This window comes from Bacillus sp. N12A5 (genome assembly GCF_026790125.1).
In the GTDB taxonomy this organism is placed as follows: Bacteria; Bacillota; Bacilli; order Bacillales; family Bacillaceae; genus Bacillus.
Genome location: NZ_JALAMR010000003.1, coordinates 346,029 through 403,699, shown reverse-complemented (window position 1 = coordinate 403,699; position 57,671 = coordinate 346,029). Strand labels below are relative to the sequence as shown.

51 protein-coding genes, 2 riboswitches and 1 other annotated feature (1 of these 54 only partly in view) are annotated in these 57,671 nt (G+C 44.8%); of the genes, 50 read left to right on the top strand and 1 reads right to left on the bottom strand.

The window, feature by feature from the left end:
* The first annotated feature begins 2 nt into the window (after positions 1–2).
* The 47 genes from MOC09_RS05230 to sirC all read left to right on the top strand — a co-directional run bounded on the left by MOC09_RS05230 (position 3) and on the right by sirC (position 51,863).
* Complete coding sequence (locus MOC09_RS05230) at positions 3–1,943, top strand: stage V sporulation protein D (RefSeq protein ID WP_268360078.1); 1,941 nt, start codon at positions 3–5, stop codon at positions 1,941–1,943.
* Between the two features lie 175 nt (positions 1,944–2,118).
* Positions 2,119–3,603 (top strand): UDP-N-acetylmuramoyl-L-alanyl-D-glutamate--2,6-diaminopimelate ligase, encoded by a 1,485-nt coding sequence (locus tag MOC09_RS05225; RefSeq protein WP_268369777.1) that lies wholly within the window; start codon positions 2,119–2,121, stop codon positions 3,601–3,603.
* Between the two features lie 111 nt (positions 3,604–3,714).
* Positions 3,715–4,689 (top strand): phospho-N-acetylmuramoyl-pentapeptide-transferase, encoded by a 975-nt coding sequence (mraY, locus tag MOC09_RS05220; protein WP_075745984.1) that lies wholly within the window; start codon positions 3,715–3,717, stop codon positions 4,687–4,689.
* Positions 4,690–6,045, top strand: coding sequence for a UDP-N-acetylmuramoyl-L-alanine--D-glutamate ligase (gene murD, locus MOC09_RS05215; RefSeq protein WP_268360076.1), 1,356 nt, complete (start codon positions 4,690–4,692; stop codon positions 6,043–6,045).
* Between the two features lie 60 nt (positions 6,046–6,105).
* Positions 6,106–7,206, top strand: a complete 1,101-nt coding sequence (gene spoVE / locus MOC09_RS05210; RefSeq protein ID WP_014663887.1) for a stage V sporulation protein E — start codon at positions 6,106–6,108, stop codon at positions 7,204–7,206.
* Between the two features lie 119 nt (positions 7,207–7,325).
* Entirely contained in the window at positions 7,326–8,417 is a 1,092-nt protein-coding gene (murG, locus tag MOC09_RS05205; protein ID WP_268369775.1) for an undecaprenyldiphospho-muramoylpentapeptide beta-N-acetylglucosaminyltransferase, read from the top strand.
* Between the two features lie 31 nt (positions 8,418–8,448).
* Positions 8,449–9,360 carry a UDP-N-acetylmuramate dehydrogenase gene (gene murB / locus MOC09_RS05200; RefSeq protein ID WP_268369773.1) on the top strand — a complete coding sequence of 304 codons (912 nt, stop codon included), beginning with the start codon at positions 8,449–8,451 and terminating at the stop codon, positions 9,358–9,360.
* A 128-nt stretch (positions 9,361–9,488) separates the two neighbouring features.
* A complete protein-coding gene (gene divIB / locus MOC09_RS05195) occupies positions 9,489–10,280 on the top strand; it encodes a cell division protein DivIB (protein WP_268360073.1) in 792 nt (263 codons plus the stop codon).
* Positions 10,277–10,972 carry a DUF881 domain-containing protein gene (locus MOC09_RS05190; RefSeq protein ID WP_268360072.1) on the top strand — a complete coding sequence of 232 codons (696 nt, stop codon included), beginning with the start codon at positions 10,277–10,279 and terminating at the stop codon, positions 10,970–10,972. Before divIB ends, MOC09_RS05190 begins: the two co-directional genes overlap by 4 nt.
* Positions 10,973–10,994: 22 nt before the next feature.
* A complete protein-coding gene (locus MOC09_RS05185) occupies positions 10,995–11,702 on the top strand; it encodes a DUF881 domain-containing protein (protein WP_268360071.1) in 708 nt (235 codons plus the stop codon).
* A gap of 17 nt (positions 11,703–11,719) precedes the next feature.
* The gene (locus MOC09_RS05180; RefSeq protein ID WP_003238683.1) at positions 11,720–12,085 is read left to right on the top strand and encodes a small basic family protein; all 366 of its coding nucleotides are present in this window, start codon (positions 11,720–11,722) and stop codon (positions 12,083–12,085) included.
* Between the two features lie 174 nt (positions 12,086–12,259).
* Positions 12,260–13,582 carry a cell division protein FtsA gene (gene ftsA / locus MOC09_RS05175; RefSeq protein WP_268360070.1) on the top strand — a complete coding sequence of 441 codons (1,323 nt, stop codon included), beginning with the start codon at positions 12,260–12,262 and terminating at the stop codon, positions 13,580–13,582.
* Between the two features lie 35 nt (positions 13,583–13,617).
* Positions 13,618–14,766, top strand: coding sequence for a cell division protein FtsZ (ftsZ, locus tag MOC09_RS05170; RefSeq protein WP_268360069.1), 1,149 nt, complete (start codon positions 13,618–13,620; stop codon positions 14,764–14,766).
* Positions 14,767–15,063: 297 nt separating this feature from the next.
* Complete coding sequence (locus MOC09_RS05165; RefSeq protein WP_268369772.1) at positions 15,064–19,365, top strand: S8 family peptidase; 4,302 nt, start codon at positions 15,064–15,066, stop codon at positions 19,363–19,365.
* Positions 19,366–19,556: 191 nt separating this feature from the next.
* On the top strand, positions 19,557–20,486 hold the full coding sequence (gene spoIIGA / locus MOC09_RS05160) for a sigma-E processing peptidase SpoIIGA (protein ID WP_268360079.1): 930 nt from the start codon (positions 19,557–19,559) through the stop codon (positions 20,484–20,486).
* A gap of 62 nt (positions 20,487–20,548) precedes the next feature.
* A complete protein-coding gene (gene sigE, locus MOC09_RS05155; protein WP_003221446.1) occupies positions 20,549–21,268 on the top strand; it encodes an RNA polymerase sporulation sigma factor SigE in 720 nt (239 codons plus the stop codon).
* Between the two features lie 139 nt (positions 21,269–21,407).
* Positions 21,408–22,190, top strand: a complete 783-nt coding sequence (gene sigG, locus MOC09_RS05150) for an RNA polymerase sporulation sigma factor SigG (RefSeq protein WP_009967190.1) — start codon at positions 21,408–21,410, stop codon at positions 22,188–22,190.
* Positions 22,191–22,339: 149 nt separating this feature from the next.
* On the top strand, positions 22,340–23,134 hold the full coding sequence (locus tag MOC09_RS05145; RefSeq protein WP_268369770.1) for an ABC transporter ATP-binding protein: 795 nt from the start codon (positions 22,340–22,342) through the stop codon (positions 23,132–23,134).
* A 12-nt stretch (positions 23,135–23,146) separates the two neighbouring features.
* Positions 23,147–23,248: riboswitch (TPP riboswitch) on the top strand.
* 86 nt (positions 23,249–23,334) lie between these two features.
* Positions 23,335–24,615: an acetylornithine deacetylase gene (locus MOC09_RS05140; protein WP_268369769.1), complete on the top strand. Its 1,281-nt coding sequence runs from the start codon at positions 23,335–23,337 to the stop codon at positions 24,613–24,615.
* Between the two features lie 81 nt (positions 24,616–24,696).
* Positions 24,697–24,942: a YlmC/YmxH family sporulation protein gene (locus MOC09_RS05135; RefSeq protein ID WP_003221455.1), complete on the top strand. Its 246-nt coding sequence runs from the start codon at positions 24,697–24,699 to the stop codon at positions 24,940–24,942.
* Positions 24,943–25,103: 161 nt separating this feature from the next.
* The gene (gene pgeF, locus MOC09_RS05130) at positions 25,104–25,940 is read left to right on the top strand and encodes a peptidoglycan editing factor PgeF (protein WP_268360065.1); all 837 of its coding nucleotides are present in this window, start codon (positions 25,104–25,106) and stop codon (positions 25,938–25,940) included.
* 6 nt (positions 25,941–25,946) lie between these two features.
* Positions 25,947–26,639: a YggS family pyridoxal phosphate-dependent enzyme gene (locus MOC09_RS05125; protein ID WP_268369766.1), complete on the top strand. Its 693-nt coding sequence runs from the start codon at positions 25,947–25,949 to the stop codon at positions 26,637–26,639.
* Positions 26,636–27,091, top strand: coding sequence for a cell division protein SepF (sepF, locus tag MOC09_RS05120; protein ID WP_268360063.1), 456 nt, complete (start codon positions 26,636–26,638; stop codon positions 27,089–27,091). Before MOC09_RS05125 ends, sepF begins: the two co-directional genes overlap by 4 nt.
* A 6-nt stretch (positions 27,092–27,097) precedes the next feature.
* Entirely contained in the window at positions 27,098–27,370 is a 273-nt protein-coding gene (locus MOC09_RS05115; RefSeq protein WP_003221463.1) for a YggT family protein, read from the top strand.
* Positions 27,371–27,429: 59 nt separating this feature from the next.
* Complete coding sequence (locus MOC09_RS05110; RefSeq protein ID WP_268369764.1) at positions 27,430–28,203, top strand: RNA-binding protein; 774 nt, start codon at positions 27,430–27,432, stop codon at positions 28,201–28,203.
* 93 nt (positions 28,204–28,296) lie between these two features.
* Positions 28,297–28,791, top strand: a complete 495-nt coding sequence (divIVA, locus tag MOC09_RS05105; RefSeq protein ID WP_003221468.1) for a septum site-determining protein DivIVA — start codon at positions 28,297–28,299, stop codon at positions 28,789–28,791.
* Positions 28,792–28,853: 62 nt separating this feature from the next.
* Positions 28,854–29,079: a binding site (T-box leader), on the top strand.
* A gap of 52 nt (positions 29,080–29,131) precedes the next feature.
* Positions 29,132–31,897, top strand: a complete 2,766-nt coding sequence (gene ileS / locus MOC09_RS05100; protein ID WP_268363035.1) for an isoleucine--tRNA ligase — start codon at positions 29,132–29,134, stop codon at positions 31,895–31,897.
* A 144-nt stretch (positions 31,898–32,041) separates the two neighbouring features.
* Positions 32,042–32,416 (top strand): sporulation-related RNA polymerase-binding protein YlyA, encoded by a 375-nt coding sequence (ylyA, locus tag MOC09_RS05095; protein WP_268362003.1) that lies wholly within the window; start codon positions 32,042–32,044, stop codon positions 32,414–32,416.
* A 102-nt stretch (positions 32,417–32,518) separates the two neighbouring features.
* Positions 32,519–32,983: a signal peptidase II gene (gene lspA / locus MOC09_RS05090; protein WP_268362000.1), complete on the top strand. Its 465-nt coding sequence runs from the start codon at positions 32,519–32,521 to the stop codon at positions 32,981–32,983.
* A 1-nt stretch (position 32,984) separates the two neighbouring features.
* Positions 32,985–33,896, top strand: a complete 912-nt coding sequence (locus MOC09_RS05085; protein WP_268361998.1) for an RluA family pseudouridine synthase — start codon at positions 32,985–32,987, stop codon at positions 33,894–33,896.
* A 181-nt stretch (positions 33,897–34,077) separates the two neighbouring features.
* Positions 34,078–34,623: a bifunctional pyrimidine operon transcriptional regulator/uracil phosphoribosyltransferase gene (gene pyrR, locus MOC09_RS05080; protein WP_268361996.1), complete on the top strand. Its 546-nt coding sequence runs from the start codon at positions 34,078–34,080 to the stop codon at positions 34,621–34,623.
* A gap of 173 nt (positions 34,624–34,796) precedes the next feature.
* On the top strand, positions 34,797–36,104 hold the full coding sequence (gene pyrP / locus MOC09_RS05075) for a uracil permease PyrP (protein WP_268367109.1): 1,308 nt from the start codon (positions 34,797–34,799) through the stop codon (positions 36,102–36,104).
* Between the two features lie 144 nt (positions 36,105–36,248).
* Positions 36,249–37,163 carry an aspartate carbamoyltransferase catalytic subunit gene (locus MOC09_RS05070; protein ID WP_268369762.1) on the top strand — a complete coding sequence of 305 codons (915 nt, stop codon included), beginning with the start codon at positions 36,249–36,251 and terminating at the stop codon, positions 37,161–37,163.
* Entirely contained in the window at positions 37,147–38,433 is a 1,287-nt protein-coding gene (locus MOC09_RS05065) for a dihydroorotase (protein ID WP_268369760.1), read from the top strand. The genes MOC09_RS05070 and MOC09_RS05065 overlap by 17 nt, the downstream gene beginning before the upstream one ends.
* Positions 38,430–39,524: a carbamoyl phosphate synthase small subunit gene (locus MOC09_RS05060; RefSeq protein ID WP_268369758.1), complete on the top strand. Its 1,095-nt coding sequence runs from the start codon at positions 38,430–38,432 to the stop codon at positions 39,522–39,524. The genes MOC09_RS05065 and MOC09_RS05060 overlap by 4 nt, the downstream gene beginning before the upstream one ends.
* Positions 39,509–42,724, top strand: a complete 3,216-nt coding sequence (gene carB / locus MOC09_RS05055; protein WP_268369756.1) for a carbamoyl-phosphate synthase (glutamine-hydrolyzing) large subunit — start codon at positions 39,509–39,511, stop codon at positions 42,722–42,724. The genes MOC09_RS05060 and carB overlap by 16 nt, the downstream gene beginning before the upstream one ends.
* Positions 42,721–43,491 (top strand): dihydroorotate oxidase B electron transfer subunit, encoded by a 771-nt coding sequence (gene pyrK / locus MOC09_RS05050; RefSeq protein WP_268361983.1) that lies wholly within the window; start codon positions 42,721–42,723, stop codon positions 43,489–43,491. Before carB ends, pyrK begins: the two co-directional genes overlap by 4 nt.
* Positions 43,491–44,426 carry a dihydroorotate dehydrogenase gene (locus tag MOC09_RS05045; protein ID WP_268369754.1) on the top strand — a complete coding sequence of 312 codons (936 nt, stop codon included), beginning with the start codon at positions 43,491–43,493 and terminating at the stop codon, positions 44,424–44,426. Before pyrK ends, MOC09_RS05045 begins: the two co-directional genes overlap by 1 nt.
* Entirely contained in the window at positions 44,395–45,114 is a 720-nt protein-coding gene (pyrF, locus tag MOC09_RS05040; protein WP_268361977.1) for an orotidine-5'-phosphate decarboxylase, read from the top strand. The genes MOC09_RS05045 and pyrF overlap by 32 nt, the downstream gene beginning before the upstream one ends.
* On the top strand, positions 45,111–45,743 hold the full coding sequence (gene pyrE / locus MOC09_RS05035) for an orotate phosphoribosyltransferase (RefSeq protein WP_284439348.1): 633 nt from the start codon (positions 45,111–45,113) through the stop codon (positions 45,741–45,743). The genes pyrF and pyrE overlap by 4 nt, the downstream gene beginning before the upstream one ends.
* Before the next feature lie 144 nt (positions 45,744–45,887).
* Positions 45,888–45,993, top strand: a riboswitch (SAM riboswitch).
* Positions 45,994–46,154: 161 nt separating this feature from the next.
* Complete coding sequence (locus MOC09_RS05030) at positions 46,155–46,856, top strand: phosphoadenylyl-sulfate reductase (RefSeq protein ID WP_003238646.1); 702 nt, start codon at positions 46,155–46,157, stop codon at positions 46,854–46,856.
* 11 nt (positions 46,857–46,867) lie between these two features.
* On the top strand, positions 46,868–47,932 hold the full coding sequence (gene cysP / locus MOC09_RS05025) for a sulfate permease (protein ID WP_268369750.1): 1,065 nt from the start codon (positions 46,868–46,870) through the stop codon (positions 47,930–47,932).
* A 48-nt stretch (positions 47,933–47,980) separates the two neighbouring features.
* Positions 47,981–49,129, top strand: coding sequence for a sulfate adenylyltransferase (gene sat / locus MOC09_RS05020; protein WP_268369748.1), 1,149 nt, complete (start codon positions 47,981–47,983; stop codon positions 49,127–49,129).
* A gap of 12 nt (positions 49,130–49,141) precedes the next feature.
* Positions 49,142–49,735 (top strand): adenylyl-sulfate kinase, encoded by a 594-nt coding sequence (gene cysC, locus MOC09_RS05015; protein ID WP_268361969.1) that lies wholly within the window; start codon positions 49,142–49,144, stop codon positions 49,733–49,735.
* A 98-nt stretch (positions 49,736–49,833) separates the two neighbouring features.
* The gene (gene cobA / locus MOC09_RS05010) at positions 49,834–50,607 is read left to right on the top strand and encodes a uroporphyrinogen-III C-methyltransferase (RefSeq protein WP_268361967.1); all 774 of its coding nucleotides are present in this window, start codon (positions 49,834–49,836) and stop codon (positions 50,605–50,607) included.
* A 1-nt stretch (position 50,608) separates the two neighbouring features.
* Positions 50,609–51,394, top strand: coding sequence for a sirohydrochlorin chelatase (gene sirB, locus MOC09_RS05005; protein ID WP_268369746.1), 786 nt, complete (start codon positions 50,609–50,611; stop codon positions 51,392–51,394).
* Complete coding sequence (sirC, locus tag MOC09_RS05000) at positions 51,375–51,863, top strand: precorrin-2 dehydrogenase/sirohydrochlorin ferrochelatase family protein (protein WP_268362005.1); 489 nt, start codon at positions 51,375–51,377, stop codon at positions 51,861–51,863. Before sirB ends, sirC begins: the two co-directional genes overlap by 20 nt.
* Positions 51,864–51,900: 37 nt before the next feature.
* Here the strand turns inward: sirC and rqcH are convergent, their stop codons facing one another.
* Positions 51,901–53,613, bottom strand: a complete 1,713-nt coding sequence (gene rqcH, locus MOC09_RS04995) for a tRNA modification protein RqcH (RefSeq protein ID WP_268358667.1) — start codon at positions 53,611–53,613, stop codon at positions 51,901–51,903.
* A gap of 120 nt (positions 53,614–53,733) precedes the next feature.
* Between rqcH and MOC09_RS04990 the strand changes: the two genes are divergently transcribed.
* The 3 genes from MOC09_RS04990 to remA form a co-directional block, all read left to right on the top strand.
* Positions 53,734–56,406 carry a calcium-translocating P-type ATPase, SERCA-type gene (locus MOC09_RS04990; protein ID WP_268358668.1) on the top strand — a complete coding sequence of 891 codons (2,673 nt, stop codon included), beginning with the start codon at positions 53,734–53,736 and terminating at the stop codon, positions 56,404–56,406.
* An 82-nt stretch (positions 56,407–56,488) separates the two neighbouring features.
* Positions 56,489–57,364, top strand: a complete 876-nt coding sequence (locus MOC09_RS04985; RefSeq protein ID WP_268358669.1) for a YicC/YloC family endoribonuclease — start codon at positions 56,489–56,491, stop codon at positions 57,362–57,364.
* A gap of 76 nt (positions 57,365–57,440) precedes the next feature.
* A protein-coding gene (gene remA, locus MOC09_RS04980; RefSeq protein WP_003154355.1) for an extracellular matrix/biofilm regulator RemA crosses the window boundary here: on the top strand, positions 57,441–57,671 show its 5' portion. The gene runs 39 nt beyond the window's last position; the window shows 231 of its 270 coding nt (coding positions 1–231); the start codon lies at positions 57,441–57,443; its stop codon lies off the right edge, out of view.

The following is a 57,671-nucleotide window of genomic DNA, read 5'->3' as shown; positions in this document are numbered from 1 at the left end:
TCTTGCGCGTCTCGAATGTAACGGTTAGAAAACGTTTATTATTTGTTTTGCTTTTTGGCGTGATCGTGTTTCTGATCATTGATACTAGGCTGGGGTATGTTCAGTTTGTGATGGGCGAAAAACTGACTTCGCTGGCGAAAGATTCCTGGAGCCGAAACTTGCCGTTTGAGCCGGAGAGAGGCGAGATTCTGGATCGGAATGGTGTGAAGCTCGCAACAAACAAAAGTGCGCCGACCGTATTCGTCGTGCCGCGCCAAGTTCAGAATCCGATGAAAACGAGCAAGCAGCTTGCGGCGGTTTTAAACATGTCAGAAGAAAAAGTATATAAGCATGTGACAAAAAAAGCGTCAATTGAAAAGATTACTCCTGAAGGGAGAAAGATTTCAAATGAAAAGGCCAAAGAAATCAAAGCGCTCGATTTAAAAGGTGTGTATGTTGCGGAGGACAGCATACGCCATTACCCGTTTGGCAGCTTTTTATCTCATGTGCTTGGATTTGCAGGAATTGACAACCAAGGGCTTCTTGGACTTGAAGCCTATTACGACGAGGATCTCAAAGGAGAAAAGGGCTCTGTTAAGTTTTATACAGATGCCAAGGGGAAAAAAATGCCGGATGAAGCGGACGACTATACGCCGCCTAAGGACGGGCTTGATATGAAACTGACAGTTGATTCAAAGGTTCAGACGATAATGGAAAGGGAGCTTGATAACGCTGAGGCCAAGTACCATCCGGATGGTATGATTGCCGTGGCCATGAATCCGAAAAACGGAGAAATATTGGGAATGGCTAGCAGGCCTGACTTTGACCCTGCTGATTATCAATCAGTCGATCCGTCCGTCTACAATCGGAATCTGCCGGTATGGAGCACGTATGAGCCAGGGTCTACCTTTAAAATTATTACACTTGCAGCAGCTCTTGAAGAGCAAAAAGTAAATTTGAAACGTGATCAATTTTTTGATAAAGGGCATGCGGAAGTGGATGGTGCGAGACTGCGGTGCTGGAAAAGAGGCGGGCACGGGCTGCAGACGTATTTAGAAGTTGTACAAAACTCCTGCAACCCTGGGTTTGTTGAATTAGGCGAGCGCTTAGGCAAAGAGAAGCTTTTTAAATATATCAAAGACTTTGGTTTCGGCCAAAAAACCGGAATTGATCTGCAAGGAGAGGGAACAGGAATCCTATTCCCGCTTGATAGGGTAGGGCCGGTAGAGCAAGCGACGACTGCTTTCGGACAGGGGGTATCTGTTACGCCGATTCAGCAGGTTGCAGCCGTATCTGCAGCTGTAAACGGAGGAACACTCTACACACCTTATATTGCTAAGGAATGGATTGATCCTGTAACGAAAAAAACAGTCAAAAAACAATCACCTATCGCAAAGAAACAAGTCATTTCTGAAGAAACATCCAAACAAATCCGCTACGCTTTAGAAAGCGTCGTCGCAGAAGGAACCGGGCGCAACGCATTTGTAGAGGGATATCGTGTCGGCGGAAAAACGGGAACTGCACAAAAGGTTAAAAACGGAAAATACCTTGAAAACAACCATATTGTATCCTTTATCGGTTTTGCGCCGGCAGACGATCCGAGTCTTGTCGTCTATGTCGCGGTGGATAACCCGAAAGGCACGATTCAGTTTGGCGGAACCGTTGCAGCACCTATTGTCGGGAGTATTATGAGAGACAGTCTGCCGGAACTTGGTGTGAAGCCTCGGAAAAATCAAATCGAGAAAAAATACCAATGGAACGACACAAAAACAATAGAAGTTCCGAATGTTGTAGGGATGTCTGTCTCAGATCTTGAGTCACTATTGGTGAATCTCAATGTGGATGCTTCCGGGAAAGGGAGCAAAATCGTTAAACAATCACCAGCTGCCGGAACAAAAGTAAAAGAGGGCTCAAAGATACGTGTTTATTTGACTGAAGAAGATGAAAAGGAGGCAGCCGATTGATTCGGGCTGCCTATTCTTTTATTGGAGAAAAAATGCTGATATCTTTCAAGATTAGCTGGATGTATCCTTTTATTTACGCTAAAATATGAACTGTATGCTTAAAATCATTATCACATCAATAGATGTGACTTTAATGATAAAAAGAACGAATTAGAATGTTGAGAGGTTTGATACGATGAAACTGACAAAGCTGCTTACATACTTAACAACCGAACCTTCTGTAAATGACTCACAAGACCCTGACATAACTTCAATTGAGATGGACTCCAGGGAAGTAAAGAAAGGGAGTCTTTTTGTATGTGTAAAAGGGTACACGGTGGATGGCCATGATTTTGCGCAAAAAGCAGTAGAGAACGGTGCAGCGGCTATTGTGGCTGAAAGAGAGCTTGATGTAGATGTGCCCGTCATTCTTGTCCGGCAGTCACTGCGTGCGCTCAGCGTGCTGTCTGATGCGTTTTACGGACAGCCGACAAAGAAGCTTAAACTGATTGGTATTACAGGCACAAATGGCAAAACATCAACGACCCACATGGTTGATGAGATCTTGAAAAAAGCGGGAAAACGCACAGGCTTAATCGGGACCATGTACATGAAAATCGGCGACGAAACACTGCCTGTTAAAAACACGACACCGGAAAGCGTTACGCTGCAGAAAACGTTTAAGAAAATGAATGACAAGCAAGTAGACACTGCTATCATGGAGGTTTCTTCACACGCCTTGTCCTTAGGACGTGTTCATGGCTGTGACTATGATATTGCTGTGTTTACGAATTTAACGCAGGACCATCTGGACTATCATAAAACGATGGATGAGTACCGACACGCAAAAAGCCTGCTCTTTTCTCAGCTTGGCGGGGCTTTCAACCATGAACATCCAAAGCGTGCCGTGCTGAACGCTGACGACGAGGCGAGCGCTTATTTTGAAAAGGTGACCGCAGCGCATATTTCTACATACGGAATTAAAAACAACGCTGATGTGATGGCGAAAAACATCAAGATTACTGCACAGGGCACTAGCTTTGATCTTGTCACAAACAAGGGCACTAAACATATCACGATGTCGCTTGTCGGACAGTTTAATGTGTATAACGTTCTGGCAGCTGTTGCAACATGTATTGCAGCAGGCATTCCGTTTGAAACGATTACGGAAGCTGTTGAGGAATTGCATGGCGTAAGAGGCCGTTTTGAATTGGTCAATCAGCAGCAGGAGTTTCCAGTCATTGTAGATTACGCGCACACACCGGACAGCCTTGAAAATGTACTGAAGACATGCAGAGACATGACGGAAGGAAAGCTTTTTGTCGTTGTCGGCTGCGGCGGAGACAGAGATAAGACGAAACGCCCAAAAATGGCTAGAATCGCTGTGGAGCTGGCTGATGAACCGATTTTCACTTCAGATAACCCAAGAAGCGAAGATCCTCGCGCGATTTTAAGAGATATGGAAGCTGGAGTAGAGAACGAATACTACCACAGCATTGCAAACCGTGAGCAGGCAATCTTTTTCGCGATTGCGAATGCCAAAAAAGGTGACGTTGTCCTCATTGCCGGAAAAGGGCATGAAACCTATCAGCAGATCGGGAATGAAACCTTCGATTTTGATGATGCTGAAGTGGCGGCAAGAGCCATTGTCGAACTCAATAAAAATAAGACGAATTCATAGGAAAGAGATGTTATTGAATAATGGAGCTTGAAAAGATGTTTCATATGGAAAAAAATCATGAATATGATAACTACGTATGTCGTTTGAAAGAAACAGGAGGAGAAAAGGACAATGCTTGAGCAAGTCATTCTGTTTACAATTTTAATGGGGTTTTTAATTAGTGTTCTGCTCTCTCCGATTCTAATTCCGTTTTTAAGAAGATTAAAATTCGGCCAGAGTATTAGAGAAGAAGGACCGAAATCACATCAGAAAAAATCAGGGACGCCGACAATGGGCGGGGTCATGATCATACTTTCTATCATTGTGACAACAATTGTGATGACACAGAAATTTTCAGAAATAAGTCCTGAAATGGTGCTGCTGCTGTTTGTTACGATCGGTTACGGTTTGCTTGGTTTTCTAGATGATTACATCAAGGTCGTCATGAAGCGCAACCTCGGATTGACGTCAAAGCAGAAGCTGATCGGACAGATTATCATTGCGGTTGTATTTTATGCCGTGTACCATTACTACAATTTTGCGACGGATATTCGCGTTCCTGGAACTGACTTGTCATTTGATCTTGGCTGGGCTTACTTTATCCTTGTGCTCTTTATGCTTGTCGGCGGATCAAATGCGGTTAACCTGACTGACGGTCTTGACGGATTATTATCCGGCACGGCTGCAATTGCTTTTGGCGCCTTTGCCATCCTGGCATGGAATCAGTCTCAATATGACGTAGCGATTTTCTCAGTTGCTGTTGTCGGTGCGGTACTGGGCTTCCTCGTATTTAATGCCCATCCGGCCAAAGTCTTTATGGGAGATACGGGATCGCTTGCATTGGGAGGAGCCATCGTTACCATTGCTATTTTAACGAAATTAGAGATCCTGCTGGTCATCATCGGCGGTGTCTTCGTTATCGAAACATTATCCGTCATACTGCAGGTCATCAGCTTTAAAACGACAGGTAAACGAATCTTTAAAATGAGCCCGCTTCATCACCATTATGAGCTTGTCGGATGGTCTGAATGGAGAGTGGTCGTGACATTTTGGGCTGCGGGACTTTTGCTTGCCGTTTTAGGAATTTACATCGAGGTGTGGTTATAAGTGGAAAACGATCAATTTTTACAGAATCAGCATTTTTTAATCCTGGGGCTCGCGAAAAGCGGGTATGCTGCGGCATCCATTCTTCATAAAAAAGGCATTTATGTTGCGGTCAATGACCAAAAGCCTTTTGAAGAAAACGAACCAGCGCAAAAGCTTTCTGAAAAAGGTATCGAGGTTGTTTGCGGAGAGCATCCGGTTTCTCTGTTTGATCAGCATGAAATTACGGTTCTGATCAAAAATCCAGGAATTCCTTACGAAAATATTATGGTTCAGGAAGCGGAAAAAAGAGGGATACCGGTTTGGACGGAAATTGAGCTTGCTTACTACCTGACAAATGCCAAGTTTATCGGGATTACCGGGTCGAACGGAAAAACGACCACGACAACGCTGATTTATGAAATGCTTAAAGCAGACTCACAAAAAGCACTGATTGCCGGAAACATCGGCACAGTCGCAAGCGAGGTTGCCTATCATGCTGATGGCGATGAATGGATCGTTACTGAACTGTCTTCATTTCAGCTGATGGGGACACACGCTTTCAGACCGGAAATTAGCCTGATTTTAAACGTGTTTGACGCCCATTTGGATTATCACCATACGCGTGAAAATTATGAAAAAGCGAAACAGAAAGTGTATCTTCATCAGACTGCTACAGATAAAGCCATTGTCAACCAGGATGATGAAACTGTCGTGCGTCTTGCTGAAGCCGGAAAAGCCGAAGCCGTCCCATTTTCAGTCAGCAAAACGCTTGAACAGGGCGCTTATGTAAAAGACGGCATGATTATGTTTAACGGCGAAGCCATTCTTCCCCTGGAAGAGGTTGTGCTGCCCGGCGCTCATAATCTAGAGAACATTTTAGCAGCTATTGCAGTTGTGAAAACGGCAGGAGCGTCTAACGAAGCAGTCAAAAAGGTGCTGACAAGCTTTACTGGCGTGAAACATCGGCTGCAATATGTTACAGCAGTGAAAGGCCGTAAGTTTTATAATGACAGTAAAGCAACAAACATTTTGGCGACAAGCAAGGCGCTTTCAGCTTTTGACAAACCGGTCATTCTGCTTGCGGGCGGACTAGATCGCGGAAATGGTTTTGATGACTTAAAACCGTATATGAAGCATGTCAAAGCAGTCCTTACCTTTGGCCAGACTGCTCCGAAACTTGAAAAGCTCGGCAATGAACTGGGAATACAACATGTCAAACGTGTCGATAATGTTGAACAAGCAGTATCTGCGGCGTTTGCGCTCTCAAATGAAGGGGATGTCATCCTGCTTTCACCTGCGTGTGCGAGCTGGGATCAATTCAAAACATTTGAAGAACGCGGTGACATGTTTATAGATGCCGTGCATATGCTTAAGTAAGGGCTTGTCTTGAAGTAAATCGGCAGCCCTAATGACTTTAAGCTTGGGGTGTCGATTGCTTTGACTACTAAAAAAACATCGCCTGATTTGTTATTGGTCATCATTACGTTATTATTATTAACAATCGGATTAATTATGGTGTACAGTGCGAGTGCGGTATGGGCGGATTATAAATTTGACGACTCATTCTTTTTCGCGAAACGGCAGCTGCTGTTTGCGGGAATCGGCGTCATTGCCATGTTTTTTATTATGAATGTTGATTATTGGACTTGGCGGACATGGTCCAAATTGCTGATGGTTATCTGCTTTTTTCTTCTTGTTCTCGTTTTGATACCGGGCGTCGGCATGGTGCGGAACGGCTCAAGAAGCTGGATCGGGGTCGGAGCATTCAGCATACAGCCTTCAGAGTTTATGAAGCTTGCGATGATTGCATTCCTTGCTAAATTTCTCTCTGAAAAACAAAAAAACATAACATCGTTCAGGCGGGGATTTATCCCGGCACTTGGCATCGTGTTTTCAGCGTTTTTGATTATCATGTGCCAGCCTGACCTCGGTACGGGGACGGTAATGGTCGGAACTTGTATTGTCATGATTTTTGTAGCCGGCGCGCGAATTGCCCATTTCGTCTTTCTCGGGCTGATCGGCCTCAGCGGATTTGTTGGGCTGGTACTATCGGCTCCATATCGGATTAAGCGGATTACTTCATACTTAAATCCTTGGGAGGATCCGCTCGGCAGCGGTTTTCAAATCATTCAATCGCTTTATGCAGTGGGGCCCGGCGGATTGTTTGGGATGGGACTTGGACAAAGCAGACAGAAGTTCTTTTATCTGCCTGAGCCGCAAACAGATTTTATTTTCGCCATATTGTCAGAAGAACTTGGTTTTATTGGGGGAACACTTATTTTGCTCCTCTTCAGCGTCCTGCTGTGGAGAGGGATCAGAATTGCGCTCGGTGCGCCTGATTTGTACGGAAGCTTTGTCGCAGTCGGCATTATTTCAATGATTGCCATTCAAGTTATGATTAATATCGGTGTAGTAACGGGCCTTATTCCGGTAACAGGGATCACGCTGCCGTTTCTGAGCTACGGAGGCTCCTCATTGACTCTGATGCTGATGGCTGTCGGCGTGCTGCTGAACGTGAGCCGATACTCGAGATATTAATGAATGTATGTCATGCGTCCTATGAAACAGGAAGCTTGGAAACAATTGATGCGATAACCCTGTCCAACAAAACAGGGTTATCGCTATGTTATAGAGAAAATTAGACTGGGGGAAGAGATATGCGAATTGCAATAAGCGGAGGCGGTACAGGGGGACACATTTATCCTGCTCTTGCCTTTATTAAAGAAGTCCACCGCCGTCATCCTAATGTGGAATTTTTATATATCGGTACAGAAAACGGCCTTGAGAAAAAAATTGTTGAGCGGGAGAATATACCATTTCGTTCAATTGAGATTACAGGATTTAAAAGAAAGCTGTCATTTGAAAACGTCAAAACTGTGATGCGTTTTCTGAAGGGCGTCAAAAAGAGCAAATCGTATTTAGCGGAATTTAAGCCTGATGCCGTGATTGGAACGGGCGGCTACGTATGCGGGCCGGTTGTCTATGCCGCTGCAAAGATGGGAATTCCGACTATCGTGCATGAACAAAACAGCCTTCCTGGCATCACGAATAAGTTTCTTTCAAAATATGTTAATAAAGTAGCGATCTGTTTTGAAGAAGCAAAATCACATTTTCCTAGCGAGAAAGTTGTATTTACGGGAAACCCGAGAGCCTCTGAAGTCGTCTCAATAAAGACGGGCCGATCAATGGCGGAATTTGGGCTTTCTGAAGAGAAAAAAACGGTCTTAATCTTCGGCGGAAGCCGAGGCGCTGCACCGATAAACCGTGCTGTCATTGATATGCAGGAAGCGCTGAAATCAAGAGACTACCAAGTGCTGTATATCACCGGTGAAGTTCACTATGAAAAAGTGATGAATGAGCTGAAAAGCAAGGGTGCCGCTGAGAATATGGTCACAAAGCCGTTTCTTCATCAAATGCCAGAGTATTTAAAGGCTATTGATGTCATTGTGGCCAGAGCTGGTGCAACGACGATTGCCGAAATTACTGCTCTCGGAATCCCAAGTGTGCTGATTCCAAGCCCATATGTAACAGCGAATCACCAGGAGGTCAATGCGAGATCTCTCGGCCAGCATGATGCAGCCATTGTTCTGAAAGAAACAGAGCTCAGCGGAGAAAAGCTGATTGAAGCGCTTGACCGGATTGTACTGAATGAGCAAACGTTAAAGGAAATGAGCGAACGGACAAAGTCACTCGGTGTTCCTGACGCGGCTGCCCGTTTATACAGCGTACTCGAAGAATTGAAAAAATAATAGAAAAGCAAATGGAATGCGGAGGTTTACGATGGAGAAAGTGATACAGGAATTAAAAGAACGCGAAGTCGGCAAGGTTCTTGCAAATGAACCGCTCGCGAATCATACAACGATGAAAATCGGCGGGCCTGCGGATGTATTGGTCATTCCAAGCAGTGTAGATGCTGTCAAAGATATTATGGACATAATTAAAAAGTATGATGTAAAGTGGACAGTCATTGGCCGCGGATCAAACCTTCTTGTTTTAGATGAGGGAATCAGAGGCGTTGTGATTAAGCTGGGCGCGGGCCTTGACCATTTGGAGCTTGACGGGGAACAAGTGACGGTCGGAGGCGGCTATTCAGTTGTCCGTCTTGCTACATCATTGAGCAAAAAAGGCCTGTCCGGGCTGGAATTTGCTGCAGGCATTCCGGGATCGGTCGGCGGAGCGGTTTATATGAATGCTGGCGCTCATGGTTCTGACATGAGCGAGGTCCTTGTCAAAGCACATATTTTATTTGAAGATGGCACGATTGAGTGGCTGACAAATGAGCAGATGGATTTCAGCTACAGAACATCTATATTGCAAAACAAACGACCGGGCGTTTGCCTTGAAGCTGTTCTGCAGCTGGAGCAAAAGGATAAGGAATCAATTGTTCAGCAAATGCAAAGCAATAAAGACTACAGAAAAAATACACAGCCGTATTCAAGCCCTTGTGCGGGAAGCATTTTCAGAAATCCGCTTCCAAATCATGCCGGAAACCTTGTAGAAAAAGCAGGCTTAAAAGGATATCAAATCGGCGGTGCAAAGATATCGGAGATGCACGGAAACTTCATTGTCAATGCGGGGGGAGCATCAGCAAAAGATGTCCTTGATCTCATTGACCATGTGAAAAAGACAATCCGTGAAAAATACGAGATTGATATGCACACAGAGGTTGAAATCATCGGCGGAAATCGCTGATTCAAGTTCTGGCTGAAGCTGTTCATATGATATACTGTAAGCAAACGACAAACGGCATCATAGTATGCCGTTTGTTTTGGAATAGACAGACTTTAACAGCTGTTTCATTTGAATGAGGTGAACAGGCAATGAACCCGGGTCATGACCAAGAAAAAATCGTAAACATTGAAGAACGGATACCTAAAATTAAAGAGCAGAGAAAACAGAAGGCAAACCGCCGTCTTATTTCATTTATTATGCTCTTTTTTATTATGGTGCTGATCATTGTGTATCTGCAGACGCCAATCAGTAAAGTATCAACCATCTCTGTTACAGGGAATGAGAATGTATCGAAAAAGGAAATTATTGAACTTTCCGATATCAACAGCGGAGATACAGAGTTTTGGAGTTTGGACAAGACAAAAACAGAAAAGAAGATTCAGCAAAATAAATTAGTCAAAAAAGCGGAGATCAGCAAATCGCTTCCTAATAAAATCAACATTGCAATCGAAGAATATAAAGCGATTGCTTATTTAGAAAAAGACGATGTGTACTATGAAGTGCTTGAAAACGGTTCAGTTCTGCCAAACGAAGTAACGCCGGATGATGCAGGGCCCATTTTGGTCAATTGGACAAACGCAAAAAAACGCTCACAAATGGCCAAGCAGCTCGATGCATTGTCAAGTTCGTTAAAACAGTCAATTTCAGAGATTTACTATACGCCTGTAAAAATGGATCAAAACCGTATTAAATTGTATATGAACGACGGTTATGTTGTCACTGCGTCAATAAAAACCTTTGCCGACCGAATGAAAACATATCCTTCTATCATTTCACAGCTGAGCAGCAATAAAAAAGGAATTATTCATTTGGAAGTGGCCACTTATTTTGAAGAGTTTGGAAAAAACGATAAAGCTGCTAAAAAGGAAGATGAAAATTGAGGGGCAAATCAGCAGTCCTTCTTTCTTTGATTATGCTTATCGCAGGCTTTTTGATTTCATTTTCTTTTCAAATGACAAAAGAAAACAACAAAAGCGCGGCTGAGACGGAAGAGTGGAAAAAAGAATATGCGCTGAGAGATGAACTTCTGAAACAGGAGAAAGAAAATAAGAATCTTGAAAAAGAGTTGTATCAAAAGCAGAACAAAGTCCGTCAGGCGGAAAATAAGCTGAAGAAAGAAAAGACGGAATACTACAATGTCCTCGAAGATACAGAAAAATACAGAATGTATATTGGGGAAGTCGGTGTGCAGGGAAAGGGTGTTGAGGTCACCTTGGAAGATGCGTCGTATATACCGGAAGGGGAGAATGTGAACAGTTACATCGTTCACGAAAGCCATCTCTTCCAAGTGGTAAACGAACTGTATATCTCGGGTGCGGCGGCCGTCGCCGTTAATGGCCAGCGTTTGACACATGATTCCTATATCAAGTGCAACGGTCCTGTGGTAACGGTAGACGGAGTGCAGCATCCAGCTCCGTTTACAATATCCGCTATAGGAGATCCTGATGTCCTGCTGCCTTCGTTAAATATAGCAGGGGGCCTGATCGACCAGCTGTCAATGGATCATATTTCAGTTTCCGCAGAAAAAGAGAAAAACGTACAAATGAAACCGATTCTGAAAACGAAGGAATGACTCATAAAGCGGGTGAAACAGATTGAAAATAAAACGTTCCTTTTTAAGCATCAGTGTGCTTATGGTCATCTTCGGCCTCATGATATCTGTTCAGTTTAATTCGTTAAAGCACCCTCAAGTCCGAGATACAAGAGACATGTGGGATATAAGGGAAGAGCTGACATCAGAGCAGAAGAAGCAGGAAAAGCTGCTGGCTGAAATAAACAAATATGATAAACTGCTGAATAGCTATTCGCAAAGCAAAGAAATGACAAAAGAAACCGCGCTCAATAATACTTTGCAAACCTTAAAAAAAACAGCCGGCATGACCGATATAACTGGTAGCGGAATTGTCATCACCATTTCCCCGCTTTTTTCTGAAAGCTTAACAGGAGAGCCGATCGAAAATCCGCCTCCGGATTTGCTGAAAAAGCTGATCAATGAACTCAACTCCTTCGGTGCAGAGCATATCTCGATTAATGAGCGAAGAGTTGTGAATCATACAGTTATAAGAGATATAAACGGCACAACAAAAATAGACGGATACGCACTTGACGATTATCCTTTAACAGTAAAAGTGCTCGCCGAAGATCCGGACATGCTGTACAGCAGAGTGAAGGGCTCCGGCCTTGAGGATCTCTTTGCATCTGAAAATTTAGCATTAAAAGCCGGTAAATCTGAAAGCAAGCTGACATTAAAAGCATATGACAGACCATTGGATGTACAGCAGCTGAAACCGCTTAAAGACTGAAAAGGAGGAGAATTGTCATGTGGCTGCCCGTGCTGGGGCTTGTACTCGGAATAGCAATTGGACTGATGACAAACTTAACGATACCGAGTGAATACTCAAACTATTTATCGCTTGCGGTGCTTGCCGCACTTGATACATTAATCGGCGGAATCAGGGCTCATTTACAAGGTACATATGATGAAATGGTATTTGTTTCCGGTTTCTTTTTTAATATTATACTGGCAATAAGTTTAGCTTTTCTGGGAGTTCATCTTGGTGTAGACTTGTATTTAGCAGGTATATTTGCATTTGGAGTCAGATTATTTCAGAATATAGCCGTGATCAGAAGAAATCTACTAACAAAGTGGACTCTTTCTAAAAAAAATAAAAAAAATGTGATATAAAAGAGGATATACATAGGATATAACGAATATTTTCAATAAACATAAATTGTGAAAACCGCATAAGGAATATTCCGTTGTTATTTTTTGTTACACACTTGTAAAGCCACATTCATTGTATTGTTGTTCCGCAAATAATAGAATAGAAATGATCGAAATGTGAGGAGGTGCCATAGAATGAACAACAATGAACTTTACGTCAGTCTTGACATCGGTACGTCCAATACAAAAGTGATCGTCGGAGAAATGACAGATGATTCCCTTAATATTATCGGTGTGGGAAATGTACCGTCTGAGGGGTTGAAAAAAGGCTCAATCGTTGATATAGATGAGACCGTTCATTCTATAAGAAAAGCGTTTGACCAAGCTGAAAGAATGGTAGGTTTTCCGCTTAGAAAAGCTATTGTCGGCGTTAATGGAAATTATATCAATATTCAAGATACAAACGGTGTTGTAGCAGTTTCCAGCGAAAATAAAGAAATTCAGGTTGAAGATGTACGCCGTGTCATGGAGGCGGCACAGGTTGTTTCAGTACCGCACGAACAGCTGATTGTCGACGTCATTCCTAAACAGTTTATCGTAGATGGAAGAGATGAAATCACCGACCCGAAAAAAATGCTGGGTGTGCGTTTAGAAGTAGAGGGCACCCTGATCACCGGTTCAAAAACAATCTTACATAACTTGCTTCGCTGTGTTGAAAGAGCCGGTATTGAAATAACTGATATTTGTCTTCAGCCGCTGGCAGCCGGTTCTGCTGCATTGTCAAAAGACGAGAAAAACCTTGGTGTGGCTCTCATTGATATTGGGGGAGGGTCAACAACCATCGCCGTATTCCAAAACGGACATCTCACTTCTACCCGTGTCATTCCTCTCGGAGGCGAAAATATCACCAAAGATATCTCCATCGGATTGAGAACGTCAACAGAAGAAGCAGAACGCGTGAAAAAGCAATTTGGACATGCCTACTATGACGAAGCCTCGGAAGATGAGGTCTTCGAGGTAACCGTGATAGGCACCAATCAAAAACAAACATTTACACAACAGGAAACAGCGAATATCATTGAAGCAAGAGTAGAAGAGATTCTTGAAATTGTTTCAGAAGAGCTTCGCATTATGGGAATTACCGATCTGCCGGGAGGCTTCGTGCTGACAGGGGGACAAGCAGCAATGCCTGGTGTCATGTCTTTGGCACAGGATGTGCTGCAAAACAATGTCAGAGTGGCAAGCCCGAATTATATCGGTGTAAGAGATCCTCAATATATGACGGGAGTGGGCCTGATCCAATTCGCCTGCCGAAATGCAAGAATTCAGGGCAGAAAAATAGGCTTCAAGATGCCTGAAGAAGCGATACAGGAAATTGCAGTCACATCATCAGAGGAACAAGAGCAGCATCATCACCAAAATGAGGTGCAGCAGCGGCCAAAAGGAAAACAAAAAACACAAGCCGAACATAATAAACAGAGCAAAATGAAAAAATTATTAAGCATGTTTTGGGAATAGATAGATAGTCATTCGGCAGATTAGGAGGATTTAGCATGTTGGAGTTCGAAACAAACATAGACGGCTTAGCATCAATTAAAGTAATCGGAGTAGGAGGCGGCGGTAACAACGCTGTCAACCGAATGATTGAAAATGAAGTGCAAGGAGTAGAGTACATCGCGGTAAACACGGACGCTCAAGCTCTTAACCTGTCAAAAGCAGAAGTGAAAATGCAAATCGGCGCAAAGCTGACTAGAGGATTGGGAGCAGGTGCGAATCCGGAAGTCGGAAAAAAAGCCGCTGAAGAAAGCAAAGAACAGATTGAAGAAGCGTTAAAAGGCGCTGACATGGTATTCGTGACAGCTGGCATGGGCGGCGGAACAGGAACAGGTGCCGCACCGGTTATCGCACAAATCGCGAAAGACTTAGGTGCATTAACAGTCGGAGTCGTCACAAGACCGTTTACATTTGAAGGACGCAAAAGACAGCTTCAGGCTGCAGGCGGAATCACAGCAATGAAGGAAGCGGTGGATACACTGATTGTGATCCCGAACGACCGTATCCTGGAAATTGTGGATAAAAACACGCCGATGCTTGAAGCATTCCGTGAAGCCGATAACGTGCTCCGCCAAGGGGTTCAAGGCATTTCAGACTTGATTGCCACACCTGGTCTTATCAATCTGGACTTTGCTGATGTGAAAACAATCATGTCAAACAAAGGATCTGCTTTGATGGGTATCGGTATTGCAACTGGAGAAAACCGCGCAGCAGAAGCGGCGAAAAAAGCCATCTCCAGCCCGCTTCTTGAAGCGGCCATTGACGGTGCACAAGGCGTCCTTATGAACATCACTGGGGGAACAAACCTCAGCCTATATGAAGTTCAGGAAGCAGCGGACATTGTCGCTTCGGCGTCTGACCAAGACGTAAACATGATTTTCGGTTCTGTTATTAATGAAAATCTAAAAGACGAGATTGTGGTGACAGTGATTGCGACTGGTTTTATCGAACAAGAGAAGGACGTGACGAAACCTCAGCGTCCAAGCTTAAACCAAAGCATCAAAAACCATAATCAAAGTGTTCCAAAGCGTGAGCCAAAACGTGAGGAGCCTCAGCAACAAAGCACAGTAAGCCGTCATAACTCACAGCCGGCTGATGATACGCTTGACATCCCGACATTCTTAAGAAACCGTAACAAACGCGGCTAATGTAAAGGACAAAATCGTTTTCGATTTTGTCCTTTTTGTTTTCTCCAAAACCTTTCTTCTCGTAAAGTCTATTCTCTTTCTTCCTTCACAGAGCAACAAATTGTGCCATTAGATCTATTTTCATCCTGTGACGATTTTATCATTTTCATATATATGGAAAATGAATGACATAAAACGACAATATCTGTATTACAGATTGTCTACAGTTAACGTACAACGATGTTCTGACAAACCATTCATTTTTAAAAGGAGGGACGACATTTTTTTACAAAGCATTTTGAAAAAGGGGGATAAAAAATGAGGAAAAAAACGAAAAACAGACTCATCAGCTCTGTTTTAAGTACGGTTGTTATCAGTTCACTGCTGTTTCCGGGTGCAGCCGGGGCAAGCAGCAAAGGCGCCTCATCTTCTGTTAAACAGGAGCTTCAAACTGCTGAATCTATTCAGAACAAGATTTCGAGTTCATTAAAGAAAAGTTTTAAAAAGAAAGAAAAAACGACCTTTCTGATTAAATTTAAGGATCAAGCTGACACAGAAAAAGCGGCAAAAGCAGCAGTCAAAAAAGCGAAATCGAAGAAGCTGACTGCTGCTAAGACGGAATATCAAAAGCGTTCTGCCGTTGTGTCTTCCTTAAAAGTCACAGCCAATGAATCCCAGCAAGACGTTTTGAAATACTTGAACAGCCAGAAAAATAAAGGAAATGCATCCGATATACACCCTTATTATGTGGTGAACGGAATCGCTGTTCATGCCTCAAAAGAGGTTATGGAAAAAGTGGCGCAGTTCCCTGAAGTGGAAAAGGTGCTTCCAAATGAGAAACGGCAGCTTTTTAAGTCAACATCTCCATTTAATATGAAAAAAGCGCAAAAAGCTGTCAAAGCAACTGATGGTGTGGAATGGAATGTTGACCAAATAGATGCACCGAAAGCTTGGGAACTTGGATACGATGGAACTGGCACGGTTGTCGCGTCCATTGATACCGGTGTGGAATGGAACCATCCGGCGTTAAAAGAAAAATATCGCGGATATAATCCGGAAAATCCTGATGAGCCTGATCATGAACTGAACTGGTTTGATGCCGTTGCAGGAGAAGCAAGCCCTTATGATGATCTGGCTCACGGAACCCACGTGACAGGTACAATGGTGGGATCTGAACCTGATGGAACGAATCAAATCGGTGTAGCGCCTGGCGCAAAATGGATTGCGGTTAAAGCATTCTCTGAAGATGGCGGTACTGATGCTGACATTTTGGAAGCTGGAGAATGGGTTTTAGCTCCAAAGGACGCAGAGGGAAATCCTCATCCTGAAATGGCTCCTGATGTTGTCAATAATTCATGGGGCGGCGGCTCAGGACTTGATGAATGGTACAGAGACATGGTCAATGCCTGGCGTGCGGCTGACATTTTCCCTGAGTTTTCAGCGGGAAACACGGATCTCTTTATTCCGGGCGGACCTGGTTCTATCGCAAACCCGGCAAACTATCCCGAATCGTTTGCAACTGGAGCGACTGATATTAACAAAAAGCTCGCTGATTTTTCTCTCCAAGGGCCATCTCCATACGATGAAATTAAGCCGGAGATTTCAGCACCGGGCGTAAATATCCGGTCTTCCGTTCCCGGCCAGACATATGAGGACGGATGGAACGGCACATCAATGGCGGGACCGCATGTGTCTGCTGTTGCCGCCCTGCTGAAACAGGCAGATGCCTCACTTTCTGTCGATGAGATGGAGGATATATTAACGAGCACGGCTGAACCGCTGACGGATTCAACATTTCCTGATTCACCGAATAACGGATATGGCCATGGGTTGGTGAACGCTTTTGATGCTGTATCAGCTGTTACAGATGGATTAGGAAAAGCAGAAGGACAAGTTTCTGTAGAAGGAGATGATCAAGAACCTCCTGTCTATCAGCATGAGAAAGTAACAGAAGCCTATGAAGGCGCCAGCCTGCCTCTGACTTTGACAGCTGAAGACAATGTGAGTGTGACGTCAGTTAAACTGTCCTATAAGCTGGATCAAGGTGAATGGACAGAAGTAACGGCTAAACGAATCAGCGGTGATCACCTGAAAGGAACGTATCAGGCAGAGATTCCAAACATAAAAGGACCTGCATTAAGCTATAAGTGGATAATCCAGGATTTTGGCGGCCATATCGTTAAGTCTGACACATACGATGTAACTGTGAAACCAAGCATCACGGTGGGATACAAGCAGGACTTCGAAACTGCACCTGGCGGCTGGATTGCGAGCGGTACAAATAATAACTGGGAATGGGGAGTTCCGACAGCAGGCCCAACTACAGCAGCATCAGGAGAAAAGGTATACGGAACAAACCTGTCAGGAAACTATGCCAACTCAGCAAACATGAATCTTATGATGCCTCCTGTTGCAGTGCCTGATGCAGGAAACCTGTTTCTTCAATTTAAGAGCTGGCACAATTTAGAAGATGATTTTGATTACGGCTACGTTTTTGTTTTGCCAGAAGGTGAAAAGAATTGGGAGCAGGCTGGTGTCTATAACGGAAAGACATCGAGCTGGACGGATGAAGAAATTGATTTATCCGCTTATAAAGGGCAAAACATTCAAGTGATGTTTAACCTTCAATCTGATGAAAGTATTGCAAAAGAGGGCTGGTACATTGATGATGTAATGCTTTCTGAGAAGTCGTCCGGAAAAAAAGCCAAAAAGAATAAGCTAGGTGTCGAAAAGCCATCAGGAAAACAAAAGAAAAAGCCGGTAAATCCGAAAAAAGCTAAACCATCGGCAAATACAGCGGTCAAACATCAGAATAAAGATTTACAGCCTCATGTTTTGCCGGTTAGAGCGCAAGTCAGCGTGGTCGAAACAGGTAAATCAACATATTCAGATCAATCAACAGGGCAGTACAAGCTGACGCATAAAGCGGGAGATTATACGCTTATGGCAGAAGCGTACGGCTATCAATCGAAAACACAAAAAGTGTCTCTCCAGGCAGATCAAACGACACAAGCTAATTTTACGTTAGAGGAAATGAAGAAGGGGACATTAAAAGGTACGGTCATCAATAAAACGACAGGAGAGCCGGTTAAAGGCGCTTCCGTTTATGTTGTAGAGGATGCTGCGGTTGAACCTGCTGCAACAAATGACAAAGGTGAATATACGCTTGAGGCCTATGAAGGCGCCTATACAATTAAGATCGCTGCACCGGGTTATTACAGCGATGAATTTTCCGTTGATTTAAAAGGGAATGTTACGAAGGAAACTGTATTGAAGCCTTTCGTTGGTTATCCGGGTGAGATTGCATATGATGACGGAACGGCGGAGAATGCCAATTCCTATTTTGCAGCCGGTAATGGATGGGCTGTCAAAATGACGTTGGCTGACGGCAAGGACAAAGGCATGCTTACAGGAGGACTGTTCAGATTCTGGGATACAGAGTTCCCTGATCCTGGCGGCACGGAGTTTAAGGTTGAGGTATACGATGCTAAAGGAGAAGACGGAGCACCAGGCAAAAAAATTGCCGGGCCATTTAACGCTGAAGCCCTTCGCAATGGCGAATGGACCAAGGTAGATCTTAGTTCAAAAGGGATTATGGTAGATAAAGACTTTTATCTCGTCTATATCCAGTCAAAACCTGATCCATATTCACCTGGACTGGCAATGGATGAAACCGGTCAGAATTCTGGCCGCAACTGGCAGTATATAGATGGGCAATGGCAGCCAGGTGACAAAGCAGACGGAAACTATATGATTCGCGCATTGGTTGATTATGAAGCTGCCGTACCTGAAATTACGTCACCAGCAGACAAATCGTACACAAACAAGGAGAACGTTACTGTAAAAGGAAAAGCCTCTCCTGGTACAACAGTACACATTTACAAAGGAGGGAAAGAAGCAGGAGAAACGAAAGCAGCGGCGGATGGCACGTTCCAGGCAGGCATCTCTCTCAGCACAGGTGAAAATGAACTGACGGCCGCTGCATCAACAGACAACGGAACTACGGATGCCTCCAGCCCAGTCACAGTCACGCTTGATCAAGCCAAGCCAGAATTGACGCTGGACAATCCAAAGGACGGCGAAAAAATAAATAAAGAAGCGCTGACTGTCAAAGGGTCTGTATCCGATGACAATTTGAAAGAAGTCAAGGTGAATGGCAAAAAAGCAACGGTTACAGATGGTTCATTCTCAGCCCGCATTCTCTTGGAAAACGGAAGCAATGAAATCAAGGTGACTGCAACAGACTTAGCAGGCAACAAAACGACGAAAAAGGCTGTAATTGATGTCCACTTTGACAAGCCTGTCATTTCTGGATTGATCCCAGGAGAGGACAAAATCTTAAAAGCCGGTGAATCGGTGAAAATCGCTTTCTCAAGCGCAGAAGATTTGGATACAACGTTTGTCATCCGTCTGCCGCTGACAAATGCTAGAGCGAGTGTGCAAAACGCCACCGAGCTTCCATTGAGAGAAATTTCTCCGGGGAGATATGAAGGCTATTGGACAGCCACTTCTTCTATTAAAGCAAACGGAGCAAAAGTAGAAGTGATTGCACGTGATGATTATGGAAATGAAACAAGAAAAACAGCGAATGGAAAACTTTATATCAATACTGAAAATTAAGTGTAAAAAAAGCTGCCGTCACAGGCAGCTTTTTTTATCCTCTTGTTCATACCCTCGACAAATTAAGCAGATATCCCTGAAAAATTGTATTTTCCTCTCAACATTAATTGACAGACTTTCCCACAGAGCTTGCTTTATACTTATGAAACAAGAAGGGGAACAGCGTGAGGCAAGAAAGAAAGGAGTCAGATGTGAAAATCTATTTAGATGTCATTTGGCTGTTAAACTTTTGTTTTGATGCACTTTTGCTTTTGCTCACGGCATTTATTTTAAAACGGCATGTGAAAAAAAGAAGACTGATAGGCGGAGCGTTCATCGGTTCAAGTATTGTCCTGTTGATGTTTACTCCTTTTTCTCCAATCGTTGAACATCCGGCCGGGAAGCTGGCTTTTTCAGTTGTGATTGTGATGGTGACATTTGGCTTTAAAAGATTTCGCTATTTCTTTCAAAATTTGTTTTCCTTTTATTTTGCCACTTTTTTAATGGGGGGAGGAATTATCGGAGCCCATTCTTTGCTGCAGTCAAATTCTGTTGTTCGAAACGGTGTCATGATTACCAATCAAACAGGGTTTGGGGACCCGATCAGCTGGTTGTTTATTGTTGCTGGCTTTCCAGCATTATGGTTTTTTTCTAAAAGAAGAATTGAAGAGATAGAAACAAAAAACATTCAATATGAAGAACGAGTCAGCGTGCAGGCGGATTTGGGCAGCCAAACACTTCATGTCAGAGGGCTGATTGATTCCGGTAATCAGCTGTACGATCCTCTTACAAAAACACCGGTTATGATCATTTACATTGATAAACTGGAGCCGATTTTCGGAGCTGCCGAAACGATGATCATTCGAAACGCAGACCCATTGGAAGCTATTGAACAGCTCGATGATTCATTTCGCTTTTTAGATAAAATGAGACTGATTCCATACAGGGGAGTTGGTCAGCAAAACCAATTTTTATTATGCGTAAAACCGGATCACGTAACGATTATGACAAAAGAAGAAATGATTTCTGCAAATAAATGCTTAATCGGCATCAGCACAACAAAGCTATCGGCAGATGGAGAGTTTGACGCGATCATTCACCCGAAAATGCTTTCGGGCAAGGCCATCAAACACGTTTCATAATGTTCGCAAATGTCCGTTATTTATCATACTCAAACGGCGTGACATTTAGAAGGGAGAGGAAGATGAAAAAACTGAAATTGCGACTGACGCACCTCTGGTATAAGCTGCTGATGAAACTTGGATTGAAAAGCGATGAAGTCTATTACATAGGCGGGAGTGAAGCCCTGCCGCCGCCATTATCCAAAGATGAGGAGCAGGTTCTGTTAATGAAGCTCCCAAACGGCGATCAGGCGGCTCGTGCCATTTTAATTGAACGCAATTTGCGCCTGGTTGTCTATATCGCCCGTAAATTTGAAAATACGGGAATTAACATAGAGGATTTAATCAGCATCGGCACCATTGGTTTAATCAAAGCTGTAAATACGTTCAATCCAGAAAAGAAAATCAAGCTGGCGACCTATGCCTCACGGTGTATAGAAAATGAAATCCTGATGTATTTAAGAAGAAACAACAAAATCCGTTCAGAGGTTTCCTTTGATGAGCCGCTTAATATTGATTGGGACGGCAATGAGCTGTTGCTTTCTGATGTGCTTGGCACTGACGATGATATTATCACAAAAGACATAGAAGCCAACGTGGATAAAAAGCTCTTAAAAAAAGCGCTTGAACAGCTTAATGAGAGAGAAAAGCAAATCATGGAGCTGCGGTTTGGGCTTGTCGGCGAAGAAGAAAAGACCCAAAAGGATGTAGCGGATATGATGGGGATTTCTCAATCCTATATTTCGCGTCTAGAGAAAAGAATAATAAAAAGACTAAGAAAAGAGTTCAACAAAATGGTGTAAAATTTTTTATGGTTATAACCCCTTGATTTTACAGGGATTTCCTGATTTCGACTGTTTTTCGGTCTGAGTGCAGTGCATATTTTTCCCACCCGAGGAGATACTTAACGTTGTACAGCAGCTCCTGTAGGGAGGGAAAAAAGTGTCTAGGAATAAAGTCGAAATCTGCGGGGTAGATACCTCCAAATTACCAGTACTCAAGAATGAAGAGATGAGAAAGCTGTTTAGGCAGCTGCAGGATGAAGGCGATGATTCAGCAAGAGAAAAGCTTGTAAACGGGAACTTGCGTCTTGTCTTAAGTGTCATTCAACGATTTAATAATAGAGGGGAGTATGTTGATGACTTATTTCAGGTCGGCTGCATCGGACTAATGAAATCCATTGATAATTTTGACCTAAGCCACAATGTTAAGTTTTCAACATACGCTGTACCTATGATTATCGGAGAGATCCGCAGGTATTTACGCGATAATAACCCGATCCGTGTTTCAAGATCGCTCCGGGATATCGCTTACAAGGCGCTTCAGGTAAGAGAGCGGTTAATCAGTGAGACAAGCAAGGAGCCGACTGCAGAAGACATCGCAAAAGTTCTTGAAGTACCGCATGAGGAAATCGTATTTGCGCTTGATGCCATTCAGGATCCGGTATCTCTATTTGAACCGATCTATAATGATGGCGGAGACCCGATCTATGTGATGGACCAAATCAGTGATGAGCGCAATACAGATTCACAATGGATTGAAGAGCTGGCTTTAAAAGAGGGCATGAGAAGGCTGAATGATAGGGAAAAAATGATTTTAAGAAAGCGCTTCTTCCAAGGGAAAACACAAATGGAAGTAGCCGAGGAAATCGGAATTTCCCAAGCTCAGGTGTCTAGGCTTGAAAAAGCGGCTATCAAACAAATGAATAAGAATATTCATCAATAGTGAAATGAAAAGCCTTTAAAACGATTTTTGTTTTAAAGGCTTTTCTATTGATTGCGGGTGGTTTACGTTTTGGAAAAAATAAGGTATCCTAGTCCGTACGAAGTTTTATGAAAATTAAAACAATTATAAGAGTTTAGAGGAGGACCACGATGATTTTGCAGCTTGACAATGTCTCACTAAAACGAAATGGAAAATGGATACTGAGGAATATTCATTGGAAGGTGGAGGAAAAGGAGAATTGGGTGCTTTACGGACTGAATGGCGCCGGAAAGACAGCGCTGTTAAATATGCTTTGCTCATATTACTTCCCAACATCCGGTGAGATGCAGGTGCTTGGCCATGAGTTTGGTAAAACGGAGCTTGGGGAGAAGCTCAGACGGAAAATTGGCCTCGTCTCAGCGGCTCTGCAGCAAAAATTATATCCATCAGATTCAGCCTTTGAGATTGCTCTAAGCGGAGCTTACGCTTCAATTGGATTATATGAAACGCCAAGTGCGGAAATCAGGGAAAAAGCGATCGGTTTATTAGAGGACTTGGGCGCAATTGAATATGCCGACCGCCGCTATGAAACCCTTTCTCAAGGGGAAAAACAAAGAGCCTTAATTGCAAGAGCGCTAATGGCCGATCCGGAGCTGCTGATCCTGGACGAACCGGTCACAGGGCTGGATTTTATTGCCCGGGAAAAGCTGTTAGATACGATTACATATATTGCAAACAAAGAAAATGCGCCATCAATTCTTTATGTGACGCATCATGCGGAAGAAATATTGCCGGTCTTTGACAAAGCCCTTTTATTAAAACAGGGAGAGGTCTTTGGATCAGGAGAAATAAAGGAAATGCTGACTGATCAAATACTTTCCGCTTTTTTTGATACACCAATCCATGTATTATGGAATCAGGACCGGCCGTTTTTAACAAGAGCCGAGCCGATAACGAATGCCTGACAAACACATATCGATTCATCCTAGGGGTGCTTTGCGAAGCTGAGAGAGACATTGTCTCAACCCTTTTGACCTGATCTGGATCATGCCAGCGGAGGGAAGCGGTGAAATAGCGGAGTGCATAGGACTCTGTTTGTTTTTATTAAGCCGTTTCATAACATATGAAATGGCTTTTATGATTTTAAAGATAGGAGCGGATCACATTGAATCAACAAATAGACTCTCTGTTAAAAAAGGTGGAGGAGCAAAAGGAGGAGCTCATTCAGCTGGCAAAAACACTGATTTCTTATCAAACACCTGCTCCGCCTGCAAGAAATACCGACGGCATTCAATCATGGATTGCTGGTTTTTTAAATGAAATAGGATTCTCAATCGATAAATGGGATGTGTACCCGGGAGATCCCAATGTTGTAGGTCTGCTAAAGGGAACAAATTCAGCAGATTATCGTAGCCTGATCATCAATGGCCATGTAGATGTGGCAGAGGTAAAAGAGGATGAAGAATGGGAGCATGACCCGTTCCATCCAATTGAAAAAAACGGTCTCTTAATTGGGCGAGGCGCTTCTGATATGAAAGGCGGAATGGCGTGTGTACTCTTTGCTGTCAAATTGATTCGTGAGGCAGGCATTGAACTTCCAGGTGATTTGATTCTGCAATCGGTTATCGGGGAGGAAGTCGGAGAAGCAGGCACGCTTGAATGCTGCAAGAGGGGCTATCACGCTGATTTTGCAGTTGTCGCAGATACGAGCGATATGCATATTCAAGGCCAGGGCGGTGTCATTACAGGCTGGATCGAAATCAAAAGCAGCCAAACGTTTCATGATGGGACGAGACGGAATATGATTCACGCAGGCGGAGGAACATTCGGGGCAAGCGCAATTGAAAAAATGGCAAAAATCATTGCGGGGCTCGGGGAACTTGAGCGCCACTGGTCCATTATGAAAAGATATCCCGGCTTTCAACCAGGCACAAATACCATTAATCCGGCTGTCATAGAAGGAGGCAGGCATGCGGCTTTTATAGCGGACGAGTGCCGGCTGTGGATCACAGTCCATTTTTACCCAAATGAAACCCATGACCAAGTGGCTGCGGAAATAGAAGATTATATCAACCGGCTGAGCGACAGTGACATTTGGCTTAGGGACAACCGCCCTGTATTCAAGTGGGGAGGCTCATCTATGATTGAAGACAGAGGAGAAATTTTTCCGGCATTGGAAGTTGACCCTGGCCACCCAGGCGTCTTAGCGCTTACTGCCTCTCATGAGAAAGTGAAACGGGAGCGCCCGGTTATGGACGTTTCTCAGTCCGTTACAGATGGCGGATGGCTGTTTAATGCCGGCATTCCATGTGTGATATACGGCCCTGGCGATCTGCACAATGCACACTCTGTCAACGAAGAGGTATCGATTGAGCAGCTGGTAGAGTATACAAAAATCATGCTCGATTTTATTATCAGCTGGTGCAGCTGTAAAAAAGAACAGTGACATGAAATTTTCTTCTTGCTGACAAGGTTCAGCCTGCCCGTTCATATACTTGAAAAAAGGACGGAAAAAGGACGTGATGGAATGATCAGCATTTCAGAATTTCAGGTAAAGGATGTCGTCAATGTCTCAAACGGAAAAAAGCTGGGGAGCATTGGTGATATTGATATCAATGTGACAACTGGAAAAATTCAGGCGATCATACTCGGAGGAAATGGGAAAGTTCTCGGATTTTTTGGAAAAGAAGAGGAATTGGTCATTCCATGGCGAAATATAGTAAAAATCGGGGAAGATGTCATCTTGGTCCGATTAAATGAACCGCATGCATAATGCGCTTGTCTGCCGTGGATTGGCAATTGCCGGAAGTCTCGATTCTTCCGGCACATTTCATTTAGAAATATGCAAATCGGCGCTCAACGAATGCAGAAAGATGTGGTAAAATAAGTGGGAAATTCCGCTTTTTTAAATGTTTGTCGAAAGGTTGGATCATCATGAATACATATCACCCATTCAGTCTTACCACACCCTCGACACTCATGATACAAGACTGGACACAAACGAATCAAAACAACAGAGAAGTCATTGCCGGATTTACAACGAAAAACGGCGGTGTCAGCCAAAAGCCTTTTGAATCGTTAAATACAGGATTGCACGTTCATGACAAAGATGCAGATGTAGTTAAAAATCGTGAATATATTGCCGATATGTTTAATACTGATTTGCAGTCTTGGGTATTCGCCGATCAGACACATGATAATCGCGTTCAAAAAGTAACGCAGAGGGATAGGGGCAAAGGCGCCCGTGAGTATCATTCGGCTTTTAAAGCAACGGACGGGCTCTATACAAATGAAAAGAATGTGTTTTTGGCATTATGCTTTGCTGATTGTGTGCCTCTTTTCTTTTATGATCCGGTTAAATCACTTGTCGGGGTCGCCCATGCCGGGTGGAAAGGCACTGTCAAACAAATTGGCAGAGAAATGGTGAAGCGATGGAATGAGCAGGAAGGTTCAAATCTCTCAGATATTTATGCTGTTATCGGACCGTCTATCAGCGGAGCATGCTATACGGTAGATGACCGTGTCATGGATGCTGTCCGTGCATTGCCGGTTTCAGCAGAACGTGCCGTAAATCAGACGGGACAGGGTCAATATCAGCTTGATCTGAAGGAACTGAACCGCCTCATATTGATCGATAGCGGTTTAGCAGGTGAACAGATATCTGTCAGCGGTTTATGCACGGAAAGTGAACCCTCGCTTTTCTTTTCTCACCGCCGCGATCAGGGGAAAACTGGACGGATGATGTCTTTTATCGGAATGAAGGAGGCATAAAAGATCTTGCGTGTTGTTGATAATTTACGACATATAAACGAACGAATAAACGAAGCATGTAACAGATCGGGCCGCAGCTCCGATGAGGTTACGGTTATTGCAGTCACAAAATATGTATCGCCTGAAAGAGCACAGGAGGCAGTAGATGCTGGCATCACCTGCCTCGGAGAGAATCGGGATGCGGAACTGCTCCGCAAACAGGAATTGATGAAAGGGAATCCGGAATGGCATTTTATCGGCAGTCTGCAATCAAGAAAAGCAAAAGCTGTCGTCAATAAAGTTTCCTATATCCATTCTCTGGACCGGCTCTCATTAGCGAAGGAAATTGAAAAAAGGGCTGAAGGTACTGTCCAATGCTTTGTGCAGGTCAATACCTCTCTTGAGCCTTCTAAACACGGCATGAAAAAAGAAGAAGTCATTCCATTCATACAGGAGCTTTCCGGTTTCGAACATATCGTTGTGGCCGGACTGATGACAATGGCTCCGCTGACTGATGATCAAGACCAGATCAGAAACTGTTTCCGGGCGCTGAGAGAACTCCGTGATCAGGTTCAGGAGCTCAAACAGCCGAACGCTCCGTGTACTGAACTGTCGATGGGCATGTCAAATGATTATGAAATTGCAATTGAAGAAGGGGCTACTTATATTAGAATCGGCTCATCGTTAGTCGGAAATGAAACAGGGGGTGTACAGCAATGAGTATGAAAAATAAACTGAAAAACTTTTTCTCGATGGAAGATGAAGAATACGAATATGAATATATTGAGACGGAGCGGGATTCTCATGAGGAGCAGGAGCAAAAAGAAAAGCCGGCCTATGCTGCTCATAAACCTGCGGGCAAACAGAATGTAGTGAGCTTGCAAAGTGTTCAGAAATCCTCTAAAGTGGTGTTAAGTGAGCCGCGCGTTTATGCGGAGGCACAGGAAATTGCCGATCACTTGAAGAACCGGCGGGCAGTTGTCGTCAATCTTCAGCGGATACAGCATGACCAGGCAAAGCGGATTGTAGACTTTTTAAGCGGAACCGTTTATGCCATCGGCGGCGATATCCAAAGAATCGGCTCTGATATTTTTCTCTGCACGCCTGACAACGTAGATGTATCAGGCACAATTTCTGAGCTCATATCTGAAGACGAACATCAGAGGTGGTAAAGCGAGATGATCCTTTATCAAGTTTTTTCGGTTTTAAGCTTATTAATCACAATATACTCATTTGCCCTGATCATATATATTTTTATGTCATGGGTGCCGAGTACGAGGGAAACAGCAGTCGGGCGTTTTTTAGCTTCGATTTGTGAACCATATCTCGAACCATTTAGAAAAATCATCCCTCCGATCGCAATGCTGGATATTTCACCGATCGTAGCCATTCTTGTGCTTCGATTTGCGACAACCGGCTTGTGGGGGCTTTATCGGATGATTGCGTTTTAAAGCGACAGTTTGATAGGGCTTGGCAGCAGCCAAGCCTCTTTACATAGAAGGGAAAGACGATGAGCGATATATATCAGCACTTCAGAAAAGACGAGCGGGCCTTTATTGATCAGGCGCTCGAATGGAAAAGAATTGTCCAGGAGCAGTACCGAATGAAGCTGACCGACTTTTTAGATCCCCGAGAGCAGGTCATCCTCTCTGCTGTTGTGGGACAGGCAGACGTTGGGCTTGCTTTTTCCGGCGGCTATGACAGAGCGGAACGAAAACGGTCGATTTTGTATCCAGAGTACATCACTCCGGAAGAATCGGATTTTGAACTGCAGGCGTTTCATGTCCGTTATGCTGAAAAGTTTGTCACAGTAGATCACCGTTCTCTCCTTGGCGCATTAATGGGCATAGGCTTAAAGCGGCAAAAGTTTGGTGACATCGTGTTTTCTGAGACATCAGTGCAATTGATCGTCTCAGCCGATACCGCTGATTTTGTGGCCGCACAGCTGACCCAAGCAGGCAAAGCTGCAGTCAGCTTAGAGAAAATTGACTTGTCAGACCTTAACATTCCGGCAATTGATGTCGAAATAAGGGATGACACGGTTTCTTCTTTAAGGCTTGACGCCGTCTGCGCCTCTATGAGCAGGCAATCCCGCCAGAAATCACAGACGCTTGTGAAAAATGGGCTCGTGAAAGTGAACTGGAAGGTTGTTGAAGATCCTTCCTATATGGTAGCAGAAGGGGACATGCTGTCTATCAGGGGCTTTGGCCGTTGCAGCTTAACAAAAATTGATGGAAAAACCAAAAAAGACAAATGGAGAGTTACGTTTGAACGACAAAAATAGTCGGTTTTTCAGTTTTTTTCTCCATCTGTGCGAAATTTGTTTTATAATGTGAACTAGATAACTGTACTGAAATGTAAAAATGGAGGTGGCATGATGCCATTAACGCCAAATGATATTCACAACAAGACGTTTACAAAAAGTTTTCGCGGATATGATGAAGATGAAGTAAATGAATTTCTGGCGCAAGTCAGAAAAGATTACGAAATTGTTCTTCGTAAGAAAACTGAGCTTGAAGCGAAAGTCAATGAACTTGATGAAAGAATCGGACACTTTGCCAATATTGAAGAAACGCTGAATAAATCAATTTTAGTCGCTCAAGAAGCGGCTGAAGACGTAAAACGCAATTCTCAAAAAGAAGCAAAGCTGATCGTTCGGGAAGCGGAGAAAAACGCTGATCGCATTATCAACGAATCGTTATCAAAATCAAGAAAAATCGCAATGGAAATTGAAGAGTTGAAAAAACAGTCTAAAGTGTTCAGAACGCGTTTTCAAATGCTGATTGAAGCTCAGCTTGATCTTCTGAAAAATGACGATTGGGATCATCTGCTTGAGTATGAAGTCGACGCTGTATTTGAGGAAAAGGAATAAATTCTCTGATGATCTTGACATTTTCTTAGCTTGTCGAATATAATACGTTCATAAATTCAGATGAAAAGACGGTTGAAAGGGACAGTCATGTTTCCTTCAGGCCTTCGTAGCGACCCGGAGATGGTGGAAGTCCGGGAGGCCGGAATCATGTAGATCAGCCCTTAAGTTTCCTTTCTGAACTCACAGTAGGTTAGGACGTTCATCACGTTACGATGCTCGAGAGGAAAAAGCGTATGCTGGCTTTTTCTAAAAGGGTGGTACCGCGAGATAAGCTTTCTCGTCCCTTATGGGATGAGAGGGCTTTTTTTATTTTCTGAAAAAATGCAGTGGAGGAATGAAAATGGATTTTAAAGACACGCTCTTAATGCCGAAAACAGATTTCCCGATGCGGGGAAATTTGCCAAACCGTGAGCCTGACATTCAAAAGAAATGGGAGGAGCAGGATATCTACCGTCTTGTGCAGGAACGGACGAAAGACCGCCCGAAATTTGTTTTACATGACGGACCTCCGTATGCAAACGGCGACATCCATATGGGCCATGCGCTTAACAAGATTTTGAAGGACTTCATTGTCCGCTACAAATCAATGAGCGGCTACAATGCGCCGTATGTACCGGGCTGGGATACACACGGATTGCCGATTGAAACAGCTCTTACCAAAAATAAAAAAGTCAACCGTAAAGAAATGTCTGTAGCGGAATTCCGCAAACTGTGCGAAGAGTACGCTTGGAAGCAAATCGAGGGGCAGCGTGAGCAGTTCAAGCGCCTTGGTGTTCGCGCTGATTGGGAAAACCCATATGTGACATTAAAACCTGAATACGAAGCGCAGCAAATCCGCGTATTTGGTGAGATGGCAAAACGAGGCTACATTTATAAAGGCCTTAAACCGGTTAACTGGTCACCTTCAAGTGAGTCTGCTTTGGCTGAAGCCGAAATTGAATACCAAGATAAACGTTCAGCATCTATTTACGTTGCTTTCGGTGTGAAAGACGGAAAAGGCGTATTGGAAAATGGCGAGCGCATCATCATTTGGACAACAACGCCTTGGACAATTCCGGCAAACCTCGGAATTTCAGTGCACCCTGAGCTTGAATACAGCGTGATTGCAGTTGGTGAAGACCGCTTTGTTGTAGCAAGTGCATTAGTTGAAAATGTTGCGTCTGCATGCGGATTTGATCAATATGAAGTGACAAGAACGATCAAGGGGAAAGACCTTGAGAACATTATCGCTGAACACCCGCTATATGGCAGAGACTCTCTCGTTATGCTTGGTGAGCACGTAACAACTGATGCCGGAACAGGCTGTGTTCATACAGCGCCAGGACACGGGGAAGATGACTTTATCATCGGCCAGAAATACGGCTTAGATGTGCTTTGCCCTGTTGATGAAAAAGGTGTAATGACAAGCGAAGCCCCTGGCTTTGAAGGCATGTTCTATGATGATGCGAACAAAGCAATCACACAGCAGCTTGATGAAAAAGGCGCGCTTGTAAAGCTTGAATTTATTACTCACTCTTATCCGCACGATTGGAGAACAAAGAAACCAACCATTTTCAGAGCCACAGCGCAATGGTTTGCGTCTATTAAAGATTTCAGATCAGACCTGCTGGATGCCATTAAAGAAACCAAATGGGTTCCTGAATGGGGCGAGCAGCGTTTGCACAACATGGTGCGTGACCGCGGAGACTGGTGTATTTCCAGACAGCGTGCGTGGGGTGTTCCGATTCCGGTATTTTATGCTGAAAACGGAGAACCGATTATTACAGATGAAACCATTGAACATGTTTCTGAATTGTTCAGACAGCACGGATCAAACATTTGGTTTGAAAAAGAAGCGAAGGATCTTCTTCCTGAAGGCTTTACGCATCCTGGAAGCCCGAACGGCACATTTACAAAAGAACAGGATATCATGGATGTTTGGTTCGATTCAGGATCTTCCCATCAAGCGGTGCTTGAAGAACGTGACGATCTCGTTCGCCCGGCTGATTTATATCTAGAAGGTTCAGACCAATACCGCGGCTGGTTTAACTCATCTCTTTCTACAGCAGTAGCCGTAACTGGAAAAGCGCCATATAAAGGTGTGCTCAGCCATGGATTCGCACTGGATGGAGAAGGACGCAAGATGAGCAAATCAATCGGTAATGTTGTTGTTCCAGCTAAAGTTATGAAACAGCTTGGTGCCGACATCTTGAGATTATGGGTGTCTTCAGTTGATTATCAGGCGGACGTTCGTGTGTCTGACGCCATTCTGAAGCAGGTTGCTGAAGTATACCGTAAAATCCGCAACACGTTCCGTTTCCTTCATGGCAACCTATTCGATTTTGATCCTAAAACGAATGCGGTGGCTGTCGAAGATCTTCGTGAAGTGGATCAGTATATGCTGATTAAGCTGAACAAACTGATTGATAAAGTGAAAAAAGCGTATGATGAGTACGAATTTGCGGTTGTGTATCACAGCATCCATAATTTCTGCACAATCGAATTGAGCTCATTCTATCTTGATTTCGCAAAAGATATTGTGTACATCGAGCATGCGGACCATCCGGATAGACGCAGCATGCAGACAGTATTCTACGAAACGCTTCTTGCATTAGTGAAGCTTTCAGCGCCTATTCTTCCACATACGGCTGATGAATTATGGTCTCATTTAACATTTGTTGAAGAGCAAAGCGTACAGCTGACAGATATGCCGGAAACAATCGCGGTTCCAAACAGTGAAGCGACCGAAGATAAATTTGACCGCTTTATGGCTCTTCGTAATGACGTGCTAAAAGCATTAGAAACTGCGCGGAATGAAAAAATTATCGGTAAATCATTGGAAGCAAACCTGAAATTGTATCCAAACAAAGAAAACAAAGAACTCTTGGCGTCCATTAAAGAAAATCTTTCTCAGCTGTTTATCGTGTCTGAACTCACAATCAGCGAAGAAAATGAAGCGCCGGACGATGCGCAAAGCTTTGCCACAGGTAAAATCGCTGTCGAGAAAGCCGAAGGCGAAATGTGTGAGAGATCCCGTGTAATCTCAAAAGATGTAGGCGCAAATCCGAAATACCCTACACTTTCACTGCGAAACGCTGAAATCGTTGAAAAATACTATCAAAAGTAATGAATAAAAGCCCGGTGTAAAAGCCGGGCTTTTTTTGTGCCAAGAGTGACATCGTTTAGAATGGCAGGAAAATTCTTATGGGCTTTAGATCATCATTCTCAGGCAACAATATAGGTATTACGTTAAGAGCAGGAGTTGTGATGAATGAATGATCAACTGACCGCAATTTATACGGAACTTCTTCTGATGAAAGAAGAATTACAGTCGAGATTATTTGAGTATTCTTGCTTTCAGGTTTCAACAAACCCGCAAGGAGCAATCAATCATAAACAAAAAGCAACTCTGATCTATCACATTAAAGAAGAGCTTCAAGATGTTCTACTCGCATTGTCCAAAATCGAAAACGGCACATTTGGATACTGTGAAGAAACCGGGGCTCCCATTCCCCTTTCAAAGCTGGCTGTGCTTCCAACTGCCCGCACAGCAAATGATTTTCTTTATTCTGTCCAATTTGAAAAAAAGACGCTCCCGCTGTGGAAATCAACTGATATCGAATATGGACAGGCACTGTACGAATAACAGTGTCTGTCCGGTTTATATGCCTGATATTTCTTTACTCCAGTGCTTTTTATTGATAAAATGCATAATGGATTAAAGTAACCGTAAACTGGAGGAACGTTTGTGCTGTATTATGTAATCGCACTACTTATTATTGCAGCCGATCAATTGACAAAATGGCTTGTCGTTAAGAACATGGACCTTGGACAAAGCATTCCGATCATTGATCAGGTATTCTATATCACCTCCCATCGCAATACGGGTGCTGCATGGGGGATATTAGCCGGTCAGATGTGGTTTTTCTACCTCATTACAACCGCGGTTATTATTGGCATTGTTTATTACATACAGCGTTACACAAAAGGGCAAAGGCTTCTTGGCGTGGCCCTCGGTCTTATGCTTGGCGGTGCCATCGGCAACTTCATTGACCGGGCAGTCAGACAGGAAGTTGTGGATTTTATCCATGTCATTATTGTCAATTATAATTACCCGATTTTTAACATCGCGGACTCTTCACTATGTGTCGGCGTAATGCTTTTATTTATACAAATGCTGTTGGACAGCGGGAAAAAGAAAAAGGAGCAATAGCATGAATCAAATTGATATAACCGCTTCAGAAGAACAAAAGAGCGAGCGGATTGATAAATTTCTGGCATCGGCTGAGAATGATTGGTCGAGAACCCAAGTGCAGCAATGGGTGAAAGACGGACAAGTTGTCGTAAACGGAAGCCCGGTAAAAGCGAATTATAAAATTCAGCCGGGTGATCAGGTGACCGTCACTGTACCTGAGCCGGAAGCACTCGACGTGCTGGCAGAACCGATGGATCTGGATATATACTATGAAGATCAAGATGTGCTGGTTGTCAATAAACCTCGCGGAATGGTTGTACACCCAGCACCCGGGCATCTTACAGGCACACTAGTGAACGGCCTTATGGCACATTGCACGGACCTTTCCGGAATAAATGGCGTGATGCGTCCGGGGATCGTTCACAGGATCGATAAGGATACGTCCGGATTATTAATGGTGGCGAAAAATGATATGGCACATGAGTCACTTGTGAACCAATTGGTCAACAAAACGGTCACGCGGAAATATACGGCGGTTGTCCATGGGCTTATTTCTCACGATGACGGCACAATTGATGCGCCGATCGGACGGGACAAGAAAGACCGTCAAAGCATGACTGTGACGCGTGATGGCAAAAACGCCGTCACTCATTTTCACGTGCTTGAGCGTTTTCAGGATTTTACGTTGGTGGAATGCCAGCTTGAAACAGGGAGAACGCATCAAATTCGTGTTCATATGAAATATATCGGATTCCCATTGGCGGGCGATCCAAAATATGGTCCGAGAAAAACGATCGACTTTAATGGCCAGGCTCTTCATGCGGGCGTTTTAGGTTTTGACCATCCGCGTACTGGAGAATATGTCGAATTTGAAGCGCCGCTTCCTGAGGATATGGCAGAATTAATCGAAAACCTCAGAAAAAACAGTTGACAGTGTGTTTCTTTTCTGAAATAATAAACGAAGCTGAATAGATTCTTTAAAACAGTCCAGAGAGGCTGAGAAGGATAACGGATAGACGGGATGCGTGTATACGCGCGCACCTTGTCCTAAAACCCCTCTATGCTCTGGCAGGAGGGGTTTTTTCTTCTATATGAACTGTGAGGTGTCACCATTGAATCAAAAAGCTGTCATTCTAGACGAACAGGCGATCAGACGGGCGCTGACAAGGATTGCTCACGAAATGATCGAACGCAATAAAGGAATGAATAACTGCATCCTTGTCGGCATCAAGACAAGAGGAATTTACTTGGCAAAACGCCTTGCGGAACGAATCGAGCAGATTGAAGGGAATCCTGTAACAGTTGGAGAAATCGATATTACCCTATACAGAGATGATCTTTCCAAAAAAACGAGCAACGAAGAACCGCTTGTAAAAGGTGCAGATATTCCGGTGGACATCACAGATCAAAAAGTCATTCTCGTTGACGATGTCCTGTACACCGGAAGAACAGTAAGAGCAGGTATGGATGCGCTTGTTGATGTGGGCAGACCTTCCTCCATTCAGCTGGCTGTGCTTGTTGACAGAGGACACAGGGAGCTGCCGATCCGAGCGGATTACATCGGAAAAAACATCCCGACATCGAAGGCTGAAAAGGTTATGGTTCAGCTTCATGAGGTAGATCAAAACGATCTCGTCGCCATTTATGAAAATGAATAATAGATCACCTTTTTAAAGGCAATCCAGAGAGGTTGCAAAGAGGTGCACAACAAAGTCCCGATAGTATTCGGCAGGTCTTTGTATGCCTCTTTGCGTAAAAATAGCAAAGAGGTTTTTTTATACAGTCAATGAGTCATTCTAAAATGAAAGTCAACAATCAGGGGGAAATCATCATGAGTAAGAAAAAAGTAAATTTAGGGGTCAGGGATATCCCGACACCTTTCTCTTGGGTTTCGTTCAGCCTGCAGCATTTGTTTGCTATGTTTGGCTCAACGATTTTGGTTCCGAAGCTGGTCGGAATGAGTCCTGCTGTGGCTTTGGTGACAAGCGGCATCGGTACACTGGCTTACCTGCTTATAACAAAAGGGCAAATTCCGGCGTATCTCGGATCATCCTTCGCTTTTATTTCTCCGATCATACTGGTAAAAGCGACCGGCGGGCCGGGAGCGGCAATGGTCGGGGCGTTTCTTGCAGGGTTAGTGTACGGGCTGATTGCCTTATTGATCAGGCAGCTTGGCACTGGATGGCTGATGAAGATTCTCCCGCCTGTAGTCGTAGGCCCTGTTATAATCGTCATCGGGCTTGGGCTGGCCAGCACTGCGGTAAACATGGCGATGTATGCTGACCCAAACGCAAGTGAATTGGTCTACAGCTTAAAGCATTTCAGTGTTGCAGGAGTTACGCTGGCGATTACAATTATTTGCGCGATTTTCTTACGAGGATTTTTAAGTCTGATACCGGTTTTGATCGGAATTATCGGCGGATACCTGTTTGCCCTTACTCAAGGGATTGTCAACTTCCAGCCGGTTCTTGACGCGAAATGGTTTGCAGTGCCTGAATTTATCATCCCGTTCAAAGACTATACACCGTCGGTAACACTCGGCATCGCAGCAGCAATGGTTCCTGTCGCTTTTGTCACAATGTCAGAGCATATCGGCCACCAAATGGTGCTTAGCAAAGTCGTAGGACAAGATTTCATTAAAAAGCCGGGGCTTCATCGCTCCATTATGGGTGACAGCGTGGCGACAATTCTAGCTTCCCTGATAGGCGGTCCGCCGACAACGACTTACGGGGAAAACATTGGCGTGCTGGCCATCACAAGAGTATTCAGCGTTTTTGTCATCGGCGGTGCGGCAGTGATTGCTTGTTGCTTCGGCTTTATCGGCAAAATCTCAGCGCTGATCAGTTCAGTGCCGTCAGCGGTCATGGGAGGCGTCTCCTTCCTGCTGTTCGGAATTATCGCTTCGAGCGGTCTGCGAATGCTGATTGACAACAAAATTGATTATGAAAACAACAGAAACCTCATTATCACATCGGTTATCCTTGTGATCGGTGTAGGAGGCGCATTTATCCAAGTGTCTCAAGGGGGATTCCAAGTGTCGGGAATGGCGCTTGCCGCAATTGTCGGTGTCATCTTAAACCTGGTTCTTCCGCAGTCGAAGGAAGAGCAGGCAGACACATCTGAACAACATCATATCTAAAACCTTTTAAAGAAAGTCCAGAGAGGCTTGGAAGGGTTATAAGAGAAGGAAGCTTCAATGCTGCCCTCTATTTAACCATACCCCGAGTCTATCTTAGACCGGGGTTTTTTTCAGCCTTCAAGTTGAAATGAGAGGGGAAAAAACATGAAGCATTTAACGACGATGAGCGAGCTCAGTGTTGAGGAAATTAAAGATTTGCTTCAAACAGCACAAGACCTCAAAAGCGGAAAAACAGACAATCAGCTTACAGGGAAATTTGCAGCAAACCTGTTTTTCGAACCGAGCACGAGAACGCGGTTCAGTTTTGAGTTCGCAGAAAAAAAGCTGGGCATGAATGTGCTTAACCTTGATGGAACAAGCACAAGCGTGCAAAAAGGCGAAACCTTATATGACACCATCAGGACGCTCGAATCAATTGGTGTGGACGTGTGCGTCATCAGGCACAGTGAGGATGAGTATTATCAAGAGCTTGTCAGCCAGGTGAATATCCCGATTCTGAATGCAGGAGACGGATGCGGGCAGCATCCGACACAATCACTGCTTGATTTAATGACGATTTATGAAGAATTCAATTCATTCAGAGGGCTTACCGTCTCCATTCACGGCGATATCAAGCATAGCAGAGTGGCTAGGTCAAATGCGGAAGTGTTGACAAGATTGGGTGCCCGGGTCCTGTTTTCCGGTCCTTCGGAATGGCAGGATGAAGAAAATACATTCGGCACATATGTTTCAATGGACGAAGCAGTTGAGTCTTCTGATGTCGTCATGCTGCTGCGCATTCAAAATGAACGACATCAGTCCGCTGTCAGCCAGGAAGGCTATTTAAACAAATTCGGCTTGACTGTAGAACGGGCTGAGCGGATGAAGCAGCATGCGATCATTATGCATCCTGCTCCGGTCAACAGAGGAGTGGAGATTGATGACAGCTTAGTAGAAAGCGAAAAATCAAGAATTTTCAAGCAAATGCAAAACGGCGTATTTATCAGAATGGCAGTGATACAGCGTGCCTTACAAACCAATGTGAAAAGAGGAGAAGCAGCATATGTCATATCTCATTAAAAACGGCTGGATACTGAACGAAAATGGTGAAAAAACAGAAGCGGATATTCGAGTGACAGGAGACACGATCTCCGAAATCGGCAAGCTTGATGCAGGGGATAATGAAACGGTAATTGATGCAAAAGGGTTGCTTGTTTCACCTGGATTTGTTGATCTTCACGTACACTTCAGAGAGCCGGGCGGAGAGAAAAAAGAAACCATTGAAACCGGTGCAAAAGCAGCGGCGCGCGGAGGTTATACAACTGTAGCAGCAATGCCGAATACGCGGCCCGTTCCTGATACGAAAGAGCAAATGGACTGGGTGCAAAACCGTATTAAAGAAACATCCTGCATCAGAGTTCTTCCGTATGCATCCATTACGATCAGACAAATCGGCGATGAGATGACAAACTTTGAAGCGTTAAAAGAAGCCGGGGCATTTGCCTTTACAGATGACGGCGTCGGTATACAGACAGCAGGAATGATGTATGAAGCGATGAAACGGGCAGCCGCAATTGACAAAGCGATTGTTGCACATTGCGAAGACAACTCCTTAATTTACGGAGGAAGCGTACATGAGGGGACATTCTCCAAAGCAAACGGGCTCAACGGCATTCCTTCTGTGTGTGAATCGGTTCATATTGCCCGCGATGTGCTGCTGGCTGAGGCGGCAAACTGCCATTATCATGTATGCCATATCAGCACGAAAGAGTCTGTCAGGGTCGTACGCGATGCGAAAAAAGCGGGAATCAGAGTGACGGCAGAAGTATCACCGCATCATTTGCTGCTTTGTGATGAGGACATTCCGGGGCTGGACACAAATTATAAAATGAATCCTCCGCTCCGCAGCGCAGAAGACAGAACCGCTTTAATTGATGGCCTTTTAGACGGAACAATTGATTTTATTGCAACAGACCATGCGCCGCATACAGAAGAAGAGAAAAACACGGAAATGAAGCTGGCGCCATTTGGAATTGTCGGCTTAGAAACAGCATTCCCGCTTCTTTACACACACTTCGTCAAAAATGGCAGCTGGTCGCTGAAACAGCTGATTGACTACATGACAATCAAGCCATGCGAAGCTTTCGGTCTCCCATACGGAACATTACAAACGGGACAAATAGCTGACATTACATTAATCGATTTAGAAAAAGAAGCAGTCATAGACAAAGAGACATTTTTATCAAAAGGAAAAAATACACCATTCAACGGCATCAGCTGCGCCGGCTGGCCGGTCGCTACAATGGCAGCAGGGAAGCTTGCTTATGAGGAAGGGAGACTTGTCAAATGAAGAGACGATTAGTACTGGAAAACGGAGCGGTATTCGAGGGAGAGGCCTTCGGGAGCTTAGAGCACAGCGTGGGAGAAGTCGTTTTTAACACTGGGATGACAGGCTATCAGGAAATTTTATCTGATCCTTCTTACTGCGGGCAGATCGTAACATTAACATACCCGCTTATCGGAAATTACGGCATTAACCGGGATGATTTTGAATCGATTACCCCTTTTGTGAAAGGGCTGATCATCAAAGAATTATGTGAATTGCCTTCCAACTGGCGTTCAGCGTACACATTAGACGAGTATTTAAAAATGAAAAGCATTCCGGGACTGCAGGGAATTGATACAAGAAAGCTGACAAGAATGATCCGCACGGCAGGCGCGCTAAAAGGAACATTCGCTTCACCTGAAGAAGACATCGAAGCAGTGCTGAATAGACTGAACGAAACGGAACTGCCGAGAAATCTAGTATCCCAAGTATCAGCCAAAACAGCATATCCGAGCCCGGGAAGAGGCAAACGCATTGTCTTGGTTGACTTCGGTATGAAACACGGGATCCTAAGAGAGCTAAACAAGCGGAAATGTGACGTCATCGTTGTGCCTTACAACATTACAGCGGAAGAAGTGCTTCAGCTGAAACCGGACGGCATCATGCTTTCTAACGGACCCGGAGATCCGAAAGATGTGCCAGAAGCGATTGAAATGATTAAAGGTGTTCTCGGAAAAGTGCCATTATTCGGAATATGTCTTGGCCATCAGTTATTCGCGCTGGCGTGCGGGGCGAATACTGAAAAAATGAAATTCGGCCACAGGGGCTCAAACCACCCGGTAAAAGAGCTGGCTACCGGAAAGGTCGCCTTAACATCTCAAAACCATGGCTATACAGTGTCATCCATCAGCGAAACAGAACTGGAAGTGACCCATATCGCAATTAACGACGATACGATTGAAGGGCTGAAGCATAAAACATTGCCGGCATTTACGGTTCAATATCATCCTGAAGCCTCGCCTGGTCCTGAGGATGCTAACCATCTATTTGACAGATTCATTGATATGATCGAAACAACAGAGAAAGAAGGGGAAGCGGTATGCCAAAACGCGTAGACATTAACAAAATTTTAGTAATCGGATCCGGACCAATCATCATCGGACAAGCCGCAGAATTTGACTATGCAGGAACGCAAGCCTGTCTTGCTTTGAAAGAAGAAGGTTATGAAGTCATCCTTGTCAACTCAAACCCTGCCACGATCATGACAGATACAGAAATGGCTGACCGAGTTTACATCGAACCGCTCACACCTGAATTCCTGACACGAATCATCAGAAAAGAACGCCCAGATGCTATTCTTCCCACTCTCGGTGGCCAAACCGGTTTGAATCTTGCGGTTGAGCTTTCAGAAAGAGGCGTCCTGGCAGAATGCGGCGTTGAAGTTCTCGGCACAAAGCTGTCTGCGATTCAGCAGGCTGAAGACCGTGACTTGTTCAGAACACTAATGAATGAGCTGAATGAACCGGTGCCTGAAAGCGAGATCATCCACTCTCTGGAAGAGGCGGAAAACTTCGTCAGCCAAATCGGTTTCCCTGTCATTGTCCGCCCTGCATATACATTAGGCGGAACAGGCGGAGGCATCTGCTCGAATGAAACCGAATTGAAAGAAATTGTTGAGAGCGGCTTGAAATTAAGCCCTGTGCATCAATGTTTGCTTGAAAAAAGCATCGCCGGCTATAAAGAAATCGAGTATGAAGTCATGAGAGACAGCCAGGATCACGCCATTGTCGTTTGTAACATGGAAAACATTGATCCAGTCGGAATTCATACTGGAGACAGCATTGTTGTCGCACCGAGCCAAACGCTCAGCGACCGCGAATATCAGCTCTTGCGGAATGTATCGTTAAAGCTGATTCGCGCACTTGGAATCGAAGGCGGCTGTAACGTACAGCTCGCTTTAGATCCAGACAGCTTCCAATACTACATTATTGAAGTAAACCCGCGTGTCAGCCGTTCATCTGCCCTTGCATCAAAAGCGACGGGATATCCGATTGCAAAGCTCGCTGCTAAAATAGCTGTCGGCCTTTCATTAGATGAAATGATGAACCCGGTGACAGGAAAAACATACGCAGCATTTGAACCGGCTCTTGACTATGTCGTATCTAAAATTCCGCGCTGGCCGTTTGATAAGTTTGAATCAGCAAACAGAAAGCTCGGCACGCAAATGAAAGCGACAGGAGAGGTCATGGCGATCGGCCGCACGCTTGAAGAGTCATTGCTGAAGGCTGTACGTTCACTGGAGGCAGACGTGTATCATCTCGAATTAAAAGACGCAGCTGATATTTCCAATGAGCTTCTTGAAAAACGAATTAAAAAGGCCGGTGATGAACGCTTATTCTACTTAGCTGAAGCGTACAGAAGAGGTTACACAGTAGAAGAGCTTCATGAATTTTCCGCTATCGATGTCTTCTTCCTGCATAAGCTGTTCGGAATCGTACAGTTTGAAAAAGAACTGAAGGCGCATGCGGGCGATACGGATGTGCTGAGACGGGCGAAAGAACTCGGATTCTCTGATAAGTACATCAGCCGTGAGTGGAAAATCAAAGAATCGGAGCTTTACAGCTTGAGAAAACAAGCGGGCATCGCGCCGGTATTCAAAATGGTGGATACGTGCGCGGCAGAATTTGAATCAGAAACACCATACTTCTACAGCACATACGAAGAAGAAAATGAGTCTGTCGTTACGGATAAGAAAAGTGTGATCGTACTTGGCTCCGGTCCGATTCGAATCGGCCAGGGTGTTGAGTTCGACTACGCAACTGTTCACTCTGTGTGGGCCATTAAACAAGCAGGCTATGAAGCCATTATTGTCAATAACAACCCGGAAACCGTTTCAACAGATTTCAGTATCTCAGACAAGCTGTACTTTGAACCGCTTACGATTGAAGATGTTATGCACATTATTGACCTCGAACAGCCGATGGGCGTTGTCGTACAATTTGGCGGACAAACAGCGATTAATCTTGCTGACGAGCTTTCTGCACGCGGAGTGAAAATTCTTGGGACTTCATTAGAAGATTTAGATCGTGCGGAAGACCGGGATAAATTTGAACAAGCGCTTGGAGAACTTGGTGTTCCGCAGCCGCTTGGCAAAACAGCGACATCAGTTGATCAGGCAGTAAGCATCGCGAGTGATATCGGCTATCCGGTACTTGTGCGCCCTTCCTATGTGCTTGGCGGCCGGGCGATGGAGATTGTGTATCATGAAGAAGAACTGCTTCATTACATGAAAAACGCAGTCAAAATCAATCCGCAGCATCCTGTATTAATTGACAGATATCTAACGGGGAAAGAAATTGAAGTGGATGCAGTATCTGACGGTGAAACAGTTGTCATACCGGGAATCATGGAGCACATTGAACGTGCAGGCGTTCACTCCGGGGACTCAATAGCTGTTTATCCGCCTCAGTCTCTCACAAATGATATTAAGAAAAAAATTGAACAATACACGATCGCACTAGCTAAAGGATTGAACATTGTCGGTTTGCTCAATATTCAATTCGTCTTATCACAAGGCGAGGTGTATGTGCTTGAAGTGAACCCGAGATCAAGCAGAACTGTACCGTTCTTAAGCAAAATTACGGGTATCCCAATGGCGAATCTCGCAACCAAAATCATTCTCGGTCAAAAGCTGGCTGCGTTTGGCTATACAGAGGGCCTTCAGCCTGAACAGCAAGGTGTATTTGTCAAAGCGCCGGTCTTCTCCTTCGCCAAGCTGAGAAGAGTGGACATTACGTTGGGGCCTGAAATGAAATCAACAGGTGAGGTCATGGGGAAAGATTCGACCCTTGAGAAGGCCCTCTATAAAGCCTTGATTGCTTCAGGCATTCAAATTCCAAACTACGGTTCCGTGCTCTTAACAGTAGCTGATAAGGACAAAGAAGAAGGGCTTGCTATCGCAAAACGGTTCCACGCGATCGGCTACAACATTTTAGCGACGGAAGGAACGGCAGGCTACCTGAAAGAAGCTTCCATTCCAGCGAAGGTCGTCGGAAAAATCGGCCAGGACGGCCCGAACTTGCTTGACGTCATCAGAAATGGAGAAGCACAGTTTGTCATCAATACGCTGACAAAAGGAAAGCGGCCGGCTAGAGACGGATTTAGAATCAGACGTGAATCAGTAGAAAACGGTGTTGCCTGCTTAACATCTTTAGATACGGCAGAAGCGATATTGCGAGTGCTGGAAAGCATGACATTCCGTGCTGATCAAATGCCGGCAGTCAACACAAATCAGGAGGCGGCAGTCACTATATGAAGAAAGCGTATTTGACAGTATGTTCTAACCAGCAAATTGCAGACCGGGTGTATCGAATGGTTCTGAAAGGGGAGCTTGTCCAAGGGTTTACAACCCCCGGACAGTTCCTTCATCTAAAAGTGAGCGAAGCGGTTACGCCTCTTTTGAGAAGACCAATCAGCATCGCCGACGTCAACTTTGAAAAAAATGAAGTGACCATCATTTATCGAGTAGATGGGGAAGGAACAAGGCTCTTGTCGCTGAAGCAGCAGGGAGAGCTTGTGGATGTCCTCGGGCCTTTGGGAAACGGCTTTCCTGTCAATGAAGTCCAACCCGGAAAGACGGCTTTGCTGGTAGGAGGCGGTGTAGGTGTGCCGCCTCTCCAAGAGCTGTCGAAACGCTTGAACGAAAAAGGGGTAAAGGTCATACACGTTTTAGGATTCCAATCGGCAAAGGATGTCTTTTACGAAAAAGAATGCCGGCAGTACGGCGACACATATGTGGCAACAGCTGACGGAAGCTACGGGGAAACCGGGTTTGTCACAGATGTCATAAAACAGAAGAATCTGGAGTTTGACATTCTCCTCAGCTGCGGGCCGACACCGATGCTGAAGGCATTAAAACAGGAATACGCCCATAAAGAAGTTTACCTGTCCATGGAGGAACGAATGGGCTGCGGTATCGGCGCCTGCTTCGCATGTGTGTGCCATACAAATGAAAGTGAGACATCCTACGTAAAAGTATGTCTTGACGGGCCTGTATTTAGAGCTCAGGAGGTGGCGCTGTAATGCTAGAGGTGAAGTTGCCGGGACTTAATTTGAAAAATCCGATCATTCCTGCATCAGGCTGCTTTGGTTTTGGTAAAGAGTTTGCCCGTTTTTATGATTTGTCTTGTCTCGGTGCAATCATGATTAAAGCTACGACAAAGGAGCCTCGCTTCGGGAATCCGACCCCTAGGGTAGCTGAGACTGGCGCTGGAATGCTCAATGCGATCGGTCTGCAAAATCCGGGGCTTGAAAGCGTCTTGCAAAATGAGCTGCCTTGGCTTGAGCAGTTTGATACGCCGATCATTGCCAATGTCGCAGGTTCTCAAGTTGAGGATTATGTTGAAGTTGCAGAGCATATCAGCAAAGCGCCTAATGTTCATGCTCTTGAATTGAACATTTCCTGTCCAAATGTGAAAACAGGCGGAATCGCTTTCGGCACAAACCCTGAAATGGCTGCTGATTTGACAAAAGCGGTAAAAGAGGTTTCAGATGTGCCCGTTTATGTAAAGCTTTCACCGAACGTGGCAAATATCACAGAAATTGCATCAGCGATTGAAGAGGCTGGAGCGGACGGTCTTACGATGATCAACACATTAATCGGCATGAGGCTTGATTTAAAAACAGGCAAGCCGATATTAGCGAATAAAACAGGAGGACTTTCCGGCCCTGCTGTGAAGCCGGTTGCCATTCGCATGGTGTATGAAGTCAGCCAGGCGGTCAATATCCCGATTATCGGAATGGGAGGCGTGCAGACGGCTGAAGATGCACTGGAGTTTCTTCTCGCGGGAGCAAGCGCGGTCGCTGTCGGAACAGCAAACTTTGTGAATCCTTTTGCATGTCCGGACATTATTGAACAGCTCCCTGCTGTTTTGCGCCAATACGGCTATCAATCAATTGAAGAATGCATCGGAAGGAGCTGGAATTATGAAAAACAACCTGCCCATCATCGCGCTTGATTTTGCATCAGCTGAAGAAACACTTGCATTCTTAGCGCCTTTTCAGCAAGAACCGTTATTTGTAAAGGTTGGAATGGAGCTTTTTTATCAAGAAGGGCCATCTATCATTACACAACTAAAAGAAAGAAATTGCGAGCTGTTTTTAGATTTAAAGCTTCATGACATCCCGACCACTGTAAACAAAGCGATGAAGCGCCTCGCCGGTCTCGGAGTCGACCTCGTCAATGTTCATGCGGCCGGAGGCAAAAAAATGATGCAAGCAGCTCTGGAAGGCTTAGAAGAAGGGACGCCGGCCGGAAAAAAACGCCCGTCACTTATCGCGGTCACCCAGTTGACAAGCACATCTGAACAAATCATGAAAGCTGAATTGCTGATCCAAAAGCCTCTGATCGACACGGTTGTGCACTACAGCAAATTGGCGGAAGAAAGCGGCCTGGATGGAGTGGTCTGCTCGGTTCATGAAGCAGAAGCCATTTATCAGGCGGTATCGCCTTCATTTCTGACTGTCACTCCGGGCATCAGGATGTCAGAGGACGCTGCGAATGACCAAATCCGTGTAGCGACACCTGCAATAGCGAGAGAGAAAGGGTCATCAGCGATTGTAGTAGGCCGCTCGATTACAAAAGCGGCAGACCCAGTAAAAGCCTATGAAGCTGTCAGACTCGAATGGGAGGGAATCAAATCATGAAACAAATCATCGCAAAACATCTATTAGACATCCAAGCTGTATTTTTACGCCCGAACGAGCCATTTACATGGGCAAGCGGCATATTATCGCCAATCTACTGTGACAACCGCCTTACGCTATCTTTCCCGGAGGTCAGAAATGATGTCGCCTCAGGCATCAGCAAGCTGATCGAAGAGCATTTTCCTGAAGCTGAAATGATTGCGGGAACAGCAACTGCCGGTATTCCTCATGCTGCTCTGGCGGCTGACCGATTGAATCTTCCGATGTGTTATGTAAGGAGCAAGCCGAAAGCACACGGGAAAGGCAATCAGATTGAGGGGGCTGTTCAAGAAGGCCCAAAAACGGTCGTCATTGAAGACTTAATCTCAACAGGAGGCAGCGTGCTTGAAGCTGCGGCAGCTTTACAAGCGGCTGGCTGTGAAGTGCTTGGTGTCGTCTCGATCTTTACGTACGGGCTGCCTAAAGCACAGGAAGCGTTTGCGAAGGCGGAACTGCCATACTACTCATTAACTGATTATGATACTTTGACAGAGGTCGCCCTTGAAAACGGAAATATTCATTCGGACGATCTAGAAAAGCTTAAAACGTGGAAACAAAATCCCGAGTCAAAAGATTGGTTTAAAAAATAAAAAATAAATTTTAGTGATGTACAGGGGCGTTAAAGCCTTGCTGTACTTGAAAACAGGCCATCCGGCCTGTTTTTTTATTAATCCTATAAAAAAAGTCGGGTTGACTTATGTTAGAATTGTGCTAAAATTTACTACAAATCTAAAAACTTATCAAGAGCGGCTGAGGGACTGGACCTATGAAGCCCGGCAACCTGCACAGTGTGTAAGGTGCTACTTCCAGCAAAATGAATTCCATTTTGAAAGATAAGGGCGCCATGCAGTTCCTGTCTTTCTTTCCGCCGGATTGAAAGTTTTTTATTTTAAGAGGAAAAAAGGCTGTTTGCATAACACAGCCCGCATCACATTACAATTTGGAAAAGACAACCGGCAGAAAGCTACTGTTTGTTTGTCTCCGAAAGGAGGAAAGAAGAAATGTTAACGTACGATAATTGGGAAGAACCAACCATTACATTTCCGGAAGACGATCCTTATAAAGGAGCGCTGTCAGTTTTAAAGTGGGCATACGGCCATTACGGCAATCAGCTAGTTTATGCCTGCAGTTTCGGAATTGAAGGAATCGTTTTGATTGATTTAATTTATAAAGTGAAAAAAGACGCAGAGATTGTGTTTCTTGATACAGGACTTCATTTTAAAGAAACCTATGAAACGATTGAACGGGTAAAAGAGCGCTATCCGGGCCTTAACATCATCCTGAAAAAACCAGATCTGACCCTTGAGGAGCAAGCCGAAGAATACGGTGACAAACTGTGGGAAAGAGAACCGAATCAGTGCTGCTATCTGAGAAAGGTCGTTCCTTTAAGAGAGGCGCTTTCTGGACATCCGGCCTGGCTTTCCGGCCTGCGCCGCGATCAAGGGCCGAGCCGTGCCAATACGAATTTCTTAAACAAAGATGAAAAATTCAAATCAGTAAAAGTATGTCCGCTTATCCATTGGACTTGGAAAGACATTTGGAGATACACATCTCGTAATGAGCTGGACTACAATCCGCTTCATGACCAAGGATATCCAAGCATTGGCTGCGCGCCTTGCACGGCTCCTGCTTTTACTGCAGAGGATTTACGCTCAGGCAGATGGAATGGTATGGCGAAAACAGAATGCGGACTGCATGAATAAGGAGCTGCAAAATGGAACTAGCCGCTATTTTATTTAGCTTGTTTTTCGCAATGAATATTGGTGCAAGCGGCGCTGCGGCTTCGATGGGAGTTGCTTACGGCTCTGGAGCCATCAAAAAGAAAACCTACGCTTTGATCATATGTGCAGTTGGTGTGCTGGCCGGGGCGGTCATTGGCGGAGGCGAGGTTGTAAAAACCATCAGCTCCGGCATTATCCCCGAGCAGACGATTACACTGCCGATTGTTTGCATCATTATTGGAGCCGCTGCGCTGTCGCTCTTTACGGCTAATCTGCTCGGCATTCCTTTGTCGACAAGTGAAGTAACAGTCGGCGCGGTTGTCGGAGTGGGAGTGGCTTACAAAGTATTGTTTGTGAACAATCTTCTGGTCATTGTGGCGTTTTGGGTTTTTGTCCCGCTGTTTGCTTTCGGCTTTACCTATTTGGTTTCAAAGCTGTTTAGTTTTTTAAAGATTGAAATTAAGTCTGCTAAAAAGCAAAAAATCCTCGGCATTGTTTTGTTAGTTGCCGGATTTTTCGAAGCATTCTCTGCCGGCATGAATAACGTGGCCAATGCTGTTGGCCCGTTGGTAGCGGCGGGTGTGCTTGATGTCGCAAAGGGAACTTTGTACGGGGGAGCTTTTGTTGCTCTTGGCGCGCTGTTATTAGGCCGGCGTGTGTTAGAAACAAACGGAAAGAAAATCACGAGATTCTCAAAAGGGGAAGGCATTCTCTTATCCGGTACAGGAGCGGGTCTGGTGATCATCAGTTCAGTATTTGGGATGCCGGTGCCCTTGGCGCAAGTCACGTCATCGTCTATTATCGGAATAGGCATGGCCAAAAACGGTCCGAACGTGTTCCATAAACAGGTTGTTCAAACGATGCTGAAGGTATGGATTGTATCGCCGTTTTTATCTTTATCGATTTCTTATCTGCTTGTATCATTGTTTTTAAAAGCGGATTATTATTCAATCTTTATCATGGTAAGCGTGCTTTTAGCGGCGGGCGGTGCGGTCAGCCTGACGAAGGCCATACGTAAAGAGAGACGCTCTGTCCACGAACAAGGCGGGGGAATCTGATCATTAATCTGAGTAATTTTATATGTTAAATAGGAGGAGATGGATAGTATGAGCTTAGCACCACACGGAGGAACATTAGTAAGCAGAGTAGATGAATCGTATAATGTAAGCAGTATTCAAAAAGAAATCGAACTTGATTTGATTTCTTTTGCAGATTTAGAATTAATCGGAATCGGTGCGTACAGCCCAATCGAAGGTTTCTTTAATGAAAAAGATTACGTATCTGTTGTCGAAAACATGCGTCTTTCTTCCGGTGTTGTCTGGTCTCTTCCGATCACGCTTCCGGTGAACGCGCAAAAAGCAGCGGAACTGTCAGTCGGTGAAACGGTCAAGCTGACGTATGAAGGAGAAACATACGGTGTTATCCAAATTGAAGACCTGTATGTGCCTGACAAACAAAAAGAGGCTGTTAATGTGTATAAAACGGATGATCAGGAACACCCGGGTGTTAAAAAGCTGTTCAGCCGCGGCGATACATATGTCGGCGGACCGATCACATTGATTAAAAAAGCTTCAAAACAGTTCCCAGAGTTTACGTTCGAACCGGCGGAAACAAGACGCCAGTTTGCGGAAAAAGGCTGGGAAACCATTGTCGGTTTCCAAACAAGAAACCCTGTTCACAGAGCGCATGAATATATTCAAAAAACTGCTCTTGAAACAGTAGACGGCTTGTTTTTGAACCCGCTGGTAGGCGAAACAAAATCTGATGACATTCCAGCTGATGTTCGCATGGAAAGCTACCAGGTGCTTCTTAACAATTATTACCCGAAAGAGCGCGTATTTCTCGGTGTCTTCTTAGCGGCGATGCGTTATGCAGGGCCGAGAGAAGCAATTTTCCACGCGCTTGTCAGAAAGAACTACGGCTGCACGCATTTCATCGTCGGCCGCGATCACGCAGGTGTAGGTGACTATTACGGAACATACGAGGCACAGGAGCTTTTTGATACTTTTAAACCTGAAGAACTCGGCATTACACCGCTGAAATTCGAGCACAGTTTCTTCTGTGAAAAATGCGGAAATATGGGAACAGCGAAAACTTGCCCTCATGGCCGAGAGCATCACGTCATTTTATCAGGCACGAAGGTAAGAGGCATGCTGAGAGACGGTGTGCTGCCTCCTGCAGAATTCAGCCGCGCAGAGGTCGTAGAAGTGTTAATCAGAGGGATGAAGAAAAAAGAAGAAGCAGGTGTATCTTAAGGGGGACTGGCAGTGACAAATCGTGATATCGTATGGCATGAAGCCTCTATTACAAAAGAAGAATATCAGAAAAAAAACAAGCACAAAAGCTCCATTCTCTGGCTGACAGGATTAAGCGGTTCGGGCAAATCAACCATTGCCAATGCCGCTGCGAGAGAATTGTTTGAGCAGGGCTATCAGGTGATTGTGCTGGACGGGGATAATATCCGTCACGGCTTAAATAAAGACCTTGGGTTTTCTGATGAAGACCGAAAGGAAAACATCCGCCGAATCGGAGAGGTGGCAAAGCTTTTTGTTCAGCAGGGCACAATTGTCATTACTGCTTTTATCTCACCTTTCCGCGAGGACAGAGAACAGGTACGCCAGCTTGTAGAAGCAGGCGAATTCCATGAGGTATACATTAAATGCGACCTAGATATTTGTGAACAAAGAGATCCGAAAGGGCTCTACAAAAAAGCAAGAAACGGGGAAATTCCGTTCTTCACTGGAATCGATTCTCCTTATGAAGAGCCGGAAGCACCGGAACTTGTTCTTGATTCAGGACAGCATGACCGTGAAGCGTGCAAAAACCAGCTGATCGAGTTTGTCAAACAGCAATTGAGCTAAATATGATCTGCTGTGTTCTTCTCAGATGCCGGAATGCAAGCGAGAATAACATCACAGCGAATGTTCTGGAAGAACTCGAATAGATCGGGGGAAATACGATGGGGAAAGTATATATTGTAGGAGCGGGTCCCGGTGATCCTGATCTGCTGACAATTAAAGCGCTGAAAGCCATTAAAAAAGCTGATGTCATCTTATACGACAGATTAGTAAATAAAGAGATTTTACAATATGCCAAAGAGCAAGCAGACCTGATCTACTGCGGGAAGCTTCCAGATTTTCATACGATGAAGCAAGAAACCATCAATCGGTTTCTTGTAAAGTATGCGCAAAAAGGGAAAACCGTTGTCAGACTGAAAGGCGGAGACCCTTTTGTGTTCGGCAGGGGGGGAGAAGAAGCGGAATGTCTCTCTGAAAACGGAATTCCGTTTGAAATCATCCCAGGTATTACGTCAGGAATTGCGGCAGCCGCTTATGCCGGGATTCCTGTTACTCATCGGGATGCGGGCTCTAACGTCGCTTTTGTAACGGGTCATTATAAAAAAGAAGAAGATTTTGAGGAAAAGTGGAAAGCGCTGGCCACGGGAATTGATACACTTGTCATCTATATGGGTATCAAAAACGTGAAGCAAATCGAAAAAAAACTCCTTGAAAACGGGCGAGACGGTTCTACGCCTGCAGCCTTTATTCACTGGGGAACAACGGACAAGCAAAAATCTGTTTTTTGTACAGTTGACACCCTTTCAGAAACAGTGATAAAAGAAGACATTAAAAATCCGAGTTTAATTGTCATTGGAAATGTTGTAAATTATCACTATAAGCTGGAATGGTTTGAATCTGAACTGAAAAAACAAGATTTAAGCGAGGCGTTGTAAAATGAAACAAGCAATTTTATATGTCGGTCACGGCAGCCGGGTAAAAAAGGCGCAGCAAGAAGCCGCCGCCTTCTTGGAAGGATGCAAGGCGCACATCTCTGCGCCTATACAGGAAATCAGCTTTTTGGAGCTTCAGGAGCCGACAATTGAGACAGGGTTTGAAGCATGTGTAAAGCAAGGCGCCACTCATATTGCAGTGGTGCCTCTGCTTCTTTTAACAGCTGCCCATGCAAAACATGATATACCGGAAGAAATTGCGCATGTTGCATCCCGATATCCTTCAGTCCGCATTTCATACGGAAGGCCGATCGGAATTGATGAGGAAGTAGTCAAAGCTGTATATCATAGAATAAAAGATATAGGTGTTCCGTATGAAAATGCCAGAGTCGTGCTTATCGGGAGGGGCAGTTCCGATCCCGCTGTAAAAAGAGACGTAACCGGCATTGCCAATCTTCTTCAACACATGATTCCGGTCAAGGAAGTCATCCCGTGCTTTTTGACAGCATGTGGCCCGAATTATAAAGAGATTTTTTCAGAGCTTAAAAAAGATGACGGCATGACAACCTTTGTTGTTCCCTATTTGCTCTTTACAGGTATGCTGATGAATGAAATAGAGCGAGAGGTTCAGGTATTAAAAGCTGAAAATCCGAATGTCTACCTCTCTTCCTATATCGGTTTCCACCCCCATGTGAAAAACGCATTTTTAAACCGTGTGAGAGAAACCGCCGCAAACCATGAGGGGCAATTTGATTTTGACGGAGATTCATATGCTTCCGCTGCACATTAGCCTGGAAAAGAAAAAGGTTGTCATTGCGGGGGGCGGCACCATTGCTCTCAGAAGGCTGAAAACGGTACTTTCTGAGGGAGCTGATATTACGCTTGTCAGTCCAGATGTTGAACCGGAAATCAAGGAGTTGGCAGACAACCGCCGCATCAGATGGGCCAGCCGCACGATTGAAAAAGAAGACTATCTCGATGCTTTTTTGATTATTGCCGCGACGGATAATGCGGCAGTGAACAAAGAAATTGCTCAAACCGCTTCACCTTTTCAGCTTGTCAATTGTGTCAGTGAAGCTGAGCTTGGCAACGTGTACATGCCGAAAATCGTAAAAAGAGGGCATGTTACGGTGTCTGTTTCTACAAACGGAGCCAGTCCAAAGCATACAAAGGAACTGGCTGGAAAAGTGGATGAGCTGATTGACGGCAATTTTGTTGCTGAAGTTGACAGGCTTTATCAAGTGAGAAGAAAGAAATAAGCCAGAGCATTCAATGCTCTGGCTTTTCTTTATGGATTCAGCTTTTTTTCAGCTTGATGACAGTATCAGCATCAGGTGTGACAAAGACGGTGTGCTGGCTGTCATAGGTGACGAAGCCGGGCTTCGCGCCGTTCGGTTTTTTGACATGCCTGATTTTTGTATAATCTACAGGCACTGAACTTGAATCTTTAGCTTTCGAATAATAAGCTGCAATTGTCGCGGCTTCAATGATTGTTTGCTCATCCGGTTCGCTGCTTCTGATCACAACGTGGGAGCCGGGAATATCCTTCGTGTGAAGCCAAATGTCATCTCTGGCTGCTGCTCTTGTCGTTAAATATTCATTTTGTCGGTTGTTTTTACCTACTAAAATCGTCAAGCCCGAAGAGGATTCATATGTTTCTAAAACAGGGTTGTGCGGTTTTTGTTTTTTCTGTCCTTTTTGCTGCTTAGGGCGTAAATATTTACCCTCCACAAGCTCCTCCCTGATTTCGCTGATATCTCGAGGAGAGGCGGACGAAAGCTGCTGAATCAGCTGGTCAAAGTATTCGACCTCTTCCTGTGCCAGCCTGATTTGCTCCTCAACAACTGCGACTGAATTTTTCGCTTTCTGATACCTTGTGAAGTAGGCCTGTGCGTTTTCGGAAGGCGTTTTGTTCGGGTTTAAAGGAATGGTGATGGTTGGACTTTCTTCATCGTAATAGTTGATAACCTCAGCCTGCTTATCACCTTTTTTCAGCATATATAAATTAGCAGTTAAAAGCTCCCCGTATAGCTGAAATTCCTTCGCCTGTTCCGAATACTCCAGTGTTTTCTCTAGTTTTTTGATTTTGTTGGCATTCTTCTTCCGTTCATTGACAACAAACCGTTCAAGGTCCTGGGCCTGCTGCTTAACCCGGTCTCGTTCAGCTTTTCCAAAATAAAAACGGTCAAGCAGCTCACTTAATGAATCAAACCGGCGCGCTTCGCCATTTAGATGAGTCAGCTCCAGCAGATAAAAATAGTCCTTTCCGCTTACAGTCGTAATGTTGGGAATAAAGCGGTGCTCTTTTACTTCAGCAAACAGTTCTAGCAGTGCTTTTGGCAGTGTGACTTTGTTGGTCAGGCCCGCTCTGTGAACCGCTTCTTTGGCAAAAAGCGGAGACACACCCGAAAAGTGGTCGACAATTTGTTTATCCAGCCTTCCTTCTTGAAAACTGAGATGACGTAAAATATCGTCTTCTGTCGCCTCAAGCGGTGAGATTTTGTCCTGGGCCGGCGGAAGCTTATAGCCGTAGCCGGGCAGTACAGTACGGTAGCTGTTCATTGACGGTGATAAATGCTTAAGCCCGTCGATGATCACATTTTCTGCAGCGTCTGTCAAAATGATATTGCTGTGGCGGCCCATAATTTCTACATAAAGCTTTCGAACGGTTTCATCGCCAATTTCGTTCCGGCTTTTAATATGAAAAATCATAATGCGGTCTAAGCCGGCCTGTTCAATTTTCTCAATAAATCCGCCTTCGATATGCTTTCTCAGCAGCATGCAAAACATTGGCGGTTCGCTTGGGTTTTCATAAGCTTGCGTCGTGATATGCACCCGTGAATAGCTCGGGTGTGCCGATAATAATAGTTTTTGGTTTTTTCCGTTGGCACGGATGTGAAAAATCACATCGTGTTTATATGGCTGATGGACTTTTGTAATTCGCCCGCCCATCATTTTCTCATTAAGCTCGTGTGTCATTCCGTATGTAAACATGCCATCAAACGACATATCAAAACACCCTCTCATTCTTCCTGCATTCGATAATTATAGCATGAAATGGGACGAGTCAGAATAAGCATGCTTATAGAGTGATATCTCTATATGAGCGCAGGGGAGTGGACGAGCGGAATGAAGTTTCATGAAATGGGACAAACAGATTTACTAGAGGCAACCAACACGTCCATGAAACAAGGATTAACAGAAAAAGAGGTGAAAAAACGCCTCGATAAGCATGGACCAAACGAGCTGCAAGAGGGAAAAAAAACATCAGCGCTTCTTTTGTTTTTGGCGCAGTTCAAAGATTTTATGGTGCTTGTGCTTCTGGCGGCAACGTTAATCTCAGGATTTCTTGGCGAATACGTAGACGCGGTTGCGATTATTGCGATTGTGTTTGTGAATGGCATACTCGGTTTCTTTCAAGAAAGGCGTGCTGAGCAATCTCTTCAGGCTTTAAAAGAGCTTTCAACACCACATGTTATGGCGCTCAGAGAAGGAAGCTGGACAAAGGTTCCTTCTAAGGAGCTTGTGCCGGGTGATATTGTGAAATTTACAAGCGGGGACAGGATTGGTGCAGACGTTCGAATTGTCGAAGCGAAAAGCCTTGAAATAGAAGAATCAGCGCTGACCGGGGAATCAATCCCAGTTGTGAAGCATGCCGATAAATTGAAAAAACCGGATGTTTCACTCGGCGATATTACGAATATGGCATTTATGGGAACCATTGTGACCCGCGGCAGCGGTGTCGGAGTCGTCGTTGGCACAGGAATGAATACGGCAATGGGGAAAATTGCCGACATGCTGGAATCGGCAGGAACACTGTCAACCCCGCTGCAAAGAAGACTGGAGCAGCTTGGAAAGATTTTAATTGTTGTTGCGTTGCTTTTGACCGTACTTGTCGTTGCTGTCGGTGTCATTCAGGGGCACGATCTGTACAGCATGTTTTTAGCGGGTGTGTCGTTAGCAGTTGCCGCTATTCCGGAGGGACTCCCGGCGATTGTGACAGTGGCGCTGTCGCTAGGCGTACAGCGGATGATTAAGCAAAAATCAATCGTAAGAAAGCTGCCTGCGGTTGAAACGCTTGGGTGTGCTTCTATTATTTGTTCAGATAAAACAGGGACAATGACGCAGAACAAAATGACAGTGACACATGTCTGGTCTGGAGGAAAAACATGGAGAGTAACTGGAGCCGGCTATGAACCGAAAGGAAGCTTCACACTAAACGAAAAAGAGATCAGTGTGAATGAGCATGCGCCGCTTCAGCAAATGCTGCTGTTCGGCGCGCTGTGTAACAACTCCAATATTGAGAGAAGAAATGGCGAATATGTGCTTGATGGAGATCCAACGGAGGGAGCGCTGCTCACCGCAGCAAGAAAAGGCGGTTTTTCAAAGGAATTTGTTGAATCTCATTACCGGGTGATTGAAGAGTTTCCGTTTGATTCTGCACGGAAAATGATGACTGTCATTGTCGAGGATCAGGACAGAAAGCGGTATATCATTACAAAAGGTGCACCGGATGTGCTGATGCAGCGCTCTTCCCGTATTTATTATGACGGCTCAGCGGCACTTTACTCTAATGAGAGAAAAGCAGAAACTGAGGCGGTATTAAGACAGTTGGCCTCCCAGGCGCTCAGAACGATAGCAGTTGCCTACAGGCCGATAAAAGCAGGGGAAACACCGTCTATGGAGCAGGCTGAAAAAGATTTGACGATGCTCGGCCTTTCGGGCATTATTGATCCGCCGCGGCCGGAAGTCAGACAGGCAATTAAAGAATGCCGTGAAGCGGGAATTAAAACCGTCATGATTACAGGCGATCATGTGGAGACCGCGAAAGCGATTGCGAAAGATTTGCGTCTCCTCCCGAAAAGCGGCAAAATCATGGACGGACAGATGCTGAACGAACTTTCCCAGGAAGAGCTTTCTCATGTAGTGGAGGATGTGTATGTATTTGCCCGCGTTTCTCCTGAGCATAAACTAAAAATCGTAAAAGCCTATCAGGAGAACGGGCATATTGTGGCGATGACGGGAGACGGCGTTAATGATGCTCCTGCCATTAAACAAGCCGATATCGGAGTCTCTATGGGCATTACCGGGACAGATGTGGCCAAAGAAGCGTCATCTCTTGTTCTTGTGGACGATAATTTTGCGACGATCAAATCAGCCATAAAAGAGGGCAGAAACATCTATGAAAATATCAGAAAGTTTATTCGGTACCTGCTGGCGTCTAACGTCGGAGAAATTCTTGTCATGCTGTTTGCAATGCTGCTTGCCCTTCCGTTGCCGCTCGTGCCAATTCAGATTTTATGGGTCAACTTGGTGACGGACGGATTGCCGGCAATGGCGCTCGGCATGGATCAGCCGGAAGGAGACGTGATGAAACGGAAGCCGCGTCATCCGAAAGAAGGGGTGTTTGCCCGCAAGCTTGGATGGAAGGTCGTATCCAGGGGATTTTTAATCGGGGCTGCCACTATTTTAGCCTTTATCATTGTATATCACCGGAATCCGGAGAATTTGGCTTATGCTCAGACGATCGCGTTTGCCACATTGGTGCTGGCTCAGCTTATTCACGTTTTTGACTGCCGCAGCGAAACCTCTGTTTTTTCCAGAAATCCGTTTGAAAATCTGTACTTACTCGGCGCGGTATTGTCATCAATTTTGCTGATGCTAGTCGTGATCTATTATCCGCCGCTTCAACCGATTTTCCATACGGTTGCCATCACGCCGGGAGACTGGATGCTTGTCATCGGTATGTCCGCCATCCCTACTTTTTTGCTGGCTGGGTCACTTTTGACAAGAAAAAAATAAATTCATATGATATAATCTTAGGGGTAATAGCATGTCTATTGCCCTTTTATTATGAGAACAGGGAAGAATTGGGTGTTTTAAAATGATACGAAGTATGACAGGCTTCGGCAGTGCAAGCAAAACACAAGATGATCTCTCTGTAAGCGTTGAACTTAAATCTGTGAACTACAGATTTAAAGAAGTGAACGCTCGTTTGCCAAGGCCTTTGCTATATTTTGAAGATAAGCTGAAACAGACCATTCTGCAGCATATCCAGCGCGGAAGAATTGAGCTTTTCGTATCCGTTGACAGCGATATGCTTGTTGAGAAAAGGCTTGACATTGATTGGCCGCTGCTCGATGAATATGTCGCAGCTGCGGGAGAAATGAAGAAAAGGTATCAATTGTCTGCAGAGCCTGATGTAATGGATTTCTTTAAGCTTGACCATGTCGTCCAGATTCATGAAGAACAGGCGCAAAATGACAAGCTGGAGGCGTTAATCACAGCTGCTGCAGAGGAAGCGGTAAAAGAACTCTGTGAAATGCGTGAAAAAGAAGGGCAGCTTTTAGCAAAAGACTGTCTGCTGCATATTGATCAGCTTGAAGAGCTGGTGAAAGAGACCGAATTGCTGGCAGCGGATGTCGTATCTCGTTACCGGGAACGGCTGTACGCCAGAATAAAAGAATGGACTGAAGACGTGTTAGACGAGAGCCGGCTTGTAACAGAATGCGCTATTTTTGCAGACCGCTCTGATATCTCTGAAGAGATTACAAGGCTGAAGAGCCACTTTGCCCAGTTTCGTGATATATTAGCTGGAGGCGGAGCTGTCGGGCGCAAACTCGACTTTCTCGTTCAGGAGCTGAATCGGGAAGCAAATACAATTGGCTCAAAAGCAAATGATCATCAGATCACAAAGCTTGTCGTCGAAATGAAAAGTTCTATTGAAAAAATAAAAGAACAAGTGCAAAATATAGAATAGTGACTGTGCGTATTGTTTACAGACGGTCTTACTAGGCTAAACTAGAGACGTCTATTTTACAGGGGGAACGTAGAAGATGACGATTAAACTGATTAATATCGGATTTGGCAATATTATCTCCGCCAATCGGATGATTTCGATTGTCAGCCCGGAGTCTGCGCCAATCAAACGGATGATCCAGGATGCAAGAGACCGCGGAATGCTAATTGACGCTACATACGGGCGAAGAACCCGTGCAGTTGTCGTCATGGATAGTGATCACATTATCTTATCTGCCGTCCAGCCTGAGACAGTTGCACACAGACTT

Excerpts from the sequence above, each read along its gene's own strand:
- divIVA (WP_003221468.1), top strand. The coding sequence starts at position 28,297 with ATGCCATTAACGCCAAATGATATTCACAACAAGACGTTTACAAAAAGT.
- MOC09_RS04985 (WP_268358669.1), top strand. The coding sequence starts at position 56,489 with ATGATACGAAGTATGACAGGCTTCGGCAGTGCAAGCAAAACACAAGAT.
- sigE (WP_003221446.1), top strand. The coding sequence starts at position 20,549 with ATGAAAAAACTGAAATTGCGACTGACGCACCTCTGGTATAAGCTGCTG.
- pyrF (WP_268361977.1), top strand. The coding sequence starts at position 44,395 with ATGAAAAACAACCTGCCCATCATCGCGCTTGATTTTGCATCAGCTGAA.
- ftsA (WP_268360070.1), top strand. The coding sequence starts at position 12,260 with ATGAACAACAATGAACTTTACGTCAGTCTTGACATCGGTACGTCCAAT.
- MOC09_RS05110 (WP_268369764.1), top strand. The coding sequence starts at position 27,430 with ATGAGCGATATATATCAGCACTTCAGAAAAGACGAGCGGGCCTTTATT.
- sepF (WP_268360063.1), top strand. The coding sequence starts at position 26,636 with ATGAGTATGAAAAATAAACTGAAAAACTTTTTCTCGATGGAAGATGAA.
- MOC09_RS05180 (WP_003238683.1), top strand. The coding sequence starts at position 11,720 with ATGTGGCTGCCCGTGCTGGGGCTTGTACTCGGAATAGCAATTGGACTG.
- pyrP (WP_268367109.1), top strand. The coding sequence starts at position 34,797 with ATGAGTAAGAAAAAAGTAAATTTAGGGGTCAGGGATATCCCGACACCT.
- sirC (WP_268362005.1), top strand. The coding sequence starts at position 51,375 with ATGCTTCCGCTGCACATTAGCCTGGAAAAGAAAAAGGTTGTCATTGCG.
- MOC09_RS05225 (WP_268369777.1), top strand. The coding sequence starts at position 2,119 with ATGAAACTGACAAAGCTGCTTACATACTTAACAACCGAACCTTCTGTA.
- MOC09_RS05030 (WP_003238646.1), top strand. The coding sequence starts at position 46,155 with ATGTTAACGTACGATAATTGGGAAGAACCAACCATTACATTTCCGGAA.
- ylyA (WP_268362003.1), top strand. The coding sequence starts at position 32,042 with ATGAATGATCAACTGACCGCAATTTATACGGAACTTCTTCTGATGAAA.
- ileS (WP_268363035.1), top strand. The coding sequence starts at position 29,132 with ATGGATTTTAAAGACACGCTCTTAATGCCGAAAACAGATTTCCCGATG.
- rqcH (WP_268358667.1), bottom strand. The coding sequence starts at position 53,613 with ATGTCGTTTGATGGCATGTTTACATACGGAATGACACACGAGCTTAAT.
- murB (WP_268369773.1), top strand. The coding sequence starts at position 8,449 with ATGGAGAAAGTGATACAGGAATTAAAAGAACGCGAAGTCGGCAAGGTT.
- MOC09_RS05060 (WP_268369758.1), top strand. The coding sequence starts at position 38,430 with ATGAAGAGACGATTAGTACTGGAAAACGGAGCGGTATTCGAGGGAGAG.
- MOC09_RS05085 (WP_268361998.1), top strand. The coding sequence starts at position 32,985 with ATGAATCAAATTGATATAACCGCTTCAGAAGAACAAAAGAGCGAGCGG.
- sirB (WP_268369746.1), top strand. The coding sequence starts at position 50,609 with ATGAAACAAGCAATTTTATATGTCGGTCACGGCAGCCGGGTAAAAAAG.
- MOC09_RS05145 (WP_268369770.1), top strand. The coding sequence starts at position 22,340 with ATGATTTTGCAGCTTGACAATGTCTCACTAAAACGAAATGGAAAATGG.
- sat (WP_268369748.1), top strand. The coding sequence starts at position 47,981 with ATGAGCTTAGCACCACACGGAGGAACATTAGTAAGCAGAGTAGATGAA.
- MOC09_RS05165 (WP_268369772.1), top strand. The coding sequence starts at position 15,064 with ATGAGGAAAAAAACGAAAAACAGACTCATCAGCTCTGTTTTAAGTACG.
- MOC09_RS05135 (WP_003221455.1), top strand. The coding sequence starts at position 24,697 with ATGATCAGCATTTCAGAATTTCAGGTAAAGGATGTCGTCAATGTCTCA.
- pyrE (WP_284439348.1), top strand. The coding sequence starts at position 45,111 with ATGAAACAAATCATCGCAAAACATCTATTAGACATCCAAGCTGTATTT.
- MOC09_RS05045 (WP_268369754.1), top strand. The coding sequence starts at position 43,491 with ATGCTAGAGGTGAAGTTGCCGGGACTTAATTTGAAAAATCCGATCATT.
- MOC09_RS04990 (WP_268358668.1), top strand. The coding sequence starts at position 53,734 with ATGAAGTTTCATGAAATGGGACAAACAGATTTACTAGAGGCAACCAAC.
- pyrK (WP_268361983.1), top strand. The coding sequence starts at position 42,721 with ATGAAGAAAGCGTATTTGACAGTATGTTCTAACCAGCAAATTGCAGAC.
- cobA (WP_268361967.1), top strand. The coding sequence starts at position 49,834 with ATGGGGAAAGTATATATTGTAGGAGCGGGTCCCGGTGATCCTGATCTG.
- mraY (WP_075745984.1), top strand. The coding sequence starts at position 3,715 with ATGCTTGAGCAAGTCATTCTGTTTACAATTTTAATGGGGTTTTTAATT.
- MOC09_RS05115 (WP_003221463.1), top strand. The coding sequence starts at position 27,098 with ATGATCCTTTATCAAGTTTTTTCGGTTTTAAGCTTATTAATCACAATA.
- carB (WP_268369756.1), top strand. The coding sequence starts at position 39,509 with ATGCCAAAACGCGTAGACATTAACAAAATTTTAGTAATCGGATCCGGA.
- divIB (WP_268360073.1), top strand. The coding sequence starts at position 9,489 with ATGAACCCGGGTCATGACCAAGAAAAAATCGTAAACATTGAAGAACGG.
- cysP (WP_268369750.1), top strand. The coding sequence starts at position 46,868 with ATGGAACTAGCCGCTATTTTATTTAGCTTGTTTTTCGCAATGAATATT.
- MOC09_RS05065 (WP_268369760.1), top strand. The coding sequence starts at position 37,147 with ATGTCATATCTCATTAAAAACGGCTGGATACTGAACGAAAATGGTGAA.
- murG (WP_268369775.1), top strand. The coding sequence starts at position 7,326 with ATGCGAATTGCAATAAGCGGAGGCGGTACAGGGGGACACATTTATCCT.
- pgeF (WP_268360065.1), top strand. The coding sequence starts at position 25,104 with ATGAATACATATCACCCATTCAGTCTTACCACACCCTCGACACTCATG.
- MOC09_RS05070 (WP_268369762.1), top strand. The coding sequence starts at position 36,249 with ATGAAGCATTTAACGACGATGAGCGAGCTCAGTGTTGAGGAAATTAAA.
- ftsZ (WP_268360069.1), top strand. The coding sequence starts at position 13,618 with ATGTTGGAGTTCGAAACAAACATAGACGGCTTAGCATCAATTAAAGTA.